51 protein-coding genes, 1 tRNA gene and 3 pseudogenes (2 of these 55 cut by a window edge) are annotated in these 56,817 nt (G+C 73.9%); 20 read left to right on the top strand and 35 right to left on the bottom strand.

Translation table 11 applies throughout. The features are described from left to right. From AFB00_RS35045 to AFB00_RS21830, 3 genes and pseudogenes are all read right to left on the bottom strand, one after another. Positions 1–319, bottom strand: a pseudogene (locus tag AFB00_RS35045) (MFS transporter); its annotated part reaches 623 nt to the left of the window's first position; the annotation flags it as partial. Between the two features lie 415 nt (positions 320–734). After that, the gene (locus AFB00_RS21835) at positions 735–1,661 is read right to left on the bottom strand and encodes a LysR family transcriptional regulator (protein ID WP_068798741.1); all 927 of its coding nucleotides are present in this window, start codon (positions 1,659–1,661) and stop codon (positions 735–737) included. A gap of 62 nt (positions 1,662–1,723) precedes the next feature. Next, entirely contained in the window at positions 1,724–3,997 is a 2,274-nt protein-coding gene (locus AFB00_RS21830; RefSeq protein ID WP_068798740.1) for a S9 family peptidase, read from the bottom strand. 217 nt (positions 3,998–4,214) lie between these two features. Here AFB00_RS21830 and AFB00_RS21825 point away from each other — a divergent pair, with 217 nt between their 5' ends. Then, the gene (locus AFB00_RS21825; protein ID WP_068798739.1) at positions 4,215–4,967 is read left to right on the top strand and encodes a MerR family transcriptional regulator; all 753 of its coding nucleotides are present in this window, start codon (positions 4,215–4,217) and stop codon (positions 4,965–4,967) included. A 13-nt stretch (positions 4,968–4,980) separates the two neighbouring features. On the opposite strand, the gene AFB00_RS21820 is transcribed toward AFB00_RS21825, so the two are convergent. Beyond that, positions 4,981–6,468 carry a glycosyltransferase family 39 protein gene (locus tag AFB00_RS21820; RefSeq protein ID WP_068798738.1) on the bottom strand — a complete coding sequence of 496 codons (1,488 nt, stop codon included), beginning with the start codon at positions 6,466–6,468 and terminating at the stop codon, positions 4,981–4,983. A gap of 253 nt (positions 6,469–6,721) precedes the next feature. Here AFB00_RS21820 and AFB00_RS21815 point away from each other — a divergent pair, with 253 nt between their 5' ends. Next, a complete protein-coding gene (locus tag AFB00_RS21815) occupies positions 6,722–7,966 on the top strand; it encodes a cytochrome P450 family protein (RefSeq protein WP_231974017.1) in 1,245 nt (414 codons plus the stop codon). Positions 7,967–8,007: 41 nt separating this feature from the next. Next, entirely contained in the window at positions 8,008–8,463 is a 456-nt protein-coding gene (locus AFB00_RS21810; RefSeq protein WP_083275734.1) for an SRPBCC family protein, read from the top strand. Between the two features lie 85 nt (positions 8,464–8,548). Here AFB00_RS21810 and AFB00_RS21805 read toward each other — a convergent pair whose 3' ends face one another. The 8 genes from AFB00_RS21805 to AFB00_RS33505 form a co-directional block, all read right to left on the bottom strand. Continuing rightward, a complete protein-coding gene (locus AFB00_RS21805; RefSeq protein WP_156819675.1) occupies positions 8,549–10,426 on the bottom strand; it encodes a VWA domain-containing protein in 1,878 nt (625 codons plus the stop codon). Positions 10,427–10,505: 79 nt separating this feature from the next. Next, a complete protein-coding gene (locus tag AFB00_RS21800) occupies positions 10,506–11,711 on the bottom strand; it encodes a macrolide family glycosyltransferase (RefSeq protein WP_068798737.1) in 1,206 nt (401 codons plus the stop codon). A gap of 66 nt (positions 11,712–11,777) precedes the next feature. Further along, complete coding sequence (locus tag AFB00_RS21795; protein ID WP_068800545.1) at positions 11,778–12,686, bottom strand: isocyanide synthase family protein; 909 nt, start codon at positions 12,684–12,686, stop codon at positions 11,778–11,780. Continuing rightward, positions 12,683–13,945, bottom strand: coding sequence for a cytochrome P450 family protein (locus AFB00_RS21790; RefSeq protein WP_068798736.1), 1,263 nt, complete (start codon positions 13,943–13,945; stop codon positions 12,683–12,685). The genes AFB00_RS21795 and AFB00_RS21790 overlap by 4 nt, the downstream gene beginning before the upstream one ends. A gap of 11 nt (positions 13,946–13,956) precedes the next feature. Continuing rightward, positions 13,957–15,798: an asparagine synthase (glutamine-hydrolyzing) gene (asnB, locus tag AFB00_RS21785; RefSeq protein WP_068798735.1), complete on the bottom strand. Its 1,842-nt coding sequence runs from the start codon at positions 15,796–15,798 to the stop codon at positions 13,957–13,959. Then, complete coding sequence (locus AFB00_RS21780) at positions 15,798–17,165, bottom strand: MFS transporter (RefSeq protein WP_068798734.1); 1,368 nt, start codon at positions 17,163–17,165, stop codon at positions 15,798–15,800. The genes asnB and AFB00_RS21780 overlap by 1 nt, the downstream gene beginning before the upstream one ends. A 577-nt stretch (positions 17,166–17,742) precedes the next feature. Next, positions 17,743–19,257, bottom strand: a complete 1,515-nt coding sequence (locus AFB00_RS21775) for an FAD-dependent monooxygenase (protein ID WP_068798733.1) — start codon at positions 19,255–19,257, stop codon at positions 17,743–17,745. Continuing rightward, a complete protein-coding gene (locus AFB00_RS33505) occupies positions 19,254–19,403 on the bottom strand; it encodes a hypothetical protein (RefSeq protein WP_156819674.1) in 150 nt (49 codons plus the stop codon). The genes AFB00_RS21775 and AFB00_RS33505 overlap by 4 nt, the downstream gene beginning before the upstream one ends. Positions 19,404–19,671: 268 nt before the next feature. Here AFB00_RS33505 and AFB00_RS21770 point away from each other — a divergent pair, with 268 nt between their 5' ends. Further along, positions 19,672–20,583: a Vgb family protein gene (locus AFB00_RS21770; RefSeq protein ID WP_068798732.1), complete on the top strand. Its 912-nt coding sequence runs from the start codon at positions 19,672–19,674 to the stop codon at positions 20,581–20,583. A gap of 22 nt (positions 20,584–20,605) precedes the next feature. On the opposite strand, the pseudogene AFB00_RS21765 reads toward AFB00_RS21770, so the two are convergent. Continuing rightward, a pseudogene (locus AFB00_RS21765) lies at positions 20,606–21,678 on the bottom strand (aldo/keto reductase). Between the two features lie 116 nt (positions 21,679–21,794). Here AFB00_RS21765 and AFB00_RS21760 point away from each other — a divergent pair. After that, complete coding sequence (locus tag AFB00_RS21760) at positions 21,795–22,625, top strand: helix-turn-helix domain-containing protein (RefSeq protein ID WP_068798731.1); 831 nt, start codon at positions 21,795–21,797, stop codon at positions 22,623–22,625. A 29-nt stretch (positions 22,626–22,654) separates the two neighbouring features. On the opposite strand, the gene AFB00_RS21755 is transcribed toward AFB00_RS21760, so the two are convergent. The 3 genes from AFB00_RS21755 to pdhA are packed head-to-tail and all read right to left on the bottom strand — an operon-like array spanning position 22,655 to position 26,123. Further along, positions 22,655–24,046 (bottom strand): dihydrolipoamide acetyltransferase family protein, encoded by a 1,392-nt coding sequence (locus AFB00_RS21755; RefSeq protein ID WP_068798730.1) that lies wholly within the window; start codon positions 24,044–24,046, stop codon positions 22,655–22,657. Continuing rightward, a complete protein-coding gene (locus AFB00_RS21750) occupies positions 24,043–25,047 on the bottom strand; it encodes an alpha-ketoacid dehydrogenase subunit beta (RefSeq protein WP_068798729.1) in 1,005 nt (334 codons plus the stop codon). The genes AFB00_RS21755 and AFB00_RS21750 overlap by 4 nt, the downstream gene beginning before the upstream one ends. Further along, a complete protein-coding gene (gene pdhA, locus AFB00_RS21745; RefSeq protein ID WP_068800544.1) occupies positions 25,044–26,123 on the bottom strand; it encodes a pyruvate dehydrogenase (acetyl-transferring) E1 component subunit alpha in 1,080 nt (359 codons plus the stop codon). The genes AFB00_RS21750 and pdhA overlap by 4 nt, the downstream gene beginning before the upstream one ends. Positions 26,124–26,281: 158 nt before the next feature. On the opposite strand from pdhA, the gene AFB00_RS21740 reads away from it, so the two are divergent. Then, a complete protein-coding gene (locus AFB00_RS21740; protein WP_068798728.1) occupies positions 26,282–26,755 on the top strand; it encodes an Lrp/AsnC family transcriptional regulator in 474 nt (157 codons plus the stop codon). A 29-nt stretch (positions 26,756–26,784) separates the two neighbouring features. Here AFB00_RS21740 and AFB00_RS21735 read toward each other — a convergent pair whose 3' ends face one another. Continuing rightward, complete coding sequence (locus AFB00_RS21735) at positions 26,785–27,174, bottom strand: VOC family protein (RefSeq protein ID WP_068798727.1); 390 nt, start codon at positions 27,172–27,174, stop codon at positions 26,785–26,787. Between the two features lie 178 nt (positions 27,175–27,352). On the opposite strand from AFB00_RS21735, the gene AFB00_RS21730 reads away from it, so the two are divergent. The 4 genes from AFB00_RS21730 to AFB00_RS35525 all read left to right on the top strand — a co-directional run bounded on the left by AFB00_RS21730 (position 27,353) and on the right by AFB00_RS35525 (position 31,063). Beyond that, positions 27,353–30,019, top strand: coding sequence for a DEAD/DEAH box helicase family protein (locus AFB00_RS21730; protein ID WP_231974016.1), 2,667 nt, complete (start codon positions 27,353–27,355; stop codon positions 30,017–30,019). Next, the gene (locus AFB00_RS34210; RefSeq protein WP_197519618.1) at positions 29,998–30,450 is read left to right on the top strand and encodes an IS5 family transposase; all 453 of its coding nucleotides are present in this window, start codon (positions 29,998–30,000) and stop codon (positions 30,448–30,450) included. The genes AFB00_RS21730 and AFB00_RS34210 overlap by 22 nt, the downstream gene beginning before the upstream one ends. After that, a complete protein-coding gene (locus AFB00_RS34205; protein WP_231974472.1) occupies positions 30,374–30,790 on the top strand; it encodes a transposase in 417 nt (138 codons plus the stop codon). The genes AFB00_RS34210 and AFB00_RS34205 overlap by 77 nt, the downstream gene beginning before the upstream one ends. A gap of 150 nt (positions 30,791–30,940) precedes the next feature. Next, positions 30,941–31,063: a hypothetical protein gene (locus AFB00_RS35525; protein WP_257785240.1), complete on the top strand. Its 123-nt coding sequence runs from the start codon at positions 30,941–30,943 to the stop codon at positions 31,061–31,063. A gap of 82 nt (positions 31,064–31,145) precedes the next feature. Here AFB00_RS35525 and AFB00_RS21715 read toward each other — a convergent pair whose 3' ends face one another. From AFB00_RS21715 to AFB00_RS21695, 5 genes are all read right to left on the bottom strand, one after another. Continuing rightward, positions 31,146–31,658, bottom strand: a complete 513-nt coding sequence (locus tag AFB00_RS21715) for a DUF1772 domain-containing protein (protein ID WP_068798725.1) — start codon at positions 31,656–31,658, stop codon at positions 31,146–31,148. 72 nt (positions 31,659–31,730) lie between these two features. Next, positions 31,731–32,291: a dihydrofolate reductase family protein gene (locus AFB00_RS21710; protein WP_068798724.1), complete on the bottom strand. Its 561-nt coding sequence runs from the start codon at positions 32,289–32,291 to the stop codon at positions 31,731–31,733. A 133-nt stretch (positions 32,292–32,424) separates the two neighbouring features. Further along, positions 32,425–33,282: an NmrA family NAD(P)-binding protein gene (locus AFB00_RS21705; RefSeq protein ID WP_068798723.1), complete on the bottom strand. Its 858-nt coding sequence runs from the start codon at positions 33,280–33,282 to the stop codon at positions 32,425–32,427. A gap of 58 nt (positions 33,283–33,340) precedes the next feature. Next, entirely contained in the window at positions 33,341–34,282 is a 942-nt protein-coding gene (locus tag AFB00_RS21700) for a CPBP family intramembrane glutamic endopeptidase (RefSeq protein ID WP_068798722.1), read from the bottom strand. Positions 34,283–34,325: 43 nt separating this feature from the next. Then, positions 34,326–35,072 (bottom strand): DUF1345 domain-containing protein, encoded by a 747-nt coding sequence (locus AFB00_RS21695; protein ID WP_197519617.1) that lies wholly within the window; start codon positions 35,070–35,072, stop codon positions 34,326–34,328. Positions 35,073–35,353: 281 nt separating this feature from the next. Between AFB00_RS21695 and AFB00_RS21690 the strand changes: the two genes are divergently transcribed. Then, positions 35,354–35,956 (top strand): TetR/AcrR family transcriptional regulator, encoded by a 603-nt coding sequence (locus AFB00_RS21690; RefSeq protein WP_068798720.1) that lies wholly within the window; start codon positions 35,354–35,356, stop codon positions 35,954–35,956. A 253-nt stretch (positions 35,957–36,209) separates the two neighbouring features. On the opposite strand, the pseudogene AFB00_RS32230 reads toward AFB00_RS21690, so the two are convergent. From AFB00_RS32230 to AFB00_RS21665, 4 genes and pseudogenes are all read right to left on the bottom strand, one after another. Further along, a pseudogene (locus tag AFB00_RS32230) lies at positions 36,210–37,107 on the bottom strand (IS5 family transposase). A gap of 62 nt (positions 37,108–37,169) precedes the next feature. Further along, positions 37,170–37,241 (bottom strand) — tRNA-Val (locus tag AFB00_RS21675). A gap of 37 nt (positions 37,242–37,278) precedes the next feature. After that, entirely contained in the window at positions 37,279–37,734 is a 456-nt protein-coding gene (locus AFB00_RS21670) for a peroxiredoxin (RefSeq protein WP_231974015.1), read from the bottom strand. Between the two features lie 5 nt (positions 37,735–37,739). Further along, positions 37,740–38,171 carry a DUF3052 domain-containing protein gene (locus AFB00_RS21665; protein ID WP_068798718.1) on the bottom strand — a complete coding sequence of 144 codons (432 nt, stop codon included), beginning with the start codon at positions 38,169–38,171 and terminating at the stop codon, positions 37,740–37,742. 422 nt (positions 38,172–38,593) lie between these two features. On the opposite strand from AFB00_RS21665, the gene aceE reads away from it, so the two are divergent. Together aceE and AFB00_RS21655 are read left to right on the top strand one after the other, a co-directional pair. Further along, complete coding sequence (aceE, locus tag AFB00_RS21660; protein WP_068798717.1) at positions 38,594–41,383, top strand: pyruvate dehydrogenase (acetyl-transferring), homodimeric type; 2,790 nt, start codon at positions 38,594–38,596, stop codon at positions 41,381–41,383. Between the two features lie 257 nt (positions 41,384–41,640). Beyond that, complete coding sequence (locus tag AFB00_RS21655; RefSeq protein WP_068798716.1) at positions 41,641–41,844, top strand: cold-shock protein; 204 nt, start codon at positions 41,641–41,643, stop codon at positions 41,842–41,844. Between the two features lie 107 nt (positions 41,845–41,951). On the opposite strand, the gene AFB00_RS21650 is transcribed toward AFB00_RS21655, so the two are convergent. Next, on the bottom strand, positions 41,952–42,710 hold the full coding sequence (locus AFB00_RS21650) for a pirin family protein (protein WP_068798715.1): 759 nt from the start codon (positions 42,708–42,710) through the stop codon (positions 41,952–41,954). Positions 42,711–42,719: 9 nt separating this feature from the next. Here AFB00_RS21650 and AFB00_RS21645 point away from each other — a divergent pair, with 9 nt between their 5' ends. The 5 genes from AFB00_RS21645 to AFB00_RS21625 all read left to right on the top strand — a co-directional run bounded on the left by AFB00_RS21645 (position 42,720) and on the right by AFB00_RS21625 (position 47,631). Beyond that, a complete protein-coding gene (locus AFB00_RS21645) occupies positions 42,720–43,946 on the top strand; it encodes a PucR family transcriptional regulator (RefSeq protein WP_068798714.1) in 1,227 nt (408 codons plus the stop codon). Positions 43,947–44,153: 207 nt separating this feature from the next. Continuing rightward, positions 44,154–45,032 carry an ACP S-malonyltransferase gene (locus tag AFB00_RS21640; protein WP_442965877.1) on the top strand — a complete coding sequence of 293 codons (879 nt, stop codon included), beginning with the start codon at positions 44,154–44,156 and terminating at the stop codon, positions 45,030–45,032. Positions 45,033–45,037: 5 nt separating this feature from the next. Further along, on the top strand, positions 45,038–46,018 hold the full coding sequence (locus AFB00_RS21635) for a beta-ketoacyl-ACP synthase III (protein ID WP_068800543.1): 981 nt from the start codon (positions 45,038–45,040) through the stop codon (positions 46,016–46,018). Between the two features lie 49 nt (positions 46,019–46,067). After that, positions 46,068–46,310, top strand: coding sequence for an acyl carrier protein (locus AFB00_RS21630; protein ID WP_068798712.1), 243 nt, complete (start codon positions 46,068–46,070; stop codon positions 46,308–46,310). Between the two features lie 73 nt (positions 46,311–46,383). Further along, positions 46,384–47,631, top strand: a complete 1,248-nt coding sequence (locus AFB00_RS21625) for a beta-ketoacyl-[acyl-carrier-protein] synthase family protein (protein ID WP_068798711.1) — start codon at positions 46,384–46,386, stop codon at positions 47,629–47,631. A gap of 51 nt (positions 47,632–47,682) precedes the next feature. Here the strand turns inward: AFB00_RS21625 and AFB00_RS21620 are convergent, their stop codons facing one another. The 3 genes from AFB00_RS21620 to AFB00_RS21610 all read right to left on the bottom strand — a co-directional run bounded on the left by AFB00_RS21620 (position 47,683) and on the right by AFB00_RS21610 (position 50,067). Then, a complete protein-coding gene (locus AFB00_RS21620; protein WP_156819672.1) occupies positions 47,683–48,228 on the bottom strand; it encodes a hypothetical protein in 546 nt (181 codons plus the stop codon). A gap of 46 nt (positions 48,229–48,274) precedes the next feature. Next, positions 48,275–48,766, bottom strand: coding sequence for a DUF3145 domain-containing protein (locus AFB00_RS21615; protein ID WP_068798709.1), 492 nt, complete (start codon positions 48,764–48,766; stop codon positions 48,275–48,277). A gap of 230 nt (positions 48,767–48,996) precedes the next feature. Then, complete coding sequence (locus tag AFB00_RS21610) at positions 48,997–50,067, bottom strand: MBL fold metallo-hydrolase (protein ID WP_068798708.1); 1,071 nt, start codon at positions 50,065–50,067, stop codon at positions 48,997–48,999. A 248-nt stretch (positions 50,068–50,315) separates the two neighbouring features. On the opposite strand from AFB00_RS21610, the gene AFB00_RS21605 reads away from it, so the two are divergent. Together AFB00_RS21605 and AFB00_RS21600 are read left to right on the top strand one after the other, a co-directional pair. Further along, a complete protein-coding gene (locus AFB00_RS21605) occupies positions 50,316–50,528 on the top strand; it encodes a helix-turn-helix domain-containing protein (protein ID WP_068800542.1) in 213 nt (70 codons plus the stop codon). Positions 50,529–50,536: 8 nt separating this feature from the next. After that, complete coding sequence (locus tag AFB00_RS21600) at positions 50,537–51,292, top strand: methyltransferase domain-containing protein (RefSeq protein WP_068798707.1); 756 nt, start codon at positions 50,537–50,539, stop codon at positions 51,290–51,292. A 10-nt stretch (positions 51,293–51,302) separates the two neighbouring features. Here AFB00_RS21600 and AFB00_RS21595 read toward each other — a convergent pair whose 3' ends face one another. The 5 genes from AFB00_RS21595 to AFB00_RS21575 form a co-directional block, all read right to left on the bottom strand. Then, positions 51,303–52,016: a GntR family transcriptional regulator gene (locus AFB00_RS21595; protein WP_068800541.1), complete on the bottom strand. Its 714-nt coding sequence runs from the start codon at positions 52,014–52,016 to the stop codon at positions 51,303–51,305. 160 nt (positions 52,017–52,176) lie between these two features. Continuing rightward, complete coding sequence (locus AFB00_RS21590; protein ID WP_068798706.1) at positions 52,177–53,652, bottom strand: xylulokinase; 1,476 nt, start codon at positions 53,650–53,652, stop codon at positions 52,177–52,179. Continuing rightward, positions 53,652–54,851 (bottom strand): CaiB/BaiF CoA transferase family protein, encoded by a 1,200-nt coding sequence (locus tag AFB00_RS21585; protein ID WP_068798705.1) that lies wholly within the window; start codon positions 54,849–54,851, stop codon positions 53,652–53,654. The genes AFB00_RS21590 and AFB00_RS21585 overlap by 1 nt, the downstream gene beginning before the upstream one ends. Positions 54,852–54,970: 119 nt before the next feature. Then, a complete protein-coding gene (locus AFB00_RS21580; protein ID WP_068798704.1) occupies positions 54,971–56,665 on the bottom strand; it encodes a thiamine pyrophosphate-binding protein in 1,695 nt (564 codons plus the stop codon). Positions 56,666–56,736: 71 nt separating this feature from the next. Further along, positions 56,737–56,817 carry the final stretch of an MFS transporter gene (locus tag AFB00_RS21575; protein WP_068798703.1) on the bottom strand. The gene runs 1,317 nt beyond the window's last position, so 81 of the gene's 1,398 nt are visible here — the last part of the coding sequence; its start codon lies off the right edge, out of view — the gene reads right to left on this strand; it ends in the stop codon at positions 56,737–56,739.

The raw sequence follows: 56,817 nt of genomic DNA, 5'->3' as shown, positions 1-56,817 counted from the left end.
GCCGCCGGGTCCGCCGGGACGAGGCCGCCGCCAGCACCGCCATCCCGGCGCCGGTGGCGGCACCGAGCGCGATCCCCTGCAGCACCCGCCCGGCGACCAGCCAGCCCACGTGGTCGCCCACCGCGAAGCAGAGCGATCCGAGCACGCCCGCGACCAGTCCGCCCCGGACGAGCCGGACCCGGCCGACCCGGTCACCCAGCGGGCCGAGGACCAGCAACGCCGGCACGCTCGCCAGCGAGTACACGGCGTACACCGCGGTCAGGGTGAGATCGTCGAACCCGAGCCGCGCCTGGTAACCGGGATAGAGCGGGCCGGCCATGTTCGCGCCGAACGCGAGCAGGGCCAGCGCAGCACCGACGGCGCCGGGGCGGTCTGCCGGAGCCGGAGCGGGACGGCCGGATCGAGCGGTGCGCACGACGGGTGCGAGGCGGACGGGAAGCACGCGACCACGGTGACCGCCCGGACCAGTGCAGTACATCGCAGAGTCGTTCACAGGACCGTGCAGTCGTGTTGCACGGTCGTCTGCTCGGACCGTCGTCGCAGGTCGTGCCGTCGAGCGTCGTGCGGGAGACGACAGCGCCCCGGACCGTGCCGTGACCGACCACACGACGCCCCCGCGACCGAGGAGGATCGCACGTCCGCCCCGCCGCGATTCGCTCACCGGGTCAGCGACTCCGCGGGGGACGGGCACTCGTGCGCGGCCGGCACGGCCGCCGCCGGGCCCGCCGCGTCCCTCATCCGCCGGCGAGGCGGTCGGCGAGCGCGGCGCACTCGTCGTGCACGGCGGTCAGGCCGGCGGCGACGGCGGGATGGTCCCGGGAGCCCGCACGGACCGCCGCGATCACCCGCCGGACCGGGACCGGTGGCACCCCGATCGGGATCCGCCGGGTGTCGTGCCGGGACGGGACGTCGGCCAGCCGCGGGACCAGCGCGACCCCGAACCCGTGCGCGACCAGGGCGGCTCCGGTGTCCCACTCGTCGGCGTGGTGGGCGATGTCCGGGGCGAAACCGGCGCCGGCGCAGGCCAGGGTGACCAGCTGGTGGTAGGCCCGGCCGGGGTTGCTGCACACCCAGCGGTCGGCGGCCAGGTCGTGCAGGGCGACCCCGGTCCGGCCGACCAGCGGGTGGTCGGGGCCGACGAGCACGTCGAGCGGCTCGTCGTAGAGGTCGATCTGGTGGAACGCCGGGTCGGTCACCGGCGGGATGCTCGGCGTCGCGACGACCACGGCGATGTCCGCCTCGTCCGCGGCGAGCAGGTCGAACGCACGGGCCGGCTCGATCTCGCGGAGCCCGGGACGCAGCGCGGGGTGCTCGCGCCGGAGCCGGGCGAACGCCTGCGGCAGCACGGCCGCCGCGGCGGTGGAGAACCCGCAGAACCGCAGCGGCCCGGCGACCGCTCCCCCGCGGTGCGCGGCGAGATCGGCCCGGGCCCGTTCCCACTGCGCGGTCAGCGTCTCGCCGTGCACGAGCAGGGTGCGGGCGGCCGCGGTGAGCCGGACCCCGCGGCCCTCCGCCTCCAGCAGCGGGACCCCGACCTCACGGGCGAGGGTCCGCATCTGGTGCGACACCGCCGAGGGGGTCAACCGGCACGCCTGCGCCGCCGCGGTCACCGTGCCGTGCCGGTCGATCGCCGCGAGGACCGCGAGCCGACGGTCGATCATGGATGTGACCGTACGCGGGCCGGGGCCGATACGCCGCACCTCCGGAGCCGGAGCCGGAGCGGCTACGCGCCGCCGGTGTCGAGCGGGAGCGGCGCGAGCCGGTACCGGGGCGGCTCGGTGCCGTGCAGGTGCCGCACCAGGTAGTCCCAGGTCCGGCGCAGGACGTAGTGCATCCGGCCGATCATCGCGTGCTCGGCGCCCGGCACGATGAGCATGTCGACGTCCTTGTCGGCGGAGACCAGCGCGTCGACCAGGCGCATCGTCTGCGACGGGAGGACGTTGTCGTCGAGCTCACCGTGGATCAGCAGGAGCTTGCCCTGCAGGTTCTCCGCGAGGGCCGGGTTGGACAGCGCCGTCCTGGCCTCGTCGTCCATCTCGCCGTGGTACCACTCGGCCCACATCGGCACGTAGACGCCCATGTCGTGGTTCCCGGCCGTGGCCACCCCGACCGAGTAGAACTCCGGGTGCGCGAGCAGCGCCCGTGCGGTGGCGAACCCCCCGCCGGAGTGCCCGGTGATCCCGACCCGCGCGGTGTCCAGCCACGGGTGCCGGTGCCCGAGCTCGCGGATCGCCGCGATGTGGTCGACGAGCGATCCGGCGTCCCCGAGGGCCCCGTAGGAGTGGTCGTGGAAGGCCTTGCTGCGCCCGGCCGTCCCCCGGCCGTCCACCGCGACGACGGCGAACCCGAGCGCGGCCAGCGCCTCCGGTTCCCCGTGGTGCGGCACGTCGAACGAGGCGCCCGCCCGGTGCACCTGCGGCCCCGGGTAGATGTGGTCGATCACCGGGTAGCTGCGCGACGGGTCGACGTCGTGCGGCCGCCACAGCAGGCCGTACACCGGGGTCCGTCCGTCGGCCGCCAGCGCCGTGAACCGCTCCGGCGGGGTCCAGCCGAGTGCCGTCAGGCCGTCGGTGCCGGGCGACTCCAGCTCGACCAGTACCTGGCCGTCGCCACCCAGGACCGCCGACCGCGGCGGGGTGCTCGGCGACGACGCCCGGTCCACGAGGTAGCCGCCCTGCGGCGGGCTGACGGCGTCGTGGTCGAGTTCGTCGTCGGTGATCCGGGTGAAACCGGTGCCGTCGAGTCCGACCCGGCAGATCTGCCGGACGTAGGGATCGTCCTCGACCAGCCCGGAGGCGAGGAACCACACCTGGCGACGCTCCTCGTCGACCCAGAGCAGGCTGCGCACCGGCCACCGGCCGCGGGTCAGCTGGGTGACCTCCTCGCCGTCGGCGGAGTACAGGTACAGGTGCCCCCAGCCGTCGCGCTGGGACCACCAGAGGATCTCCCCGCTGTCCAGCACCCGGGTCATCGTCGGGTCCCCGAGCTGGGCCCCCGGATCGACGCGGGTGCTCCCGGTCTCGCTGATCAGGGTCGTCGTCTCCCCGGTGGACGGGTCCATCCGGCGCAGCTCCAGCGTGCGGGCGTCGCGGGACTGCTGCAGGTAGTGGATCGTCTCCCCCTTCTCCCCCGACCACCAGCGGTAGGTCATCGCACCCGGGTGCAGGACGACGTACGGCTCGCCCTGCTGGCGCACGATCCCGCCGGGACCGGCATCGGCCCCGGTCACCTGCAGGACGTTCCAGGACATCGTCGCCTGGGCCTCGTCACCGGGCATGGGGTAGCGCGAGCGGTGCTCGACCGGCCGTCCGCCGTCGGCGGGCGCGGACTCGACCAGCACCTGCTCGGGCAGGTCACGCTGGTCGAGCCGGTGCACGAGCAGGCGGGTGGAGTCGGGCGACCACTCGACGATCAGGTGCTGCGGCAGCCCGAGGTTGCGCATCAGGACGCGGTTGCCGAGCGCCTCGGTCAGGGTCCCGTAGTCGACGTGCGGCTCGGCGTCGTCGGTGAGGGCGAACTCCTGCCCGCCGTCGCGGGAGCGGACGTGGATGTCGCCGTCCCGGCCGAAGGCGACCCACTGCCCGTCCGGCGAGACGCTCTCGCCGGGCGCGACCCGGTCGTCGTCGACACGGGTGCAGGTGCCGCTGCGGTCGGACCACTCCCAGCGCTGGTCGAGGGCGGTGAACCGGATCGCGTCGGTCTCGCCGTCGGCCCCGGACGGCTCGAGGTCCAGGGCCGTGAGCTTCAGGTCGGTGCCCTCGACGGCGGTGCCGGACTCCCGGCTCAGCGCGGCGGCGAGCCGGTCGTGGTCGAACGCGTCGTGCCGGGTCCCCGCGGCCGGATCGACGACGACGTAGCGGGCCCCGGACCGGTACCGGAACCGGGCGCCGTCGGACAGCCACGCGGGAGCGACCACGCCTCCGGGGATCCGCCGGGCCCGGTACGGCGCGAGCATCTGCTCCGCGCGGGCGTAGTCGGCATCGGTCAGCTGGGTCATGCGACGCTCCTCCTGGCTGTGGTGGCGGGTGCTGCGCGACGGGCCCGACGGGGGGCTCCGCGCTGTCGTCACCGACGAGACACTCGGCCGTCGCGGCACACTCAAGCGCCGCCCGGAGTGTCCCGGCTCACACGTTTACCCGGCGGGGGGACGCGGCTTGACGTGGCCGTTACGGCAGGGTGTCGACTGACGGGCACCACGAGGAGAGGGGACGGCCGTGGCCTGGAGCACCCGGGAGATCGCCGAGCTCGCCGGCACGAGCCTGCGCGCGGTACGGCACTACCACGAGGTGGGGCTGCTCGAGGAGCCGGAACGGCGGGCCAACGGGTACAAGCAGTACGGGGTGTCCCACCTGGTCCGCCTGCTGCGCATCAAGCGCCTCACCGACCTGGGCTTCTCGCTGTCGCAGATCGAGGACATGGGCGAGGAGGACCACCATCCCGAGGAGGCGCTGCGCACCCTCGACGCCGAGCTCGCCGCCACCATCGAACGCCTGCAGCGGGCCCGGGTGGAGCTGGCCCTGATCCTGCGCCAGTCGGCCCCGACCGATCTGCCACCCGAGTTCGGCGGTGTGCTGGAGCAGCAGCCGATGTCCGAGGCGGACCGGTCGCTGATGGTCGTCATGACCCGGGTGCTCGGGCCGAATAGCCTCGACACGTTCTCGCAGATGCTGGAGGACCTGCCCAGCGACCCGACCAACCAGGAGCTGGACCGGCTCCCGGCCGACGCCGACGAGGCGACCCGCCAGGATCTCGTCGACCGGATGATCCCGTACGTGCGCGATCTCTACGTCGCGCACCCGGAACTCCTGCAGCCCCCGACGGACGCGCCGAAGGGGCAGAAGTTCGCCGCCTCGACGGTGGTCAAGGCGATGCGCGACCTCTACAACGACGCGCAGCTCGACGTCATCGTCCGGACCCAGACCCTCCTCGCCGCCGAGCGGGCCGAGGCGGAGGAGTCCGCGGACTGACCGGGCCCGGCGCTCAGTTCCCCGGCGCCACGTGCAGGTCGCGCAGTGCGGCCCGGATCTCGGCCCACGGCGCCCGTCGCCCGTCCAGCTCCCAGATCGTCACCGACTCCGGCACCAGCCCGCCGTAGGTGCCCATCGGGGTCGCCGCTGCGGCCGTGGCCACCGGACGGACGCCGGTGAACCACGGGCGCCACGGGTCCGGATCCCCCACGAGCAGCATCCGGTCCTGGTGCTCGGGAGGCGCCGGGAACCAGCCGTAGGCCCGGTTGGCACTCGTGGCCGGCGGCAGGCCGCGCTCCGGCGGGGCGGCGTCGAGGTAGGTCGCGTAGACGTACGGGGTCGCGCCGAGCGCGGTGCGGTCCCGTTGCCCGGCCGGGATCGCCTGCCAGGCCCCGGCCGTGGCGCTCACCAGCGGCTCGGCGAAGCGCGGCGAGGCGAGCAGCACCGAGGAGGCCAGCCCGCCGACGGCCAGCACCGTCCCGGCGGCGACGAGCGGCCAGGCCGTCCGCACCCGCCGTCCGTCCTCCCGGCGGTGCTGCAGCGCGACGACGCCCAGCGCCACCAGCACCGGGTACATCGGCAGCATGTAGTAGTGCCGCCCGGAGCTGACCGCGACGGCCGCGAACAGCAGCACGAACGCCACCCCGACGACGCGGTACGGGTGCAGCCGCGGGTCGCGCACCAGCCCGGCGAGCCCGCAGACGGCCAGGCCGAGCGCCATCGGACCGACCACGGCCAACCCGTGCAGCACGACGAGGACCGGGCCGCCGTAGATCGCCGCGTTCTCGTCGGCGACGGCACCGGCCATCGCGAGCTGCGGCCAGCCGTTGGCCATCTGCCAGGCCAGGGCCGGGCTCGCCACCAGCAGCGCGAGCACGGCGCCCAGCCACAGCGCCGGCCGGCGCAGCAGCTCGCGCGGACCGGTCACGGCGAGCGCGACGAGCAGGACGATGCCCAGCGCACCGATCTGGAACCGGGTCTGCGCGGTCACCCCCGCGACGAGACCGAGGACGACGAGCAACCGGTCGTCGCGGATCCGGACCCAGCGCAGCAGCAGCCAGAACAGCACCGACCACAGCGCGGGTTCCAGCGTGTACGGCGTCAGCCAGTGCCCGAACTGGGCGGCGGCGATCCCGGTGCCCTGGGCGAGCGCGCCGAGCGTCTGGGCCCGCCGGTCACCGCCGAGCTCGCGGGCCATGAGCGCGGTGAGCAGTACCGCCGCGACGGTGGCGACGACGGCCGGCACGGCGAGCACCACCTGCGATCCCGGGGCGACGGCGTCGGCCAGCCGAGCGAGCAACGGGGTGAGCGGTGGCTGGTCGACCGCACCCGTGTCGAGGTGGTGGCGGCCGATCGCGAGCATGAGGTCCTCGTCGAACCAGCGGCGGGGCACCGCGGCCAGCCCGAGGTGCACCACGCCGACGACACCCGCGACGACCCACACCGGCCGTCCCGCGAACCGCGGGAGAGCCGTCGGGTGTCCGGCACTCGGATCCGGCACGGTCGTTCGTCTCCTCCGCGGTGGCCGGTGCCCGCCCCGGGACGGCGGGCGGACGTCGATCAGCCTGCCGCACACCGGACGCCGGGCTGCGGCGGGCCCGGCCGCCGGGCCCGTGTTCCCGGTCACCCGGGTGGACGACACGCGCGATCCACATCCGCGCACGCCTTGACCATGCCGCGACGGCACGGTGTCGGCTGGAGCCATCCCGCGGGGCGGCCGCCCCGGCCCCGGCGACCGACCGAGGAGACGACGCGTGGACACCACCACCGGCCCGACCAGTACCGACGACACCCCGGCACCGCCCGACGGCGGGGCCGGCTGCCCGATGACCGCGTTCGGCCGGCTCCGGGAGCAGGGCCCGGTGGCGGACGGGCCCGGCTTCACCAGCCAGGGCTCGCGCATCGTCACCCGCTACGAGGACGCCCGCGACATGCTCACCGACCCGCGGTTCCGCTCCGACGCGAGTGCCGTCGACGGTGCGGAGAACGGGCTCGGGGGCATCCTCGAGACGATGGGTGTGCCCGAGGACCTGAGCTTCCTCAGCGGCAGCCTGGCGAGCCGCGACGGCGCCGACCACGCCCGGCTGCGCAAGCTCGTCTCCCGCACGTTCACCGTGCGGCGGGTGAACGCGCTCCGCCCGCGGGTCGCGCAGATCACCGGACAACTGCTCGACGACATCGCCCTGGCGGGTGCGGACGGGAAGCCGGTCGACCTCATCCCGACCCTCGCCTACCCGGTGCCGATCACGGTGATCTGCGAGCTGGTCGGCGTCCCCGAGCAGGACCGGGGACTGTGGCGGGAGTTCGCCGGCCTGTTCACCGCGCCCGATCCGCAGCGCATGCCGGAGCTGAGCCGCGCGATCGTCGCCCAGATCCGGGCGCTGATCGCCGCCCGGCGGGCCGAACCCGCCGACGACCTGGTCACCGGCCTGGTCGAGGTGCACGACGAGGACGGCGACCGGCTCACCGAGACCGAGATGATCACCATGCTGTTCGATCTCGTCACGGCGGGCTTCGAGACCACCGCGCACCTCATCCCCAAGTCGGCCCAGGCCCTGCTGAGCCGCCCCGACCAGCTCGCGGCCCTGCGCGCGGAACCCGATCTGTGGCCGCGGGCGGTGCACGAGCTGGTGCGGACCTGCGGCCCCATCCCGGTCAGCCTGCCGCGCTACGCCGCCGAGGACGTCGAGGTCGACGGGGTGCGGATCCCCGCGGGGTCGACCGTGCTGGCCGGGCTGACCTCGGGGAACTTCGACCCGCGGGTCCGGGAGCACCCCGAGGAGCTGGACGTGCGCCGCGAGACCGGCCGCGGCGAGGGGCACATCGGCTTCGGCCACGGTGCGCACTACTGCCTCGGGGCGGCACTCGCCCGGCAGGAGACCGAGGTGACGCTGCGGGCGTTGTTCGACCGGTTCCCGCAGCTGCGGCTCGCCGAGGACGACGGCCCGAGCCGGCTGGGCTTCGAACGGCTGCCCGAGCTGCGAGTACTGGTGTCCTGACGACCCTGGACGCCCCGCGTACCATGCGGTACACCTAGGTCGTGTACCGCGCGGTACAGGACGGGGGTGCGGCGATGCGGGTGGTCGCCGAACGTGAGGTGGCCGCGGACCCCGCTCGGCTCTGGGAGGTGCTCGCCGATCCGGCCGGCTGGCCACGCTGGACCCGCTCGATCCGCGAGATCCGGGTGCTCGACGGAGACCTGTCCGCCGGGAGCCGGGGCCGGATCGTGCAGCCCCGGCTCCCGCCCATGGTCTGGACCGTCACCGAGTTCGTGCCGGGGCGGGAGCTGACCTGGATCGCGGCCTCGGCCGGGGTCCGGACGACCGGTACCCACTCCGTCCGTCCCGGGCCGGTCGGCTCCCGGCTGCGCCTCGGACTGGCACAGGACGGCGCGCTGGCGCCGCTCGTGGCCGCCCTGCTCGGCGGCCGCACCCGCCGCTACGTCGAGTGGGAGGCCGACGGCCTGCGCCGGGCCGCCGAGAGCCCTGCCCGCTGATCCCGCACCTCCGGGCCCGGGACCTGTTCACCGACGCAACGGGCACGCCGATGCCCTGCGTCGTCGTGGGACCGGCCCGCTCCGCTCAGCCCCGCCGGCGGCGCCGCAGCAGGACGAGGAGGACACCGGCGACCAGGACCACCGCGGCCCCGGCGAGCAGCGCCGGGACCAGCAGGGACGGGCCCGCGGCCGCCGGATCCGCGGACGCGACCGGAGCGGCCGGATCCGCCGGAGCGGCCGGGTCGAACGGGGACGCCGTCGCGGGTCCCGCGTAGACCGGCCCCGGCTCGGCGAGGCCGCCGACGGTGAGGTCCAGCCGGATCGGCACCGGACCGGCGGTCGGGCTGTCCTCGTCGTGCGTCGGGGACACCGCGACGCCGATGTAGTACCACCCCGGAACGCCCTGCGTCCGTACCGCGGCGTCGCCGGCGTCCCGGTTCAGGTAGCGGACCGGCGCGGTGGCGATCGCCGGTGCCGAGCCCGGCAGCGTCTGCGGCTCGCCGTTGTAGGATGTGAAGTCCTGCTCGATCTCCTCGCGGCCGGGACCGTAGAGCACGGTGCGGGCCACCGACAGGTCCGCCAGCCCCCGCCCGGGAGCCTCGCCGAGCTGCACCCGGTAGGCCAGCGCCCGGCCCCAGTCGAGCCGGACCCGGTAGAAGACGAACTCCCCGCGCTGCACGACGTCGGTGTAACCGCCCGAGCCGTCCAGCGGTGCCGCGGTCGCGAACGACGCCCCCGCCACCACCGGGACGGGTGCCCCGGCCGGATCGGCAGGGCCGGCCGCGGGCAGCACCTCCGGCGGCCCCGGGTCGCTCACCCCCGGCTCGACACCGATCGACAGCTCCACCGGCAACCGCGCCGGGACCCCGGCCGACACCCCGTCCCACTGCAGCGCGAACGTGTAGCGCCCCGCACCGGTGCAGCCGCCGTCGCCGGTCTCCGCCGCGCCGGTCCAGGTCGTGGCCACCGTCAGCGGGACCCCGTCGCTGGAACGGTTCTGCTGCTCGGTCTCGAACCCGTGGCAGTCCTCCCCCGCGCGCCCGTGGGTACGCAGGGTCAGGCTGTTGAAGTCGTCGAGGACGTTCACACCCGGGACGCGCGGATAGGCGACCGTCGCGCTCAGGTAGACGGTGGCACCGGCCGGCACGTCCACTCCGTAGTGCCGGGTCTCGGACTGCCCGATCGTGTCCAGGTACTGCCCCGGACCGGCGACCGGGGCCCCGGCGACGTCCGGCGCACCGGCGATCGCGGTCCCGGTCGCGGAGTAGGTGCGCAGCGCGGTCGCGGTGATCCGGGGCAGCACCCGGTTCAGGGCCGCCCCGTCGAGCGCCTCGGTGTAGGTGCCGCCGGTGACCTGGGCGATGCAGCTCAGCTGCGCCCGCGCCGGGTCCTCGACACCGAACCCGACGGCGTGCACGACGAGATCGACCCCGTCCGCGGCCAGCTCCCGGGCGATCTCGCACGGCTCGGGCGGGGCGCAGGTGTCCTCGCCGTCGGAGACCAGCACCACCGGCCGCGGGCCGTCGCCCGGCAGCTGCTCGGCCGCCACCTGCAACGACCGGCCGATCGGGGTGTAGCCGCTCGGCACGAGCGCGTCGACCGCGCCGGTCAGGCCCGCCCGGTCCAGTGCCGTCGGCCCCCGCACGACCGACACGTCCTGGCAGCCCCGCTCGCGCTCGGCCGGGGAGTTGCCGGTGCCGGTGCCGTAGACGGCCAGCCCGACCGGGGCACCGTCCGGCGTGGCGTCCACCAGCGCGTGCACCGCGCGCTGCGCCGCGGCGATCCGGGTGCCACCGGACGGGTCCGGCCCGGTCATCGAGCCCGAGCCGTCCAGCACCACCATCGTCGGCGCGAACCCCGCCGGCGGGGCCGACGGCTGCGCAGCGGCGAGCGGGGCGCTCACCGCGATCCCGAGCGCCGCGGCCAGGCCGACGACCAGCACCCGGAACAAACCACGGGCCACGCCGCCCGATCCTGCAGACACCACGTTCCGCCTCCACCCCACCCACCGGACACGCCACCCACGGCTCGCCGACAGCAGATCACACGCCCGGGTGACGCTCGTCGATCGCGCCCGGGGACCCGGCCCCGGCCAGGAGATCCTCGACGGCGTCGGCCCCCGCCCGGGCGCCGCCCGCCCCCCCCCGGGCCCGCTCACCCAGGTCGTCGAGCCGCCGGCGGATCCCCGCGTCGGTGGCGACGGTCTCGACCGTCCGGCGCAGTTCGGCCGCACTCGTCGTCACCGGGTCGATCCTGCGGCCCAGCCCGAGTTCGACGACGCGGTCGGCGTTGACCGCCTGTTCCGGCATCTGCGGCACGGTGACCATCGGGACACCGTGGTGGACCGCCTCCATCGTCGACCCCATCCCGGAGTGGGTGACGAAGGCCGACGCGCGGGCGAGCACGTCGAGCTGCGGGAACCACGGACGGACCTGGAACTCGTCGGGCAGCGGACCGAGGGCCGCGGGATCGAGGCCCCCGATCGTCATGGCCACCTGCCAGCCGGATCCGGCGAACGCCTCGACGCAACGCCGGTAGAAGCCGGGGTGGTCGGTGAAAATCGAGCCGAGCGAGACGTAGAGCAGCGGCCGGTCCGGATCCGACGGAGCCCAGGCCGGACCCGCACGACGGCCGAGCACGGGACCGAGGAACCGGAAGCGGGGGTCGAAGGTGTCCCCGGCGGGCTGGAACCCGCGCGGTACGAACACCAGGTTCAGGTCCTCGATCGCGTCGAACGTGGCGTCGACGTCGAGCTCGGAGTCGTGCCGGGCCGCGAACGCCGCCACCTCGGCGGCGAACGCCGCCATCGCGGCGGTCCCCTCGACACCAGCGCGCAGTGCACGGTCGACCCCGGTGTAGACGTCGTTCTCCGCGAGGTTGGGGACCGTGCGGACCGCGGGGATCCCGTGCCGCCGCGCGATGAGCCGAGCCGGCCAGTTCGTCGCGTCGTAGACGACCACGTCCGGGCGGTGTGCCCGGCAGTGCCGGTCGAGGACCGGGTAGGTCGCGGCCAGCCCGGCGAAGAAGTGCCGGAACCACCGCACCAGCACGTCCGGCCCCACCTCGGCCGGCGGGACGAACGGCGCCAGTGCCGGCAGCCCGACCCGGGCCGCACCGGCGGCCTCGACGGCGTCGGCGAACTCGGGACCGGTGGCATAACCGATCCGGTGCCCGCGCGCGGCCAGCTCCGACACCAGCGGCAGGGTCGGGGTGACGTGACCGTGCCCGGCCAGTGCGACGAACAGCATGCGCGACACGAGCGCCGACCGTACGGAGGGGCGCCCACCTGCACGAACCCGTTTCCGCCCGGCCGCTCACAGCCGCACGTGGTCGGGACGGTCGCCCCGCAGGACCAGTCTCCCCACCTCCCGGACGGCGTCCGCGCGGTCGAGCGACCACCGGCCGTCGCGGTCGCGCACGGCGCAGGAGTGCCACGGTGTCGTCCAGCTGTCCTCGGTCCGGACCAGGCGGATGCCGAGCTTCGGCGAGCCCGCCGGGTGCGGGTGGATGGACAGCCGGACCGCGTCGGGGAACCGGTCGGCCACCAGCGCGCTCCAGCCGTTGCTGCGCGCGAGCACCCGGTAGGCCCGCTCCCGGCTCCGGCGTTGCCGGGCGGCCCGGCTGCCGCCCTGGCCCGCGGCGTCCTCGACGAGGAAGCGCACGATGCCCAGGTAGAGCGCCCGCTCCGCAGGGTCGGCCCGGCACCGCTCCCGCACCCCGTCCACCGACGGTGCCCACCGGCCGTCGAGCAGTGCCCGGCGGGCCACGTGATCGTGGTCCGGGTAGGCGTGGGAGAGATCGAAGAAGTCGAACCCCGGCAGCCCCTCGGCCGCGACGAGGGTGCGCAGCGCGGCCCCGTAGTCGTCGACGTGGGTGTCCGGGACGCCGATGAGATCGGCGAAGACGTGACCGTCGGAGCAGATCAGCACCCGGGCACCGGGCTCGTACCGGCCGGCGATCTCGGCCCGGACCCGGTCGAGGTGGTGCAGCGACAGGCGCTCACCGGCGTCCGGCAGCCGGCCGATCACCTTAGCCGGATTGGGCGATTTGCAGGGGAACGCGGGCAGTACCAGCCGGATCGGCCGGCCGGCCGCGACGGCGGCGCCGATCTGGGCGCGCTGGGCGTCGAACGCCCCGGGGCCGGGCGCGTCCTCGCCGCGCGGCGCCCTGCGGTGCCGGAGCAGCACCCGCAGGACGTCCTCGACGACCGGGCCGGCGTTCACCGGGCCGTCCCGCCGGATCCGGCCGGGCGGCGGCGGGGCGCCGAGACCGGCAGCGCGCGGACACCGCGGCCGAGCACGGATCCGATCCACTCCAGCTCCTCCAGGGACACGGCCGGGCGCATCCCGGGCAGCCGGGCGAGCAGGGTCCCGAGCGCCACCTGCAGCTGCACCCGGGCCAGCGCGGCCCCGGGGCAGAAGTGGATGCCGTGCCCGAACGCCAGGTGCGGGTTGGGACTGCGGTCGAGCACCAGGTCGTCGGCCCGGTCGAAGCGGCGCGGGTCCCGGTTCGCCGCGCACAACGAGACGATCACCGAGTCCCCGGCGGGCACCGGACGGCCGTGCAGGTCGTCCGGTTCGGCCAGGAACCGCCAGGTCGTGAGCTCGAAAGCGCTGTCGTAGCGCAGCAGCTCCTCGACCGCACGAGGCAGCAGCGCGGGATCCGCGGCGAGCCGGTCGAGGTCCGCCGGGCGCCGCAGCAGTGCGACGAGCGCCGTCGTGAGCTGGTTCGTGACCGGTTCCTGCCCGGCGACGAGCAGCTGGAACACCATCGAGCCGAGCTGCTCGGCGGTGACGGCGCCGTCGTCGTGCGCGGCGACCAGGCTGGTGAGCAGGCCGTCACCGGGCAGTCCGCGCACTCCGGCCACGACCTCGGCGATGTAGGTCTGCAGCCCGTGCAGCAGGCCCTCGTAGTACGCGCGGCGCGGGTCGGCCGGCCCGACCGGTGCGACGACGCCGCCCCACTCCGGGCGGAACCCGGCGGCGAGCCCGTCGGGCAGGCCGATCGCCGGCGCGAGCGCCCGGAACGGCAGGTGGGCGGCGAACCCGGCGACGAGGTCGACCGGGCCGTCGACCGGCAGCCGGTCGACCAGGTCGTCGGCGACGCGCTGGATCCGGGGGCGCGCCGCCTCGGCCGCGCGCGGGGTGAAGGCGTCGGTCACCAGCCGGCGCAGCACGGTGTGTGCCGGCGGGTCCTGGTGCAGCAGGTGCACCTGCAGCAGTGAGTGCTGCGGCTCGGGCATGATCGACGCCCTGGCCCGCCAGCCGTCGTTGCCGAGGCGGTGGTCCTTGCCGAGGCGGCGGTCGTTCAGGGTGGCGTGCGCGGCGTCGTAGCCGGTCACCAGCCAGGCGTCCACCCCGCTGGGGAACGTGACCCGGTGGATCGGGCAGCGGTCGCGCAGCTCGGTGTAGAGCGGGTAGGGATCGCGCTTGTGGTCCGGGCCGGCCAGCGGGACCGGTTCGGCCGGGTGAGGGGTCGGCACGTCGTCCTCCTTCAGATCGTCAGCTCGGGGCGGGCGTGCTCCAGCCACAGCGCGAGATCGACGACGCGTTCCAGCCGCAGCCGGGTGCCCCAGTCGAGGGCGGCGGCGGGGCCGTCGAGCAGCGGGTCGATCCGGGCACGGTCGACGACGTCGGTGACACCGTCCACGTCCAGGCAGGTGCGGGCCAGTTCCTGCAGGCCCGCGGTGTAACCGGGATCGTGCGTCGCCGGGTAGTGGTTCTTCGCCCGCCACAGGACCGGCTCGGGCAGGTGCTTCGCACCCGTCCCGCGCAGCAGGGACTTCTCCCGCCCGTCGCGGGTCTGCAGCTCCCAGGGCAGCGAGAACGCGTACTCGACGAGCCGGTGGTCGCAGTAGGGGACGCGGACCTCCAGCCCGTGCGCCATGGACAGCCGGTCCTTGCGGTGCAGCAGCTGACGCAGCCACCGGGTCAGCGACAGGTGCTGCAGCTCCCGGGACCGGTGCTGCTCGGCGGTCTCGCCGGGGTGGTGCGGCACGGCGGCGAGCGCGTCGGAGTAGGTGTCGGCCCGGTACTCGGCGAGCCGCATCGACGCCGCGAGATCGGGATGCAGCGGGACGGCCGCGTCGTCACCGGTGACGAGCAGCCACGGGAAGGTCGCGGCGGCGCGGGGACGGGCGCCGTGGAACCAGGGATAGCCGCCGAAGACCTCGTCGGCCGCCTCCCCGGACAGCGCGACGGTGGAGTGCTCGCGGATCCGGCCGAACAGCAGGTACAGCGAGGTGTCCATGTCCCCCACCCCGATCGGCGAGTCCCGGGCGGCGACGACGGCGCGCCGGTGCCCGACGTCGAGCAGCGCCGCCGGGTCCAGCACGGTGACCGAGTGGTCGGTGCCGATGTGTGCCCCGGCCTCGGCCGCGTAGGGGGTGTCGTGCCCGGTGCGCAGCACGTCACCGACGAACTCCCTCGCCTGGTCCGCGTAGTCGACCGCGTAGGACCGCAGGACCGCGCCCGCGCCGCGGCGGTCCCGCAGCTCGGCGGCCGCGAACGCGGTCACCACCGAGGAGTCGAGACCGCCGGAGAGCAGGCTGCAGATCTCGACGTCGGCCTCCAGCCGGGACCGGGCCGCCCGCTCGACCAGCTCGGCGACCCGCTCACCCGTCGTGTTCGGGTCGTCGGTGTGCTCGTGCAGCTCCAGCTGCCAGTACCGCCCGGCGGTGACGCCGTCGGCGTCGGCGACGACCCAGCCGCCGGGTGCGACCTCGTGGATGCCGGAGTAGACCCCCGGCCAGGTCGAGAACAGCAGCGAGTAGCCCTCGCGCAGGCTCTCGACGTCGACGGCCGGGGCGAGGTCCGGGTGGGCGAACAGCGCCTTCGGCTCGGAACCGAACGCGATCCCGCCGGACGGGGTCGCCGCCCAGTACAGCGGCTTGACGCCGAGCCGGTCGCGGGCCAGCACCAGCCGCTCGGTCGTCTGGTCCCACACGGCGAGCGCGAACATCCCCTCCAGCCGGTCCAGCGCGGCGATCCCCCACTCCCGGAACGCCGCCAGCACGACCTCGGTGTCGCTGCGGGTGGCGAAGTGGTGGCCCCGCGACCGCAGCGTCGCGCGCAGGTCGTGGTGGTTGTAGACCTCCCCGGAGTAGCTCAGGACGGTCCGGGAGCCCGCACTGCCCGACAGCATCGGCTGGACGCCGCCGTCGAGGTCGATGACCGCCAGCCGCCGGTGTCCCAGCGCGGCCCGCTCGCACACCCACGTGCCGCACGCGTCCGGCCCGCGCGGGGCGAGGGTCGCCGTCATGTCCTCGGTGATCGCGCGCAGTCGCGCGGGGCCTCCGACCGGCCGTGGTTCGGCCAGTCCGGCGATGCCGCACATCAGTTCTCCTCGGTGGTCGGGCGGGTGGGGCGGATCAGCAGGAGTGCGCCGATCGCCGCGGCGACGGCGGCGAGGACCAGCGCGGGCCGGGCGTGCAGGAGCGCACCGTCGTCGCTCCAGGCGAGCGCGGCGGCGGCCGGGCCGATCGCGAAGCCCAGCGCGCGGGCGCACTGCACACCGGCCCCCGCCGTGGCGGTCCGGTCGCGGCCGGCCCCGGCGAGGACCATGAGCTGGGTGGGGCCGCCGTAGAGCCCGGTGCCGAGACCGGCGACGGCGAGCCGCCACGCGACGTCGGCCGGTTCCCAGGACCCGAGGGCCGGGAGCGTCGCCAGCAGTCCGAACCCGGCGGCGGCCAGCGCCGCTCCGGCGACGGCCACCGGCCGCGGCCCGAGCCGGTCCGCGAGCCGCCCGGCCACCGGGCCGGCGACGGCCATCAGCAGCGGGAACGCGAGCAGCGTCAGGCCGGTCACCGCAGGGCCGGTCCCGCAGTGCTGCAGGCCGACCGCGACCAGGTAGCTCGCCGCGGCGAAGGCCACGGCCAGCAGTCCGACCGCGGTGGCGGGTGCGACACCGCGGCCGGCCCACAGCACCGCCGCGACGGTCCGGGCCCCCGGCCGCCACGCCCACGCACCGAGCGCCGCCCCGGACAGGACGAGCAGCACGGCCACCGGAAGGGCTCCCCGGCCGGCGGCGCCGGTGGTGACCGCGCCGACGAGCCCGAGGCCCACGACCAGCAGGCCGGCGTCGACGACTCCGGGCCGGTCCGGGCGGGCGATCCGCCCGCCCGCGATCCGTGACCGGCCGACCAGCAGCATCGCCACCACGACGAGGACCACCGCCGGGACGAACACGACCCGCCATCCGGCCGTCTCGACGAGCGGTCCGCCGAGGGCGGGGCCCAGCACACCGCCGACGGGCCCGGCGGTCGCCGGTACCGCCATCGCCCGACCCCGCCGCTGGGGGCCCACGGCGGCGACGGCCAGCACCGGCATCAGCACCATCAGCACCGCCGCACCGGCCCCCTGGACGAACCGCAGGGCCACCAGCACCGGCAGCGTCGGAGCGAGGACCGCCGCGGCGTTCGCGAGCCCGAACACGGTGAGCGCCACCAGCGTGACCGGCCGTACGGCGCCGCGGTCCGTCCATCGCCCGGCGGGCAACAGCAGCGCCACGGCGGGGACGGCGTAGGCCAGCACCACCCACTGCGCCGACGACGGCCCGGCGGCGAACCCGTCGCCGATCGCGGGCAACGCCACGTTCACGACGTTCATGTCGAACATCGCGACGAACGCCAGCAGCCCGGCGACCGCCACCGCGGCCCGGTCGTCGTGCGTCGTCCCGGGGGGTGCCCCGGTTCTCTCGCTCATGTGCCTTCCCTCGGACGGAGAACGCTTCGGGTGGTCAGTCGCGGGCACCGTCGACCGGGTTCCCGGACGCGGGCGGTGGGGCACCGACATGGCTCACACCGGTATCTCGCGGGCGCCGGGAACCGCAGCGGCGTTCCGGACGACGGCCGGGCTCCGGCCCACGCCGTAGCGGCACGATCACGGACCCGCCGATTCATTCCGCCGGCCGGCGATCACGCTCGTCGACGGGAAGCCGGCTTTCCTTTCGGAAAATACACGGGAGTACTGATCACGAATATGGTTGGTGATCACTATCCGGAAGCGCGGCGCCGGATCACGACACCACTCCTCCCGCGCCCGCCGACCCTGTGCGGTGCACCGATTCCGGAGCATAGGGGTTTGCGCCAGCTGATCGCCAGTGTCGTTCCGGCGCGGCACCCGCGCGGATCGGAGGCACACCCGCCACCGTCCGGCACCCTTTCGGTGACTACCAGCGGAACGACACGTACGGGAATGCTGTCGATCATTCCGATTCGAGCGACGAATTCACCGGAATGCCACGCCGGAACGCCCGGGGCCGGGACGATCCGGTCAGCCGCTACCCGATCCCGGCCGCGGACAGCACGCGGTCCAGACCGGCGACGCCGGTACCGCGCCACAGCAGGTGCCCGTCCGGCCGGACCAGCAACGCGTCCCGGCCGGTGCCGTACGGATCGGACGCGGGGACCACGACCCCCGGGAGCCGGTCCTGCAGAACACGCAGTGCCCGGTCGGGGACCGCACCCAGGAGCACCCAGCGCGGCCCCAGCAGCGCGGTGAGCGTGGTGCGGGCACCGTCACCCGTCACGACGGCCCGGTCGGGGACCCGGTCCCCCGGCCGGGGTGCCCGGCCCCGTCCGCCGAGCGGTCCGCGACGGTAGGTGAGGTCCAGCTGCGACGCCGTGCGGGTCGCCCGGCGCTGCACGCCCGGCCGGTCGAGGATCGGGATCAGCACGTGATCGCGCACGAACCGGGCCGCCCGGCCCGGCGCCACCAGGGCGCGGGTGTTCGCCGTGGTCCGCCGCAGCACCGCCGCCGCGACCGGCCGTCGCTCGGCCCCGTAGGTGTCCAGCAGCGACTCCGCGGCCCCGCCCCCGACGACCAGTGCCAGCTTCCACGCCAGGTTCTCCGCGTCCCCGATCCCGGTGTTCATGCCCTGGCCGCCGAACGGGGAGTGGACGTGCGCGGCGTCCCCGGCCAGCAGCACCCGCCCGGACCGGTAGCGATCGGCGAGCCGGCGCTGGATGCGGAACACCGAGGTCCAGACCGCGTCGTGGATCCGCGCACCCGCCAGCCCCGCCCTGGTCCCCAAGAGCCCGGCGAAGGCGGCGACGACGTCGTCGGCGGACAGGTGCCGGCCGTCGTCGGGCACGTCGGCCATCAGCCGCCACAGGTTCCCGGTGCCGCGACCCGCCGGCCCGACCGTCGGCTCGGCCATCGGGATGCCCATGAGAATGCCGTCGCGGTGGTACCACCCCACCCCGCCCGCGCGGTCGACGAGCCCGTCGACGTGCACGTCGGCCAGCAGGAACCGCTCGACCACGGGGACCCCGGGGAACCCGATACCGGCCAGCTCCCGCACCCGGCTGCGTGCCCCGTCGCAGCCGACGAGCCAGGCCGCCGCCAGCTCGGTGCCGTCGCCGGTCCCCACGGCCACCCCACCGGGCCGCCGGGCCAGCGCGGCGACCTCGCTCCCCCACTCGACGGCGACGCCGAGGGCGGCCAGCCGGTCGCGCAGCCCCCGTTCCACGACGGCCTGGGAGACGTAGAGCGCCTGCACCGACTCCCGCTCGTCGGGCACGAAGGCCATCGTCGCGAGGTGCTCGCCACGCACGTACATCCGCAGTCCGGCCGGCGCGACGGCCTGCTCCCGCACACCGCCCAGCGCTCCGAGCCGGTCGAGCACCTCCGCTCCGCGGGCGTGCAGGATGTTCGCCCGGGAGGTGACCGCGGGCCCCTCGGCGCGGTCGAGCACCCGGACCCGCACCCCCGCCGCGGTCAGCGCGCAGGCCAGTGCCAGACCCGTCGGCCCGGCGCCGGCGACCAGCACCTCCGGGTCGTCCGCCGCGCTCACGCCGTACCCCCGAACGCGACGACGAGCACGCCGACCAGGAGCACCGCCGCGAGCGCCACCACCGGCCACGCGGGGGCAGGCGGCGCCGCCGGCGTCAGCTCGGGCGGCCCGGTGCGCGGTGGAGCGGACAGGACGACGTCGGTCATCGGGATACTCCGGCCATGCGGGACGAACGGGACAGACGTTATTGATACACAAAATGCATAGTTACATCCAGTGCACTCACGATGATCCACCCCGGTGCGCGTACCACACGGTACAGACCGATCCGCGTGGCGTCGGGTCCGGTCGACGCCGGCCGGCGCGACCCGGGATCCGGCCGCACGCCGGCCGGAAGCCGGTTGCCGGTCGTCAGCTGCACCGGACATCCTGGGTCCCGCCACGACCGGACGACGCGTCCCACGGGAGCACCTCATGACCGGCGACATCCCGCAGCCCCGGCCCGGGATCGGGACCCACCCGGTGACCGGCGCCCCCTACGCGGTCACCACCGGGCCGGACGGCGCCCTCTGGTTCACCCTCGTCGGCAGCGGCCGGATCGGCCGCCTCCGGCCCGGCGACCCGCCGCGCTACCACCGGCTCGATCCGGACTGCGGGCCGACGATCATCACCCCGGGCCCGGACGGCGCGCTGTGGTTCACCGAGTACCGCGCGCACCGGATCGGCCGCATCGACACCGCCGGCACGGTGACGGAGTTCGCGCCACCCACCCCGGACAGCGGCCCGTTCGGGATCGCCGCCGGTCCCGACGGGGCGCTGTGGTTCACCGGGACCGCCACCGACCGCATCGGCCGGATCACGACCGACGGCCGGATCACCGAGTTCCCGCTCCCCCGGTCCGGGGCGTTCCCGTCCACGATCACCGCGGGCCCCGACGGGGCCCTGTGGTTCACGATGAACCAGGCCGACGCGATCGGGCGGATCACGACCGCCGGCGCGGTGACCGTCCACCCGCTCGGCGTCGCGACCGGCCCGGTCGGCATCACCTCGGGGCCCGGCGACGCGCTGTGGTTCGTGGCGATCGGTTCCGGCCATCTCGGCCGGATCGGCACCGACGGCGTCGTGACCGAGTTCCCCGTCCCGGACGGCGCCGAGCGCCCGCACGCCGTCACCACGGGCCCGGACGGCTCGCTGTGGTTCACCGGATGGGCCGGGAACAGCGTCGTGTCCCGCAGCCCGACGGGGGTGTTCGAGGTGCACGACCTCTCCGGTTCCGGCACCGAGCCGCACGGGATCACCGTGGGCCCGGACGGGGCGGTCTGGACGGCGCTGGAGAGCGGCGCGCTGGTCCGCATCGACCCGGCGCGGGCGGGGGACCCGGGCTGATCACCGGCCACGACCCGACCGGTCAGCCGGCCCCGCCCCGGCGGCCCTCGATCGTGCTGCCGCCCGCGGTCTGCGCGCGGATGAAGTCGCTCGCGAGCAGGTCGTGCGGGTAGCCGAGTTCGATGGCGCCGGCCGTATCGAGGCGGGCCGTCTGCCCGGCGGACAGCTCGACGTCCAGCGCTCCGAGGTTCCCGGCCAGCTGCTCGGGCGTCCGGGCACCGACGACCGGCGCCGTCACCCCGGCCGGCCCAGCACCCAGGCCAGCGCGGTCTGCGCGGGCGTGTGCCCCACCTCGGCGGCGACCTCGGCCACGACGTCGGCGACGCCCAGGGTGCGTTCGGTGACCATGCCCAGGCCCGCGTTGAAGCTCCGCCGGTTGCTGCCCGGCTCGGCGCCGTCCCCGGCCAGGTCGGCACGGCCGTACTTGCCCGAGAGCACCCCGCCGCCCAGCGGCGAGAACGGGGTCACCCCCAGTCCGGTCTCCCGGGCCATCGGGATCAGGTCACGCTCGGCGTCGCGCCGGATCAGGCTGTACTCGATCTGCAGCGCGACCAGCGGGGACCAGCCGCGCAGGTCGGCGATCGCCTGCATGCGCGAGACCTCCCACGCCGGCACGTTGGACATGCCGAGGTAGCGGACCTTGCCCTGGCGGACCAGGTCGTCCAGGCCGCGCAGGATCTCCTCGACGGGCGTCGTGAAGTCCCAGACGTGCAGGTGGAGCAGGTCGACGTAGTCGGTCCCCAGCCGGCGCAGGCTGGACTCGACCGACGCGACGAGGCTCTTGCGGTGCGGGCCGCCGGAGTTCGGGTCGCCGGGCGTGCGCTGCGTCGTGTACTTCGTCGACAGGACCAGCCGCTCGCGGCGGCCGCGGGTGAACTCACCGAGCAGGCGCTCGGAGCTGCCGTCGGTGTAGGTGGGCGCGGTGTCGACGAGGTTGCCGCCGCGGTCGACGTAGGTGTCGAACAGCCGGCGTGCCTCGTCCCGGCCGGCGCCCCAGCCCCACTCCGTCCCGAAGGTCGCCGTGCCCAGTGCCAGCGGGGAGACCCGCAGGCCGGAACGGCCGAGCAGCCGGTAGGTGTCGAGGGTGAGTGGCATCGGGTCCTCCCGGGTTCGTGATCGTTGCGGTGACCACGGTGCGAGCCACGGGGCGCGGGGGTAAGGGAAGGCCGTTCCTGGGAACAGCGGTCCCAGGCTCCGCCGTTGGACCGGTCGTGACCGACCCCACCGTGGACGCGACGCGGGAACTGGCCGCGTTCCTGAGGCGACGACGCGCGGAGCTGGACCCGCAGGACCTGGGTCTGCCGCTGCGCCGGCGGGCCCGCCGGACGCCGGGCCTGCGCCGGGAGGAGGTCGCGGAGCTGGCCGGGGTCAGCACCGACTACGTCGTTCGCCTGGAGCAGGCCAGGGGCCTGCAGCCGTCGGCGGACGTGGTGGAGGCGCTGGCCCGGGCGCTGCGGCTCACGCCGGGCGAGCGCAGCTACCTGTTCGGCCTGGCCCGGCAGCGTCCGCGCGCCGTGGACAAGCCGGCCACCGCGGCCGCACCGGCCCTCGCACAGCTCGTCGACGACCTGTCACCGCGGCCGGTCATGCTGCTCAACCACCGGTTCGACGTCCTGGCCTGGACCGCTGCCATGGCCGCGCTGATGGTGGACTTCGGCACGCTGCCGCCGGAGCAGCGCAACGCCGTCCGGCTGTGCCTGCTGCACCCCGGCGTCCGGGCGACCCACGCCGACCGCGAGCGGGTCGTGCGGGACGGGATCGCGCACCTGCGCGCCGCGTGGGCCGCGCACCCGGACGACCCCCGGCTGGGCGAGCTGATCGCCGAGTGCCGGGCCGCCGATCCCGACGTCGAGCGGTGGTGGTCAGCCCAGGACGTCGACCTCGGCGGGCGCGGGCGGAAGGTGCTGCGGCACCCGGAGCTCGGCGAGATCACGACGGACTTCGAGGTGCTCCGGCCGCTCGCCGACACCGACCAGGTGCTGGTGGTGCACCGGGGCGCCGACGACGCGAGCCGGGCGGCCCTGGACCGGCTGGCCGCCTGACCGCTACCGGCCGCCGCGCGCCCACCGGATCACAGGTCGGCCATCGCCGACGTCGGTGACTCGACGCAGTCCGCGACAAACCGCAGGAACCCGCCCGCGGTGCCGCCGTCGCACACCCGGTGGTCGAACACCAGCGACAGCTGGACGATGTGCCGGGCGACGATCTCGCCGTCGACGACCCACGGCCGCGGCAGGATCCGGCCCATGCCGAGGATCGCGACCTCGGGATGGTTGATGATCGCCGCGCTGCCGTCGACCCCGAGCACGCCGTAGTTGTTCAGCGTGAACGAGCCCGAGCCGAGTTCCGCGGCGGTGGCCGTGCCGGCGCGGGCGGCGAGGGTGAGACGGCGGATCTCGGCGTCGAGACCGCGCATGCCGAGCCGGTGCGCACCGGCGACGGCCGGGACGACGAGCCCGCGCTCGGTCTGCGCGGCGATGCCGAGGTTCACGCCGTCGAGGTGCAGGATCTCGCCGCGCCCGGTGTCCACCCGGGCGTTGAGTTCGGGGAACCGGGCGAGACCGGCGACGACGAACCGGGCGACGACGGCGAGGATCCCCGGCCGGTCCGGCAGCGTGTCGCGCAGCGCGAGCAGGGCCGTGGCGTCGACGTCGACCCAGGTGGTGGCCTCGGGGATCTCGGTGCGGCTGCGGCCGAGGGTCTCCGCGACCGCCCGGCGCAGGCCGGTGATCGGCACCCGGGTGCGGATCGGCAGACCGGTGCGCCGGTCACCGGCGGTGGCCTCCGAGGCAGCGGCGCTCTCTCCGGCCGCGGCCTTCCCGGCGGCGACCGTCCCGACGGTGGCCGCCCCGGTGGTGGCGGCTGCGATGGCCGCCTGGACGTCGGCTCGGGTGACCAGCCCGTCCGGCCCCGTCCCGGCCAGTTCCTCGACGGCGATCCCGCTGTCGCGGGCGAGCCGGCGCACGACCGGTGAGGCGACGGCGGGCCGGTCCCCGGACCGGGACGCCACGACCGACGCCGGCACCGGCGGCATCTCCGGGGCGGACTCCGGGGCCGCTGTCGTCGCGGGCGTTGCTGCGGTCACGGGGGCCGCTGTGGTCGCGGAGGCCGCGGCCCGTGCCGCGGTGCGGCGGCGCCGCGACGGCGGGGCCTCGGACGTCCCGTAACCGATCAGGACGTTGCCCGACCCCGCCCGCTCCTCCTCGACGTAGCTCCCGGCCGCCCCGGAGGACACCGTGATCAGCGGTGCCCCGACGGCGAGGGTCGCCCCCTCCGCCCCGTGCAGCTCGGTGATCACCCCGCCGAACGGCGAGGGCACCTCGACCGTCGCCTTCGCCGTCTCGACCTCGGCGACGGGCGCGTCGACCGCCACCGCGTCGCCGACCGCGACCAGCCAGCGGACCAGCTCCGCCTCGGTGAGCCCCTCCCCCAGGTCGGGGAGGGTGAAGACCTGACCGCTCATGCCGCGTGCTCCCACTGCAGGTCGTCGACGGCGTCGAGGATGCGGTCGACGCCGGGGAGGTAGTGCCGTTCGAGCTTCGGGGCCGGGTAGGGAACGTCGAACCCGGTCACCCGGCGCACCGGCGCCTCCAGGTGGTGGAAGCAGCGCTCCCCGACCCGGGCGGCGATCTCCGAGGCGACCGACGCGAACCCGGGTGCCTCGGCGATCACCACCGCCCGGCCGGTGCGTCGCACCTCGGCACAGACCGTCTCGTCGTCGAACGGCACGATCGACCGCAGGTCCACCACGCCGAGGTCGCGCCCCTCGGTGGCGGCCTGCTCGGTGGCGGCCTGCTCGGCGGCGGCCAGCGCCACCGGCACCGACGGGCCGTACGCGACGAGCGTCGCGTCCCGCCCGGCCCGGCGCACCATCGCGCGCCCGATCGGCGGCACGGGCGCGGCGAGGTCGATCTCCTCCTTCGCGAAGTAGTGCTTCTTCGGTTCCAGGAACACCACCGGGTCGGGACTCTCAATCGCGGCGCGCAGCAGGCCGTAGGCGTCGGCGTTCGTGGCCGGGGTGAGCACGGTCAGTCCCGGCGTGTGCGCGTAGTAGGCCTCCGAGGAGTCGCAGTGGTGCTCCACCCCGCCGATCCCGCCCGCGTACGGGATCCGGATGACCATCGGCAGCCGCACCCGGCCTCGGGTCCGGTTCGCCAGCTTCGCGACGTGGCTGGTGATCTGCTCGAACGCCGGGTAGGCGAACGCGTCGAACTGCATCTCGACGACCGGGCGCATCCCGTTCATCGCCATGCCCACCGCCATGCCGACGATGCCGGACTCGGCGAGCGGGGTGTCGAAGCAGCGGCTCTCGCCGAAGTCCCGGTGCAACCCGTCGGTCACCCGGAAGACGCCGCCGAGCTGCGCGACGTCCTCGCCGAACACCACCACGGACCCGTCGGCGGTCATCGCGTCGCGCAACGCGGTGGTGATCGCCTGCGCCATCGTCGTCTTCTGCGTGCTCATCGGGTCTCCTCCGCCGCGAGCTCGGCCCGCAGGACCGCGCGCTGCTCGGTCAGCTGGCGGGTCGGGGTCGCGTAGACGTGCGCGAACAGCTCCTCCGGGTCGACCGGCGTCTCGGCGCCCAGGCCCGCCCGGACGGCGGAGGCCATGGCCTCGGCCTCCGCGGCGATCGCGTCCTCGGTGCCGGCGTCCAGCACGCCCGCACCGGTCAGGTAGGTCCGGACCCGGATCAGCGGGTCGCGGGCGGCCCAGGTCCCGACCTCGTCGTCGGTGCGGTAGCGGGTCGCGTCGTCGGCGTTGGTGTGCGACTCGATGCGATAGGTGTCCGCCTCGACCAGGGTCGGCCCGTCCCCCGCGCGGGCCCGGGCGACGGCCGCACCGAGCACCTCGGACAGCGCGAGGAGATCGTTGCCGTCCACCCGGAACCCGGGCATGCCGTAGCCGACCGCCTTGGCCGCCAGCGACGGCGCGACCGACTGGCGGGCCAGCGGCACCGAGATCGCGTACTTGTTGTTCTGCACGAAGAACACGACCGGGCTGGCGAACACCGCGGCGAAGTTGCACGCCTCGTGGAAGTCGCCCTCGCTCGTCGCGCCGTCCCCGCACAGGGCCATGACCACGGTGTCCTCACCGCGCAGCCGCGCGGCGTGCCCGACGCCGACGGCGTGCAGCAGCTGGGTCGCCAGCGGTGTGGCCTGCGGTGCCACCCGGTGCGCGGTCGGGTCGTAGCCGCAGTGCCAGTCCCCGCGCAGCATGGTGAGCACCTCGACCGGGTCCACCCCGCGGGCGGCGATCGCGGCGGTGTCGCGGTAGGTCGGGAACAGCCAGTCCCCGTCGGCGAGCACCGACGCGCACGCGACCTGGCACGCCTCCTGCCCCCGCGAGGACGGGTAGACCGCCAACCGGCCCTGCCGTACCAGCGCGCCGGCCTGCTCGTTCAGCCGGCGGGCCGACACCAGCCGCCGGTACCCCGCGAGCAGGACGTCCGGATCGGGCGGGACGGCGGCCGGCGTCAGGCGTCCGGACTCGTCCAGCGACCGGGCGACGGTGATCGCCGGTGCGAGCTCGTCGGCACCCATCTGCACCTCCATCGGCGAGAGTCGGTGCCTCGATCCTGCCGACCCGAACGGTCATTCGGCTATGATCACGCGACACTTCGAGACGTTCGGCGCGCATCGTCCGATCCGGCGAACACCATGGCCCGTACGAGCGCGATCCGCCCCGAGGAGCGAGACGAATGGGCACGACGCCACTGGACGCCGTCGACCGGCGGATCGTCGCCGAGCTGGAGGCCGACGCCCGGCTGTCCGGCCGCGCGCTCGCCGAGCGGGTGCAGATCTCGCGGGCCAACGCCTACGCCCGCCTCGAACGGCTCGTGACCGACGGCGTCATCACCGGGTTCCACGCCCGCGTCGACCCGGTCCGGGCCGGCCTGCTGACCTCGGCCTACGTCACGATGACGGTGCGGCAGAACAGCTGGCGGGACCTGCAGGACCGGCTGCGGGCCATCCCGGAGGTGCGGCACATGGCCCTGCTGGGCGGGGAGTTCGACGTGATGCTGCTGGTGCGGGCCACCGACAACGACGCGCTGCGGCGGGTCGTGCTGGAGCGGTTGCAGGCGATCCCGGGGGTGCTCGCGACGCGGACGTTCCTGATCTTCGAGGACGTGGACAACGTGCCGCGGCGCGATCCGGACGCCCCGTCGTCATGACGCCATGCCGTGCGTGGTGGGTGGCCCCGTCAGCCCTCGCCGCGCTCCGCGGCACCACGCAGGATGCAGAACTCGTTCCCCTCGGGGTCGGCGAGCACGACCCAGCCACTCCCGTCGTCCCGCCGCCGGTCGGCGACGACGCTCGCCCCGATGCCCAGCAGCCGGGCCAGCTCGTCGTCGCGGGTTCCCTCGGCCGGCACCAGGTCGAGATGCAGACGGTTCTTCACCTGTTTGGCATCGGGGACCGTGATGAACAGCAGCCTGGTCCGGCCGTCCGGGGAGCAGATCAGGCACTCCTCGTCGCCGGGGAGGTTCGGGTCGTCGGGGTTCTCGGCGAAACCGAGCACCGTGCTCCAGAAGACGGACTGGGCACGAGCGTCGAGCGAGTCGATGCTCGTGTGCGAGATCAGCGCGGTCATTCGCGGATGGTGCCACCGGTGCCGAGGCGATTCGGCGGATCGACTGTGGGAGCGCCGCTCAGCTGGGAGAGTCTCGACAACGAGTAACAGTCCACTCACGGGGCTGTCCAGCGGCGGACCGCTCTCAGCATCGTGCACGATCGCCACCATCACTGCGACGACGACGGACGGGACGAGCGTGACCGAACCGCTGCACGCTGGTGCACACGAGAGCCTGCGCACCACGGCTCTGGACGCCGCACTCGACGCCGCTGAGACTGGCCTCATCCCTCGGTGGGCTCCGCTCGGGGCAGCCGAGCAGCCACACGTACTGGCCCGTCACGTCGCCTCCGTTGTCGAACGTGCGCTCGCCGACCGCGCCCCTGAGCAGCGCCTCGCTCTCGTGAATCGCCTGGTTGAGGAGGCGGAGCGAGCCCCAGCGGACACCGTCCACCAGCAGCTCGAACAGTTGATCGCACTGACCAGATCGGTCGCCGTCGGGAACTGGGAAGTCCGTGCCCCGATCACACCGTTGTCCGAGGCTGCACTGTTCACCAACGCCGCCGGCGAGCCGAAGCTGCACACCGCGCTCCAGTCCGAGCTGGCGAGCGTCGACCGGGTGGATCTGCTGTGTGCGTTCATCCGCTGGCCGGGAATCCGGCTCTTGGAGCGCGAGCTCGATCTGCTGCATGAGCGCGGGGTCCCGTTCCGGGTCATCACCACGACATACATGGGTGCGACCGAGCAACGTGCCGTCGATCAACTGGTGCGCCGGCACGGCGCCGAAATCAAGATCAGCTACGCGAGCGCCACGACGCGGCTGCACGCCAAAGCCTGGCTGTTCCGGCGCGACTCCGGCTTCACCACCGCCTTCGTGGGCAGCTCTAACCTGTCGCGCTCAGCGCTGGTCGACGGACTCGAGTGGAACGTACGGCTGTCGTCCGTTGCTACCCCTGACCTGATCCGTAAGTTCACCTCAACGTTCGACAGCTACTGGGCAGCCGCGGACTTCGTGTCCTACGACCCAGAGGTCCCTGCCGACTCCGCGCGGCTCGCTGACGCGCTGGGCCGCGACCGCGACGACAGCACCCCACTCACCGGCCTGGAGGTACGGCCCTACCCGCATCAGGAGCAGATTCTCGAAGCGCTCGCGGCCGAGCGAGCTGTGCACGGTCGACACCGCAACCTCGTCGTCGCCGCCACCGGGACCGGTAAGACCGTCGTCGCTGCCTTGGACTACCGGCGCCTGCGGGAACAGCACCCCCGGCTGCTGTTCGTCGCGCACCGCACCGAGATCTTGGAACAGTCCCGGCGCACCTACCGCGCCGTGCTCGCTGAGGGTGCGTTCGGCGAAGCGTTCGTCGGCGGGGCGCGCCCGCAGCGTTGGAACCACGTGTTCGCTAGCGTGCAGTCGCTCTCTGCCTACGGGGTGCACAATATTCCGCCGGATCGTTTCGACGTCGTCGTCATCGACGAGTTCCACCACGCGCAGGCTCGCACGTACCGCACGCTACTCGATCATCTTCGTCCCGCCGAACTGCTCGGCCTGACGGCGACCCCAGAGCGCTCCGACGGCGTGGACGTCCGAGACCAGTTTTTCGACGGTCGCTGCGCCGCTGAGCTCCGGTTGTGGGATGCCCTATCGGCCGACCTACTGGTCCCGTTCCACTATTTCGGGATCGCCGACGACGTCGACCTCCGCGGCGTCGAGTGGACACGCGGCAGTTACGACTCCACCAGCCTCGACACGCTCTACACCGGTAACGACGCCCGCGCCGCCAAGATCATCCGTGAGGCCAAGGCCAAGATCGCGGACGTCACGGCAATGCGCGCACTCGGGTTCTGCGTAACGGTCGCTCACGCCACCTACATGGCCCGCGTGTTCACAGCAGCCGGAATCCCCAGTGAAGCGGTTACCGGGCAGACGGCACAGGAGGATCGGGACAGCGCCCTGCGCCGGCTACGGGATCGGGAGTTGAACTGCCTGTTCTCCGTCGACGTGTTCAATGAGGGGCTGGACGTTCCCGCCGTGGATACGGTACTGCTGCTGCGCCCGACCCAAAGCGCCACCGTCTTCCTTCAGCAGCTTGGCCGGGGCCTACGTCGGGCCCCGGGCAAGGCGGTACTGACCGTGCTTGACTTCATCGGTCAGCACCGTCGCGAGTTCCGTATCGACCTGCGTTATCGGGCACTGACGGGAAGCAGCCGGACCGGGGTGGTGCGCGACGTCGAGGAGGGGTTCCCCTTCCTGCCCTCCGGTTCGGCAATGGTGCTGGACGCGGTGGCCCAGAAAGTTGTGCTCGACAATGTGCGGAGTCGGGTCCGGCTCTCCCGTCAGGCGCTCGTTGCCGATGTCCGATCCCATCGTGAGGGCACGCTAGCTCGCTACCTGCGTGAGTCCGGTGGGGAGCTATCCGACGTCTACCGAGGTAAGGGTTCGTGGACAGCACTGCGTCGCGACGCAGGCTTTCCGGTTCCGGATCCCGGCCCGGACGAGACAGCGCTACTGCGACGGCTCGCGACGCTGACCCACGTTGACGACCCGGAGCGGGCCGAGCTTTACACCCGGGTCGCCGATCCCGCCGGACCCGCCTACGCCGAGTTGAGCGACAACGAACAGCGGCTGGCCAGGATGTTGTTCTTCCAGCTCTGGCCCAACCGCAACGGATTCGACGACTACCAAGCCGGCCTCCATCATCTGCGACGGCACCCGGCGGTGTGTGCGGAGATCGGCGAACTCGTCGCCTACACCTTGGATCAGGTCCGCCACCTGCCGCAGCCGCTGAGTCCGGACCTAGGGCGTGTCTCCCAGATAGGCGGAGCGGGGTGCGCGATGCTTGATCGGTGCCGCGTACCGCTGTCCTGACTGATGTCCAGTGGGCCCGTCTGGCGCCGCTGTTGCCCTCCTCCGAGGGTCGTCGCGGGCGCCCGTTCCGCGATGACCGCCGGGTGATCGAGGGGATCATCTACCGGTATCGGTGCGGGCTTCCCTGGCGCGACGTCCCAGCCGAGTTCGGGCCGTGGCAGACGTTGTGGAAGCGGCACCGCCGCTACAGCGGCGACGGCACCTGGGACCACATCCTGGCTGCTCTTCTGATCGAGGCCGACGCCGCCGAGGTGCTCGGGTGGGCGGTCAGCGTGGACTCCACGATCATCCGTGCCCACCAGCACGCCGCGACCCTCAAGCGCGACACAGGGGGCCGGATCGAACTACACGAATCTGCTCGCCGAACCAGCAGATCACGCGCTGGGACGGTCCCGCGGAGGGCTGTCGACGAAGATCCACCAGCTCGTTGACGGGCACGGCCGCCCGCTGGTGGTCCTCCTCGGCCCCGGCCAGGGCGGCGACTCGCCAATGTTTCCGCACCTGATGGCGCGCCTGAGCATCGCCCGACCGGGCCCGGGACGACCCCGGACCCGGCCCGAACGCGTGCGCGCGGACAAGGCCTACTCCTCACGCGCGATCCGCCGGCACCTGCGCGAGCGCCGGATCATCGCTGTCATTCCGGAGCCCTCTGACCAGCAGGGACACCGCAAACGACGGGGCTCACGCGGCGGCCGACCGCCCGCATTCGATCCGGTCGACTACCGAAACCGCAACGTCGTCGAGCGCGGGTTCTGCCACGTCAAGCAGTGAGCCTTTTTCAACCTGACCAGCGAGCTTCTGCGTCAGGAGATCGCGAAGGTTGCAGCGCAACTGCTCTGACCACAGCTGCACAGGTCACCGGCTCGCCAGCTCGGCGTCTGCACCCACACAACCAGGCCCCTGAGCTGCCGGAACGGCAGGTTGAAAAAGGCTCAGTGGCGCGGGCTGGCCACCCGTTACGACAAGCTCGCCCTGACCTTCCGCGGCGGCGCCGTCCTGAAGGCAATCGTCACCTGGCTCCGCGCATTGGGAGACACACCCTAGATCGGGCCATGCCGGGCGAGACGTTCCGAGCGGCGAGCGTCGTGGACGCGTAGTCGATCGTCGCCACCCGCCGGACGCGCTCCTACCGCGCGTGGACAGGTCGGTACGACGTGCTGGCGAGGCAGGCCAGCGCCAGGCCGCACAGCACCGTCCGCACGATGTTGAACGTCCGCCACGGCTGCTCCACCGTGGCACGGACAGCCGCGGGATCGGCGCCCGGCCCGGCCGCGACCGCGTCGAGCACCGCCTGGTTGAGGGGCATGTGCACGACTCCGGTGACGACCAGCGCGGCCAGGTACAGCACCAGCGCCACGACGATCAGCCGTCGTGCACGACCGCGGTGGGTCGCCGCGGCCACCGCGGTGAGGACCAGCGCGGCGACGACCACGCCGTAGAACGCGGCGTTCTCGATGGCGCGGATGCACTCCGCCAGCACCGCGAGGAACACCCCGTCGTCGAGGTTCGCCAGCCCCGGCATGACGGACACGTCCCACGCGAAGAACAAGCCGGCCATCAGCCCGACGGCGACCGTGGCGGCACGGAGCGGGAGCACGGCCGGCGCCGTCGGCCGCAGCGGCTCCGAGGTGGTGGTCATGCCCTCATCAGAGCGCACCGCTCTCGCACGTCACCAGCATCGGGCGTCTGCACTCGATGTGCGACCGTCCGGTCATCCGCGGACCACGTCGTAGGTCGCCTGGACCACACCGCTGTCGAACCGCCGCTCGCGCCGCAGTGTCAGGTTCCGGCGCACGCCCGCCGGCAGCACCGGGAGACCACCGCCCAGCAGCACCGGGCACCACAACAGTTCCACCACGTCCACGAGATCCAGCCGCAGCGCTTCGGCGGCCAGCGTCGCTCCCCCGACGGTGAGATCCCCGCGGCTCGCCGCCCTGCTCGCGTTCACCTGCTCCGCGGTGAGCCGCCGTTCCACCCGGGTGCGGCGCGTCTGCACCTGCGTCAGCCTCGAGGAGAAGACGATCTTGTCCGCCGCCCGCCACGTCGCGGCGAACGCTGCCGCCCCGGGGGACTGCCCGGCGATCGCCGGGTCGGTCTCCCAGACCGCCATGGTCTCGTACGTCCGGCGCCCGTAGAGGTACGTGCCGACCCCCGCCAGGCTCTGGGTCACGGCCGACATGACGTCCTCGGCGTAGGGCACCGACCATTCGTGGTCACCGTCGCCGAGGAACCCGTCCAGCGATGCGGGTGTCAGGTAGATCAGCTGTCCCATGTCCGGTCCTCACCCCGTGATAGCGGCCCGTGCGGAGATCGGTCTCCCGCACGGTGGACCGGCCGCAGCGGCGATCCTCATCGGAATGGACCGGCGGACACCGCAGCCGACACCGCGGACGGGCCGGGGGCGGTCAGCCGCCGAAGGCCCGGCGGTGGTGACGGGCGAACGCGGCGAGGTCCAGGGCCGGCCGGCCGAGGATCTCGGGAACAGCGGGGTCCACCGCTGCCGCCTCGCCGCGGCGGTAGTGGGCGTAGTCCTCGAGCAGTCCGTCGATCTGCCACGCCGGCAGGACGCCGTCCAGGACCGCGGCGAACCGGGCCTCGGACAGGTCGCGGAACTCGACGGGGGTGCCCGTGGCCGCGGCGATGGCCCGGGCCGCCTGGGTGTGGGTGACCGCGGCGGGTCCGGTGAGCGTGTGGACGGCGCCGGCGTGACCGTCGTCGAGCAGCACGGTCGCGGCGACCGCTGCGATGTCGCGGGTGTCGACCATGCTGATGCGGGCGTCTCCGATGGGGGCGCCGAGCGTGCCGTGCTCCCGGATCGCGGGCGCGATGGCCAGCAGCCCCTGCAGGAACAGGTTGGGGCGGAGCACGACGACCTCGAGCGGGAGGGTGCCGAGGTGTCGTTCGACCCGGGCGTGCCAGCGGAGGAAGCGCACCGGCGAGTCCTCGTCGGCGGCGAGCTGGGAGAGCAGCACCACGCGACGCACGGCGGCGGCCGCGGCCAGGTCGGCGGCCCGTATCTGCTGCTCGGCGGCGTGCTGCGAGGACGGGGTGTTGAGGAACAGCGCGTCGACGCCGTCGAGTGCCGCACGGAGGCTCCCGGTGTCGTCGAGGTCGGCGACGGCGACCTCGGCCCGGGCGTCGACGACACCGGGGGCGGGCGTCCTGCGGGTCATGGCCCGGACCGTGGTTCCTCGCTCGGCGAGCATCGGAACCAGTGCCGAACCGATCTGTCCGGTCGCTGTCGTCACCAGCACGGTGGTCATCGACGTCTCCTCCGACGTGTCTCGTCGTGCATGCGGGAGCGGTGTTCCGGCGGTCGCGTCACTGCGCCGACGTGTCGGCGGACCGTGCCGGCGTGCGGTCCCGCTTGAGGAACCGCAGCACGATCACCAGGAACAGCGCCGCGATGATCACCGACGAGAGTGCGCTCAGGACCGGGTCGAACCGGGCGATCGTGAACAGTGCGGGCGTGCTGACCACGGTTCCCGCCGTGCCGAGGAGCAGGAAGCCCGCGGTGTTGTTGGCGAAGTGCGCGCCGATGGCGAGCTCGGTGGTGCCGTCGATCAGGGAGACGACGACCCAGATCAGCCCGGTGCCGAGGAAGTAGCCGGTGAACACCGTCAGCCAGCCGCCCGAGCCGGCTTCCGGGTTCCCCAGATGGACCGACGTGAAGGCCACCGCGGAGACCAGCGCGAGGAACACCCGGTTCCCCCACACCCGGCTCGCGGCCTGCACGACGTAACCCCGGAAGAACAGTTTCTCGGTGGTGGTCTGGATCGCGGTCAGGACGAGGGCGAGCGGCGCGAACAGCGCGAGTGCCGCCAGGTCGTCACCGACGGAGAACGAGCCGGGAGCCAGCGCGAACTGACCGGCGGCGACCAGGCACCACAGCGCGAGCCAGATCGCGAAACCCTGGCCGACGCGACGCCATTCGATCCTCGCCCGGCCCGTGACCAGCGTCCGGAGGGGACGGCGGTGGACCCGGGTGACGGCCAGGACGATGCCGGCGAGGAAGAACGGGAAGCCCGCCATGGTGACCACGAAGCCGGCAACCGGGCCGAGCGCGGAGATGTCGAACCCACCGGTGAACGCGTAGGTGAGCGCCAGGCTGGCCGCGGTCCCGACGACGAAGTACAGGACGAGGACGACCACGAGCCCCAGCAGGTAGCGCCACCACCGGTGCTCACCGCGCCCGGCCTGGTCGACGTAGCTCGTCCCGGTCGTACCGGCCGGGGCATCGTCGGTCGTGTTCGGCATCTTCATCGCGGATCTCCTGGATGGCTGGGTGTTCTGCAGTGGAGGGCCGTCAGGTGGTGACGGTGACGAGCAGCGAGACGAGTAGTGCGATGAGGACGGTGTTGTAGACGAAGGCGACGACCGCGTGGCCGGTGACGGTGCGGCGCATGGCACGGCTGGTCGCGACCACGTCGGCGCCGTTGTAGGCGGTACCGACCTGGATCGCGAGATAGAGGTAGTCGGCCAGTCGCGGCGGGCCGTCGTCGTCGACGCCGTGGAACGCCAGTCCGCCGCGCTGGGTGTTCTCCCGGGCGTAGTGCACCGTGTAGACGACGAGGATCAGCAGCCACGACGACGCCACGACCAGGACCGCGAGCACGATGACGAGCGGGTCCCCGCGCAGCTGCGGCACGATCGAGGCGGCGGCCACCGCCCCGATCGCTGCGGCGCAGAAGGACACGGCCCCGTAGGGACCACCGCTGCCGGCGAGCCACTCGGTGCGCCGCCGACGCCGGCGCCCCTGCCGGTCCTCGGTCAGCCACCCCACCAGCTGGTATCCGTCCGCGCGGTGCAGGACGGCCCAGGTGAGGGCGGCGTAGAACAGCGAGTAGACGCTCCAGGCGCCGAAGTAGAGCGAGACGATGAACCGCAGCGACCCGACGCTGCCCGGTTCCACCGCCGCGACGACGGCCCCGTAGGCCGCTGCCAGCACCACGGTGACCACGGTCGCGACGACGTAGCGGGCGGTGTCGGAGATCAGCCGCGGGGGACGTGTGCCCGCTCCGTCCTCCGCCGAGCGGGCGACGGCACGTTCCATGATCGGAACCGTGTCCCGCCCGGCGGACTCCGAGGGTGCCGCGGGCATCAGACGGTGCCTCCATCCGGCGTGGCGGCGCCACCTCCGCCGGCGGACGGGCCGGGCGGAGCGGGTGACGAGACCAGAGTTCGACAGCGTGCGTGAACGGACACGACGGCAACTTCCTCATCGTCGAGAGCCCGGAGACCGTCTCCACGATCCAGGCATGGCAGACCACTACTTCAGCAATTAGAGCACTACCTCAGTAGTCAGAGTCAAGCTCTAGATTCTAGGATGCCGGTATGTCCGCGACCGAAGACCGCCGCCGACGCCGGGCCGAGCGCACCCGCCGTGAGATCGTCGAGGCCGGTGCCGTGCTGTTCGAGCGCCACGGGCTCATGCGGACGACGGTCGAGCAGATCGCCGAGCACGCCGATGTCTCACCGGCCACCGTGTACTCCGTCGCTGGGGGCAAGGCGGGCGTGTTCAGCACGCTGGTCGAGGAGTGGCACGTCGGCGCGGAGACGGTCGACGTCGACGGGCTCCTGGCCCGGTGCACGGACCCCGCCGAGGTCGTCGCCGGACTCGGGGCCGCCTGCGTCTCGGTGCCCGCCTACCACCGGACGTCGCACATCATCTTCAGCGCCGCCCCGCACGACGAGCTCGCAGACTCCGCACTCGACGGGGCGACCGGCTGGTTCCGGCCGGTCGTGCGCCGTTTCGCCGACCGCGTCGTCGAGCTGTCCACCGGCTCTGCCGGCGATCCGGCCGCCGTCGCCGACGTCCTGTGGTTCTTCTTCGGTTACGGCGCGTGGGAGAATCTGCGCCGCGACCACGGCGACTGGACGCTCGAGCAGCGCCGGGACTGGCTGGTGTCGCACGCGATGGCCGCGCTGCGTCTGTGATCGGGCTGCGTCTATGACCGGGCGCCGACCCTCTCGTTCGTCCCGGCATCCGGCGCCGCGAGGCCCGGGCGAAGACCGGAGCAGCCGCCGGGCTCGGGCCCGGTCACCCTCGGCGGACGCGGCCGTTGAACCCGGTCGCTCGCGGACGTTGCTCGGAGACGGACGGAGCCGCCGGGAGCAACGGGATCGACCGGACGATGGTGACGCAGCCGTGCCCGAGGCACGGCGATGACGTCTGCCCGCCCGATCGGGACTAGGGCGTGTCTCCCAATGCGCGGAGCCAGGTGACGATTGCCTTCAGGACGGCGCCGCCGCGGAAGGTCAGGGCGAGCTTGTCGTAACGGGTGGCCAGCCCGCGCCACTGCTTGACGTGGCAGAACCCGCGCTCGACGACGTTGCGGTTTCGGTAGTCGACCGGATCGAATGCGGGCGGTCGGCCACCGCGTGAGCCCCGTCGTTTGCGGTGTCCCTGCTGGTCAGAGGGCTCCGGAATGACAGCGATGATCCGGCGCTCGCGCAGGTGCCGGCGGATCGCGCGTGAGGAGTAGGCCTTGTCCGCGCGCACGCGTTCAGGCCGGGTCCGGGGTCGTCCCGGGCCCGGTCGGGCGATGCTCAGGCGCGCCATCAGGTGCGGAAACATTGGCGAGTCGCCGCCCTGGCCGGGGCCGAGGAGGACCACCAGCGGGCGGCCGTGCCCGTCAACGAGCTGGTGGATCTTCGTCGACAGCCCTCCGCGGGACCGTCCCAGCGCGTGATCTGCTGGTTCGGCGAGCAGATTCGTGTAGTTCGATCCGGCCCCCTGTGTCGCGCTTGAGGGTCGCGGCGTGCTGGTGGGCACGGATGATCGTGGAGTCCACGCTGACCGCCCACCCGAGCACCTCGGCGGCGTCGGCCTCGACCAGAAGAGCAGCCAGGATGTGGTCCCAGGTGCCGTCGCCGCTGTAGCGGCGGTGCCGCTTCCACAACGTCTGCCACGGCCCGAACTCGGCTGGGACGTCGCGCCAGGGAAGCCCGCACCGATACCGGTAGATGATCCCCTCGATCACCCGGCGGTCATCGCGGAACGGGCGCCCGCGACGACCCTCGGAGGAGGGCAACAGCGGCGCCAGACGGGCCCACTGGACATCAGTCAGGACAGCGGTACGCGGCACCGATCAAGCATCGCGCACCCCGCTCCGCCTATCTGGGAGACACGCCCTAGGCGACGTCAGGGTGGGCGCGGCAGGGTTCGAACCTGCGACCGCTCGGGTGTAAACCGAGTGCTCTCCCGCTGAGCTACGCGCCCGAGAACCCGGGCCGGAGCCCGGGCCCGTCGAAAGGTGTCACAGAGCGTCGATCGCCCGGCGCCATCCGTCCTGGTCCCGCGGCTCCCCGGGGCTGTTCACCTCGGCGAACGACACGATCCCGTCCGGCCGGACCAGGAACGTGCCGCGCACGGCCATCCCCTTCGCCGGCTCGAGGACCCCGTACGCCGACGCCACCTCACCGTGCGGCCAGAAGTCCGACAGCAACGGGAACGTGTACCCCGAGGCCTCGGCCCAGGCACCCAACGAGTACGTCGGATCGCACGAGATCGCCAGGACCTGGGTCGAGGAGTTCTGGAACCCGTCGATCGACTCCTGGACCGCGGTGAGCTCGCCACCGCAGAGCCCGGAGAACGCGAACGGGTAGAACACGAGCAGGGCGCTGCGCCCCGACCCGAGTACGGACTCCAGGGTGACCTCGGACCGGTTCTGGTCGGGCAGGGCGAAGGTCGGGGCCGTGGCACCGACGGTCACGGCGTTCAGCGCTTGCCCTTTCCCTGCTTCGGCGGGACGAGCTTCGACCCGACCCAGTCGTCACCGATCGTCGCGTTCGACGTCTGTGACAGGCCGGCGGTCGGTGCCGCCTCCGCGATCTCGGACGGCTGGAGGTGCCCGTCCCTGCCGGTCTTCGGGGTCAGTACCCAGACCACGCCGTCGTCGGCGAGTGGGGTACGGGCGTCGACCAGGGTGTCGACCAGGTCTCCGTCGCCATCGCGGAACCACAGGAGGACGACGTCGATGACCTCCTGGGCGTCCTCGTCCAGCAGTTCCTCACCGATCGTGTCCTCGACGGCCTGTCTGACCTGGTCGTCGACGTCGGTGTCGTATCCCAGCTCCTGGACGATCATGCCCGACTCGACGCCGAGCTTCCCCGCGATGTCGGACGCACCGGCATCAGCCGCGGTCACCACTCGTTCCCCTTTCACGCTGCTCACGCAGTCCATCGTCTTCGGTTCCGCGGGCAGGCGCCACCCCTCACGCGAAATCGGATGCGGCATCCGAACACGCGGGCGTCACCGTGCGCAAGCGCCCGCACCCGTCGGCGCCACCACCGGGCGGGAGAACCAGGTCACCCCACCGTCCGTTCACTTACGTCCGAGTAGTACCTATCCTCGCCGGAACGCCCCGTTACCGATCGTCCCTCGTCGACGCGAGTTTCGGGCCCACGCCGGAACGGGCACCATGGACGCCAGGGTCCGCCACGTCCGCTCGATCCGGCTGGCAGCACCGCGTCCTGCGCCCCGCCGATCCGGGGGCTCCGGCCGCACACCAGAACGTGAGGACGACAGGGCCGGGTACTCCGGCCACCGACTTGACCAGGCAGGGAGAACCCTTGACCGCGCAGAGCAGCAGGGCCGGTAGCGACAGCGGGGAGCCGCGTCGTGTCAACGTCATCCGGGGCGGGCTGGCCTCCCACCTGCCGGACATCGACCCGGAGGAGACCGCCGAGTGGCTGGAGTCCTTCGACGCGGTCCTCGACAACGCCGGCCAGCAGCGCGCCCGCTACCTGATGCTGACGATGCTGCAGCGCGCCCGTGAGAAGCACGTCGGTGTGCCGTCGCTCACCACCACCGACTACGTCAACACGATCCCGACCGACCAGGAGCCCTGGTTCCCGGGTGACGAGGACGTCGAGCGGACCTACCGGCGCTGGCTGCGCTGGAACGCGGCGATGACCGTGCACCGCGCGCAGCGGCCGGGCATCGGTGTCGGCGGGCACATCTCGTCCTACGCCTCGTCGGCGACGCTCTACGAGGTCGGGTTCAACCACTTCTTCCGTGGCAAGGACCACCCGGGTGGTGGTGACCAGATCTACATCCAGGGGCACGCCTCCCCCGGCATCTACGCCCGCGCGTTCCTCGAGGGCCGGCTGTCGGAGGACCGTCTCGACGGCTTCCGCCAGGAACTGAGCCACGCCGGTCCGGGCGGCGGGCTGCCGTCCTACCCGCACCCGCGCCTCATGCCGGACTTCTGGGAGTTCCCCACGGTCTCGATGGGCATCGGCCCGATGAACGCGATCATGCAGGCCCGGTTCAACCGGTACCTGGGCGACCGCGGCTTCTCCGACACCCGTGACCAGCACGTCTGGGCGTTCCTCGGCGACGGCGAGATGGACGAGCCGGAGTCCCGCGGCATGATCCACGTCGCGGCGAACGAGGGCCTCGACAACCTCACGTTCGTCGTGAACTGCAACCTGCAGCGGCTCGACGGGCCGGTCCGCGGCAACGGCAAGATCATCCAGGAGCTGGAGGCGTTCTTCCGGGGCGCCGGCTGGAACGTGATCAAGGTCGTGTGGGGCCGCGAGTGGGACTCGCTGCTGCACGGCGACCGCGACGGCGCCCTGATCAACCTGATGAACAGCACGCCGGACGGCGACTACCAGACCTACAAGGCCAACGACGGCGCGTACGTCCGCGACCACTTCTTCGGCCGCGACCCGCGGACCAAGTCCCTCGTCGAGCCGATGAGCGACGCCGAGATCTGGAACCTCAAGCGCGGCGGCCACGACTACCGCAAGGTGCACGCCGCCTACGCCGCGGCGACCGCGCACCACGGCCAGCCGACCGTCATCCTGGCCAAGACCATCAAGGGCTACGGCCTGGGCACGCACTTCGCGGGCCGCAACGCCACCCACCAGATGAAGAAGCTGACGCTCGACGACCTCAAGCAGTTCCGCGACGAGCAGCGCATCCCGATCAGCGACAAGCAGCTCGAGGCCGACCCGTACCTGCCGCCGTACTACCACCCCGGCGAGAACGACGAGGCGATCCGCTACCTGCGGGACCGCCGCCGTCAGCTCGGCGGGGCGCTGCCGTCGCGCCGGACCACGAGCAAGGCGCTGGTGCTGCCCGGCGACAAGGTCTACGACGTCGCCAAGAAGGGCTCGGGCAAGCAGGAGGTCGCCACGACGATGGCGTTCGTCCGGCTGCTCCGCGAGCTGATCAAGGACAAGGAGATCGGCGGCCGGTTCGTGCCGATCATCCCGGACGAGGCCCGGACCTTCGGCATGGACTCGATGTTCCCGAGCCAGAAGATCTACAACCCGAACGGGCAGAACTACACCTCGGTCGACGCCGACCTGATGCTCGCCTACAAGGAGTCCGAGCAGGGCCAGATCCTGCACGAGGGCATCAACGAGGCCGGGTCGGTCGGGTCGTTCACCGCGGCGGGCACGTCGTACGCCACGCACGACGAGCCGATGATCCCGGTCTACGTCTTCTACTCGATGTTCGGCTTCCAGCGGACCGGCGACTCGATCTGGGCCGCCTCGGACCAGATGGCCCGCGGCTTCCTGGTCGGCGCCACCGCCGGGCGCACCACGCTGACCGGCGAGGGGCTGCAGCACAACGACGGCCACTCGCTGCTGCTGGCCGCGACCAACCCGGCGATCGTCGCCTACGACCCGGCGTTCTCCTACGAGATCGCGCACATCATGCAGGACGGCCTGCGCCGGATGGTCGGTGAGGACGCCGAGAACGTCATCTACTACCTGACCGTCTACAACGAGCCCTACGTCCACCCGAAGGAGCCCGAGGGCGTCGACACCGACGGCATCCTGCGCGGCCTGCACCGCATCGAGCAGGCTCCGGAGGGCAACGGTCCGGTCGTGCGGCTGCTGTCGTCGGGTGTCTCGGTGCCGTGGGCGCTGCAGGCCCGGCAGATGCTGGCCGACGAGTGGGACGTCCGGGCCGAGGTCTGGTCGGTCACCTCGTGGGGCGAGCTGCGCCGCGACGGCGTCGACGCCGAGCACACGAACCTGCTCAAGCCGGGTGAGACTCCGGTCGTCCCGTACGTGACGACGAAGCTGGGCGAGGGCGAGCACGCCGACGCGCCGGTCGTCGCCGTCTCGGACTGGATGCGGGCCGTGCCGGACCAGATCCGCCAGTGGTCCCCGGCGCCGTTCCTGTCGCTGGGCACCGACGGGTTCGGGCTGTCCGACACCCGCCCGGCGGTGCGGCGGCACTTCGCCGTCGACGCCGAGTCCATCGTGGTCGGCGCGCTGACCGCGCTGGCCGGGCAGGGCCAGGTCAAGAGCGAGACCGCGGCCGAGGCCGCGGCCGGCTACAAGATCGACGACCCGCGGGCCGCAGGTCCGCAGATCGGCGACGGCGGAGCCGCCTGAGCCACCCCGTACGTGCCACGGCCCGCCGTCCCGCCCGGGGCGGCGGGCCGTGGCACGTCCCGGCATGTCTCGGTATGTCTCGCCTCGGTTTCGACCCTCCCCGAGCGGCGCAGATCACGATACGCTCCGGTCGACGGCGGCCGTGGCGATCACTCGTCGGTGCGACTCGCCGTCGCGACCAGCGCGTGGACCGTGTGCGCGGCTGGCCGGCGGTCCCGCCGACGAGGTGTCGCGGGCCGATGAGCGAGGGAGCAGGTATGGCAGAGGGCACCGTCAAGTGGTTCAACGGCGAGAAGGGCTACGGCTTCCTCGCTCCCGACGGTGGTGGTGCGGACGTGTTCGTGCACTACTCGGCGATCCAGACGAGCGGCTACAAGTCGCTCGACGAGGGCCAGCGCGTGGCGTTCGACATCGAGCAGGGTCAGAAGGGCCCGCAGGCCAGCGGCGTCACCCCGCTGTAGGCGCTGCACTCCGGTCCTCTTCGTTGCACTCATGGAGCTTCAGCCTCGCCATACGAGGCTGAAGCTCCATGAGTGCGAAGAGGCGAGGGCGAGGGGCCGAGGAGCGGTCAGGTGCGGCCGAGGGCGGTGTGCATCTCCCACAGGAGGATCTCCGCACCCTGCGGGCCTGCGGTGCAGCGGCGGCCGCCGTCGCCGACCACGCGCAGGGCGTCGCCGGTGTCCAGGCCGGGGGCCGCCTCGACATCGAGCGTGCCGCGGGCGGCGAAGGCGTGCACGTACGGGGCCGCGGGCAGATCGATCGTGTCCCCCGGTGCCAGTCGCGCGATCGTCAGCGCCGCGTCGGACTGCCGCAGCGGCAGTAGCCGCTCGTCCCGGTGCCGGGCCAGCCCGGACGCCAGGACGACCGCGCCGGGTCCGGCCGGCGCGTCCCGCAGCTCGTACTCGGGAGCTCCGCCCGGGGCGTCGGGCACCACCCACATCTGCACGAACCGCACCCCGGCGGCCGCGGTGGCGTGCTCGGAGTGCCGCACGCCCGACCCGGCACCGAGGCGCTGCACCGTGCCCGGCCCGACCCGCTCGACCCGGCCGCTGCCGGAGTCGCGGTGCTCCAGCTCCCCCTCCAGCACCCAGGTGAGGATCTCGGTGTCGCGGTGCGGGTGCTCGTCGTAGCCGAGCCCGGCCGACACCCGGTCCTCGTTGTGCAGCAGGAGCAGCCCGAAATGGGTGTTGGCGGGGTCGTAGTGCGCGCCCGCGGAGAAGCTGTGCCGGGAGTCGAGCCACCCGGTCGCGGTGCGGAACCGGTCCTGCGCCCGCTGCACCGTGACCCGGGAGCCGGGACGGGAGTGGCTGTCGGAGTCGTCGGACATCGTCGTGCCATGCTGCCCCATGTGCACCGGCACCCGGTAGCGGACTCGACGCTGCGCCGCCTCGAACTCGCCTCCGCACCGCTGGCCGGTGCGTGCCTGGCGGAGATGGAGCGGCGCCGTCCGTGGTTCGCCCGGTTGCCCGCCGACCAGCGCTCCGGGGTCGCCCTGGTCACCCAGACCGGGGTGGCGAACTTCGTGTCCTGGCTGCGCGAGCCGGAACGCACCACCCCGCTCACCGCGGAGGCGTTCCGGATCGCTCCCCGGGACCTGGCCCGCCGGATCAGCCTGCGCCAGACCGTCGAGCTGGTGCGGATCGCCGCCGACGTCTTCGAGGAGCACCTGCCCCCGCTCGCCGTGGACGCCACCGAACGGCACGAGCTGACCGAGGCCGTGCTGCGGTTCGGCCGGGAGATCGCGTTCGCCGCCGCGACCGTCTACGCCGGGGCCGCCGAGTCCCGCGGGGCCTGGGACGCCCGGCTGGAGTCCCTCGTCGTCGACGCCGTGCTGCGCGGCGACGACGACGGCGCGCTCGACTCCCGGGCCGCGGCGCTCGGCTGGGACCCGGCGGCACCGGTCCCGTGCCTGGTCGGCAGCGCGCCCGGGTCCGGCTCGGAGTCCCCGCAGCTGGTCCTGGAGCTGCGCCGGTCGGCCGCCCGGCTCGGCCAGGAGGTCCTGGTCGGCGTCCAGGGACGACGGCTGGTCGTCCTGCTGCACCCGTCCGGCCGGTCCGCCCGGGAACCGGTGGACGCGCTCGCCGAGGTCGCCGAGCACTTCGGGCCGGGCCCGGTGGTCGCGGGCCCGCCGAGCGCCGACCTCGCCGGGACGGGTGCCGCGGTCGCCGAGGCGCTCGCCGGGCTGGCCGCCGCACCGGGGCACCCCGACCCGCCGCGCCCGGTCGACGCCGCGGACCTGCTGCCCGAGCGCGCGCTGTGCGGGGACGCCGCCGCGCGCCGCCGGCTCGCCGAGGACGTCCTCGCCCCGCTGCACGGCGCGGGCGGCGAGCTGCTGGGGACCCTCGCCGCCTACCTGGAGGGCGGGGCCAGCCTGGAGGGCTGCGCCCGCGCGTTGTTCGTGCACCCCAACACCGTCCGGTACCGGCTGCGCCGGGTCGCCGAGCTGTGCGGGCTGTCCCCGACCGATCCGCGGCACGCGTTCGTCCTGCGCGCCGCCCTCGTCACCGACCGGATCGACCGGGCCGACGCCGGACCCGCCGTCGTCCCGGCGACGCAGCGGTGATCAGATGCCCGTTGTCGTGAACCCTACAAACGCCGTCCCGTACGGACCGGTAACGAGGGCTCGGTCACACCGCACGGTTGGAGGATTCCTCCAAGGTGCGTGGGTCGAAGTTCGTCGTAACCGCTATCCCGTCGCCGACCCCGTGAGGTGTGTGATGTCCCGGTGATCGCCCTGCTCGCTCCTGGCCAGGGGGCCCAGACCCCCGGCATGCTCGCGCCGTGGCTGACCGGCCCCGCCGCGGAGAAGACCGTCGCCGGCTGGTCGGACGCCGTCGGGCTCGACCTGGTCCGCCTCGGCACCACCGCCGGGGCCGAGGAGATCACCGACACCGCGGTGACCCAGCCGCTGATCGTCGCGCTCGGCCTGCTCGCCGCCCGCCGGCTCACCGAGGCCGCCCCGCTGACCGAGGGCACGGTCGTCGCCGGGCACTCGATCGGCGAGCTCACCGCCGCCGCCGTCGCCGGGGTCCTGAGCGACGACGACGCCGTCGCTCTCGCCGGGGTGCGCGGCCGGGAGATGGCGGCCGCCTGCGCCGTCACCCCGACCTCGATGGCCGCCGTGCTCGGCGGCGACGAGCAGACCGTGCTGGACCGGCTCGCCGAGCTGGGGCTCGACCCGGCCAACCGCAACGGTGCCGGTCAGATCGTCGCGGCCGGGTCGACCGACGCGATCGCCGAGCTGGTCGCCGGGCCGCCGCAGGGCGCGCGGGTCCGGGAGATCCCGGTCGCGGGCGCCTTCCACACCGCGCACATGGAGCCGGCCCGGGCCGCGCTGGCCGAGCACGCGTCCTCGCTCCGGGTCGCCGATCCGGTGCTGCCGCTGCTGTCCAACGCCGACGGCACCGTCGTCACCTCCGGCACCGAGGTCCTGTCCCGGCTGGTCGCGCAGGTCACCCGCCCGGTGCGCTGGGACCTGTGCCTGCAGGACCTCGCCGGGCGCGGGGTGGGCGCGGCCCTGGAGCTGCCGCCCGGCGCCACGCTGACCGGCCTGGTGAAGCGGGCCATCAAGGGCACGCCCACCCGCGCCGTCAAGACCCCCGAACAGCTCGACGCGGCGGCCGAGCTCGTCGCCGGACACGGGAAGTGACCCGCATGCGACTGGCCGACCCCGTCCTCGGTGCCCGGATCCTGGGGCTCGGCAGCTCCCAGCCCGAGCACGTCGTCACCAACGCCGACCTGGAGAAGCGGGTCGAGACCGACGACGCGTGGATCCGGTCCCGGGTCGGCATCGCCGAGCGCCGGGTCGCCGACGCGCAGACCTCGCTGCCGGACATGGCGGTGGCGGCCGGGCGCGCGGCGCTCACCGACGCCGGGTTCGACCCGGCCGGTCTCGACGCCGTCATCGTCGCGACCTGCACCATGCCGAACCCGATCCCGAACGCCGCCGCCCAGGTCGCCACCGAGCTCGGCGCGAACGGGGTCGCCGCGTTCGACGTCAACGCCGCCTGTGCCGGGTTCTCCTACGGCCTCGGCGTCGCCGCGGACATGGTCCGGGCCGGCAGCGCGGCGCACGTGCTGGTGATCGGCGCCGAGAAGCTGTCCGACTGGGTCGACTGGGACGACCGCTCGACCTGCATCATCTTCGCCGACGGCGCGGGAGCCGCCCTGATCGGACCGGCGACGACCGACGACGCCGTCGGCATCGGGCCGGTCAGCTGGGGCAGCGCGGGCGACCACGCCGACACCATCCGCATCCTCGGTGAGAGCACCAACAAGCTGCACCAGGAGGGCCAGGCGGTCTTCCGGTGGGCCACCACCGCGATCGCCCCGGTCGCCCTCGACGCGATCGCCCGGGCCGGGCTGGCCCCGGCCGACATCGACGCCCTCATCCCGCACCAGGCGAACCTGCGGATCATCGAGGCGATCGCGAAGAAGCTGCGCGCCAAGGGCGCGCGGGAGGACATGGTCGTCGCCGACGACATCGTGCACTCCGGCAACACCTCGTCCGCGTCGATCCCGCTGGCGCTGGACCACATGCGCACGGCCGGCCGGGTACGGTCCGGCGACGTGCTGCTACTCGTAGGCTTCGGCGCAGGACTGTCCTACGCCGGACAGGTCGTGGTCTGTCCCTGACACACCGACCTGGCACCTGACACCAATCCACCGCGCAAGGAGAACCATCGTGGCTGACAACGCCGAGATCCTGTCCGGCCTGGCCGAGATCGTCGAGGAGGTCGCCGGCATCGACACCGCCGAGGTGACCCCGGAGAAGTCGTTCGTGGACGACCTGGACATCGACTCGCTGTCGATGGTGGAGATCGCCGTGCAGGCCGAGGACAAGTTCGGCGCGAAGATCCCGGACGACCAGCTGGCCGAGCTGAAGACCGTCGGCGACGCCGTCGACTTCATCTCCAAGCACCAGTGATCGACACCGGCCGCAGCGCGGTGCCGGGGGCCCCGGCCGCCGTCACCGCCTGCGCCGGGGAAGGGGACACACCATGACCGACGGAGTGGTCGTCACCGGTTACGGGGCCACCACCCCGCTCGGCGGGGACGCAGCCTCGACCTGGGACGCCCTGCTCGCCGGCAAGTCCGGCGTCCGGGCCACGCAGGCCGAGTGGACCGAGCGGTTCGACCTGCCGGTGCAGATCTCCGCCCAGCTGGCGGTCGAGCCGTCCGAGGTGCTGCCCCGCGTGCAGGCCCGCCGGATGGACCGGTGCGAGCAGGTCGCCGTCATCGCGGCCCGGGAGGCGTGGGCGCACGCCGGGCTCGGCGCCCTCCCGGACGAGGACGGCGCCGTCGTCGAGGGCGACCGGCTCGGGGTCGTCGTGGGGGCCGGGATCGGCGGTGCGCCGACCCTGCTCGCCCAGGACGACCTGCTGGAGGAGCACGGCCTGCGCAAGGTCTCCCCGCTCACCGTGCCGATGCTCATGCCGAACGGGCCGGCCGCGATGATCAGCCTGGAGTACCGGGCCAGGGGCGGGGTGCACTCCCCCGCGTCGGCCTGTGCCACCGGGGCCGAGGCGATCGCCTGGGCCTGCCGGCTGCTCGCGGCCGGTGAGGTCGACGTGGTGCTGGCCGGTGGGGCCGAGTCGTGCATCGTGCCGATCACCGTGGCCGGGTTCGTGCAGGCCAGGACGCTGTCCACCCGCAACGACGATCCGGCGGCCGCGTCCCGGCCGTTCGACGCCGGCCGGGACGGGTTCGTCCTCGGCGAGGGCGCCGGCGTGCTGGTGCTCGAGCGCGAGGAGTTCGCGAGGGCCCGCGGCGCGACGGTGCACGGCCGGGTGGCCGGCTACGGCATGACCTCCGACGCCCACCACATCACCGGGCCGGACCCGGAGGGCACCGGGCAGGTCCGGGCGATGCGCAAGGCCATCGAGGGCGCGGGCCTGCAGCCGACCGACGTCGGCCACGTCAACTGCCACGCCACCTCCACGGTGGTCGGTGACGTCGGCGAGACGGTCGCCGTGCGCAAGGCGCTCGGGGACCACCCGGTGCTGACCGCCCCGAAGTCGGCACTGGGGCATCTCGTCGGCGGTGCCGGCGCGGTCGAGGGCATCATCACGCTGCTCTCGGTGCGCGACGACATCATCCCGGCGACCCGCAACCTCGTCGACAAGGACCCGAAGGTCGAGCTCGACGTCGTCGCGGGCGAGCCGCGGAAGACCACGGTCGACGCGGCGCTGAACAACTCGTTCGGCTTCGGCGGGCACAACGTCTCGCTGCTGTTCAGCAAGGCGTGAGCGCGTCCTCCGGCGGCGGCCACCCGGTGCGGTGGCCGCCGCCGGAGCCGTTCAGCAGGGCGCGCCGAGCACCCCGCCCGGGTCCCCGACCATGATCCGCGGCGGCGACCCGGCCATCGGGTAGGTCGCCTGCCAGCAGATCCGCCCGACCTGCAGGCCGGGCGGGCCGTCCTCCGGGCTCTGCACGCTCACGAACCGCACCAGCGCGACGACGCCGCCGCCCGGGGCCGGGTCGATCCGGTCCACCCGGATGGTGCCGTCGGTCGTCGTGCCGACGCCGTCCAGCCACACCTCGCGGGGCTGCTGCTCTGCCCGTTCCGGGCTGACCACCCGGGCCCAGGTCTCGTGGTCGCGGCCGTTGACCGCGTTGAAGTAGCGCTGGACCTGTTCGAGGACCAGCTGCGCCGCCGGATGGCTCGCGGCCCCGTCGCTGATCGTCACGATCCCGCTGCCCGCACCCTCGTCCGGTACCGACGGCGGTGCCGCCGACGGCGGTATCCCGCCCGGCGCGGCCCCGCTCGCGGTCCACGCGGTCCCCCCGACCGCGACCAGCGCGACGACCAGACCCGCGGCGACCGCGGCCGTCCGCATGCTCATCGTTCCCCCCTGCACACGTCGTCCAGTGTGCCGGGCGGGACCGGGGTCAGCCGACCCGGTGGGTCAGCAACGTGATGGCGGCACCGTCGCCGGCGAACCGGAAGGACTCCAGCTCGTCGTCCCACGCGGTGCCGAGCAGCTCGCCGAGCCGCCGGGACAGCCCGGTGCCGCCGGTCTCCGCCATCACCGTGCGGAGCTGGTCCTCCGGGATCACGACGTCGCCGTTGGCGCTGGTCCGCCCGAACCACATGCCCAGGCCCGGCACGTGCATGAACCGCTCGCCGTCCATGCCGGGGCTCGGCTCCTCGGTCACCTCGAAGCGCAACATGGACCACGCCCGCAGGGCACCGGCGATCGCGCCGCCGCTGCCCGCGGGCCCGCTCCACGAGCACTCGGCCCGCATCTGCCCGGACGCCACCGGCTGCGCGGACCACTCCAGGGAGACCCGCGCCCCGAGGACGCCCGAGATCGCCCACTCGACGTGCGGACAGACCGCAGTCGGCGACGAGTGGACGAACACCACTCCGCGTGTGCTCACTGCCAACCTCCGCTGTCGTCGATGAGGATCGTCTTCCCCTACGTCCTCGGTGACGACTGCGAGTGCCTGCGTGGCGACGCGCGGTACGTATGTGCTGCGTGTGGTGCCGGTGAACCTCCGGTACGGACGGGGAGCGGGTGCTGCCACTCTGCCGCATTCCTGCGCGACCGGCCACCCCGACACGTCGACCGGGTGAACCGCCGGCGGCGTGTCGCGGCCCGGCGCGCGGGTCAGGCGGTGTAGGTGGCGAGGGTCGCACCGGTGGCCGGGTCGACGGCCTCGGACCGGACCAGGTCACCCCGGTCGGCGAGGACGTCCAGATGCGCCCCGGTCTCCAGCACGGCCAGCACCCGGTTGAACAGCGTCATCTCCCCGAGCCGGTACTCGCGCCGGGTCCAGCGCAGCTCCCGGGCCACCGCGTCCGCGGTGGGGGCGCCCGCCACGACGGCGTCGCGGCACTGGGCCAGCCGGACGTCGTGGTGGGTGACGAGCTCGGCGGCGCGGGCGTGCACCCGGCCCCCGACCGGCCCGTGCGCGGGCAGCAGATCGGCGTCCGGCCGGGACAGGACCAGGCGCAGCGAGTCGAGGAACTGACCCAGCGGGCTCGCGACGACCGTCGGCTGCAGCCCGATCGACGGCGTGATCCGGGGCAGCACGTGGTCCCCAGCGAAGAGCAGCCCGGCGGCCTCGTCGGCGAACACGAGGTGCCCGCGGGTGTGCCCCGGCGTCTCGACGGCGGTGAGCGTGCGGGTCCCGTCCTGGTCGCCCACCGCGATCGCGGCGCGGTCGGCGATCCACTCGTCGGGCGCCTCCCACTCCTGCGGCGACGGCGGCGTCCACGGTCCCCGGCGCCCGAGCTCGTCGACGAGCCCGGCGGCGCCGCAGCGCAGCAGGCGGGTGCGATCCGGCTCCCCGGCCGGCCGGTCCGGGGAGACCACCATGTCGATGTTGGGCTTCTCCCCGGCCCCGAGCAGGATCCGGGAGCCGTACTCCCGGCGCAGCACCGACGCGAGCGTGTAGTGGTCGCGGTGGGCGTGGGTGACGAGGAACCGGCGGACGTCGCCGAACCCGGAGCCGAGCGCGGCCAGCGCCTTCCCCAGCAGGTCCCGCGCCTCGTCGATGGCCCAGCCGGAGTCCACCAGGGTCCAGCCGCCGGCGTCGGCGATCGCGTAGACGTTCACCGCGCGCAGGCCGTCCTGCGGCAGCGGCAGCGGGATCCGGTAGACGCCGGGGGCGCTGCGGAACACCCCCGGTTCCGTCCAGTCGCCGTCCGGGTCGTCGTCGGTCACCGTCACGCTCATCCCTCCGACCCTAGGTCGTTGCGGTTGCTAGCGGTGCACCGGAGGGGTCCCGACGCGTGATCCGCGGCACGGACATTTCTCACCATCCGTGCGCGCTCAGCTACGGAGAGCCGAACTCACCCGCCGTGATCCACCCGGGGGTGGGACAACATCGCACCGGGAGTGTGGCGGTTTCCGCGCTACGGTCGCCGCATCCGCTGATCACGACGGTCGGCCTCGGGGCGGGCCGGCAGGAGGAGAGCGCACGCATGGGGGCTGGGATCCCGGAGCAACGATCCGGGCAGAACGCGCCGTTCCTCACCGTCGCGGAGGTGGCCGACACGATGCGGGTGTCGAGGATGACGGTCTACCGGCTGGTCCACTCCGGTGAGCTGCCCGCGGTGCGGTTCGGCCGGTCGTTCCGGGTGCCGCCGGAGGCCGTCGAGACGTTGATCGAGTCCGCGCGCTACACGGGAGGCTGAGCAGCTCGATGCTGCCCACGGATGCGCGCAGCGCGCGCCGGGTCGCGGATACCTACGACACCGCGGAGGCCGCCGCCGAGCGCGACCGGACCCGCGGGCTGCTGTCGGTGGCCCCCGGCGAACGGGTGCTGCTCGTCGGCACCGGCCCCGGGCACCTGCTCGCCGAGCTGGCGGGGGCCGCCGGGCCCGGCGCGGTGCACGGGGTGGACGCCGACCCGGTCATGGTCACGCTCGCCCGGCGCCGGTGCGGTACCCGGGCGATCGTCGAGCAGCGGACGCTGGGGGCCAGGGGATCGCTGCCCGACGGCCCGTTCGACGTCGTCGCCTGCCTGCAGGTGCTGGAGTTCCTGGGCGACACCCGGGCCGCCGTCACCGAGCTGCACCGGGTGCTGCGTCCGGGCGGGCGGCTGCTGGTGCTCGACACCGACTGGACCTCGCTGCACTGGCCGGGACCCGGTCAGGACCGGCACCGCCGGATCCGGGACGCCTGGTGCACGACCGTCCCGCGCCCCCGGCTGCCGCACGAGCTGGGCCCGCTGCTGCGGGCGGCCGGCTTCGCCGGGGAGTGGGCCGAGCGGGCCACCCTGCGCGGACCGGCCGCGACCGGCTACGGGGCAGAGCTGCGGGAGATGGTCGCCGACGCCGCACCCGGCCGGTGCGGGCTGAGCCCGGCCGAGGTGGACGCCTGGGCGTCCGGCGTCGCCGCCTGCGGGGACGAGCCGTTCTCCGTCGACCGCTGGTTCCTCGGCGCGCACCGGCCCTGAGCGGGCCCGGTCAGCCCTCCAGGCGGATGGAGAGCGGGAACTCCGGCCGGGTCCAGCTGCGGGCGAACTCCACCGGCGTCGACCCCTGGTCGTGGGTGATCCGCACCGACGCGATCAGCGGGGCGCCCCGGCGGACCTCCAGCGCCCTGGCCTGCTCGGCGCTCGCGGCGCTCGCCGTGACCTCCTGGTCGGCCCAGGTCAGGCGCAGGCCGTACTGCTCGCGGATGGTGCGGTACAGCGAACCGGAACTCAGGTCGGCCCGGGCCAGCAACGGGACCTGGGCGTAGGGCAGCCAGCTGACCTGCAACGCGGCCGGGCGGTCGTCGACCAGGCGCAGCCGCTCGATCCGGATGACCTCCTGTCCGGCGCCGAGGCCGAGCCGGTCCCGGACCTCCTCCGGCGCGGCGACGGTCTCGTGGCCGCGCAGCCGGGTCCGGACCCTGGTCTCGTCGGTCCCCATCTCCTGGGCGAAGGAGCCCAGCCGGTTCAGCCGCCTGCGCTGGGCGCTCGGCCGGGTCACGAACGTCCCCGCGCCCCGGCGGCGGACGAGCAGCTGCTCGTCCTGCAGCTGGCGCACGGCCTGGCGCACGGTCATCCGGCTGACGCCGTACCGCTCGGCGAGATCGGCCTCGCTGGGCAGCTGGACGTCGGGCGCCAGCGACCCGGACGCGATCTGCGCCGACAGGTCCTGGTAGATGACCTGGTAGCGCGGTATGCGGCTCACGGCCCGGTCGACCTCCACCCTCGTCGGCGACGCCCGGTGCGGGCGTGGCGGGCGTGCGTCGACGCGCCGCGATGATCACGTCCGGGCCGAGCGTAGCGGTTCGCCGCCCCGGACGGGCCCGGCACGGCCGCGACCCGCCACGGACCGGGGTGCCCGGCCCTCACCCGCCCGTCCCGGGCACGAGCCGTTCGCGGGCGTCGAGCCACTCGACGTAGAGCTCGTCGTAGCGGGCGGCGCGGGCCGGGTCGGGCTCGACGACGCGCAACCGGGGCCGCAGCCGCCCGGCGGCCTCGTCGAGGTCGCACCCGGCGCCGGCCATGGCCAGCGCCGCCGCCCCGAGCAGCGTCACGTCCGGGTCGGCGCAGGCGAGCACCCGGCGCCCGAACACGTCGGCACGCAGCCGGGCGGCCGCCTCCGACCGGGCCGCGCCGCCGGCGAGCACGACCGGCCGCGGACCGGCGGCCCGCCCGTCGTCGAGCAGCTCCACGCCCTCGCGCACGGTGAACGCCGCCCCCTCCTGGGCCGCGCGCACGAGGTGCGCGGGGCCGTGCCCCGGTGTCTGGCCGAGCACGGCGCCGCGGGTCCCGGGCCGCCAGCCGGGGAACCGGTCGCCGGACATCGTCGGCACGACCAGCAGGCCGTCCGCGCCCGGCGCGAGCGCCTCGACCGCGGCCTCGTCGGCCGCGCGGCCGGTGGTGTGGCCGGTCCCGCCGGTGAGCTCGCGCCAGCGCAGCACCGCTCCCCCGGTCAGGCCGGTCGGCCCGCCGGACACCCAGCGCCCCGCCCGCAGCCCGGGGTTGAGCAGCGCACCCGGCCCGGCGGCGGCCGGGGAGTCGTGCACCCGGCCGAGGACGTCGGTGGTGCCGGCGACGTCCGCGACCAGGTCGGTCCGGTCCCCGAGGAGCAGGCCGACGCCGACCGAACCGTCCGGCCCGCCGCCGACCACCGGCAGGCCGGCCGGGAGCCCGGTCACCGCGGCGACCCCGGGGAGCAGGCCGGCCACCGGCGCCCCCGGCGCCACGACCCGCGGCCACCAGCCCGGACCGACGCCCAGCTCGGCGAGCAGCGCGTGGTCCCACCGGCCGCGCCGGACGTCGAAGACCAGCGAGTAGGCGGCGTCGACGGTGTCGGTGACCGGTTCACCGACGCAGCGGGCGAGCAGGAAGTCCTTCGGCGACACCAGCGCGCGCACCCGTGCCGCCCGGTCCGGGTAGCGGACCTGCAGGTGCAGGGCGTGCGCGAGCCATCCGGCGCCGGGCACCGGGCGGCCGCTGGTCTCCCGGACCCGGTCGAGCAGCGGTCCGGGGAGACCCGCGACGAGATCCGTGCCACGGGTGTCGGCCCAGCCGCCCGCCGGGCCGACGGGGCGCAGGTCGGCGTCCAGGGCGACCGAGCCGATGTGCCCGGCGATCCCCAGCGCGACCGGCACCACGGGGCCGGCGGTGGCGACGGCCCGGCCGAGCGCCTCGCACACGTCCGCCCACAGCTGCTCGGCGTCGAAGTGCTCGCCGCCGACCCCGCCCGCCCGCGACACCCGGGCGGCACCGGTGACGGTGCCGTCCGCGGCGACGACGGCGGCCCGCACCGCCGAGGTGCCCACGTCGACCGCGACGACCGGGCCGGCCGGGCGGCCCATCAGACGGCCCCGGCGGAGCGCAGGCGCTCCAGCTCCGCCCCGTCCAGGCCGAGGATCTCCCGGTAGACGTGCTCGTTGTCCTCGCCGACCGTCGGCGGCGCCTTGCGCACCGTTGGCGGGGACCGGTCCATCTTGATCGGGTTGCCGGGCATCCGGACGGTGCCCAGCGTCGGGTGCTCGGACTCCACGACCATCCCGCGGGCGGCGATCTGCTCGGACCCGGCGACCTCGGGCACCGTCGCGACCCTCGCGAACGGGATCCCGGCCTCCTCCAGCACCTCCCCGATCTCGTCCGCGGCGCGGTCCCGGGCCCACCCGGCGACGACCGCCTCCAGCTCCGGGACGTGCGCCATCCGGTCCGGGACGGTGCGGTAGCGGTCGTCGGCGAGCAGGTCCTCGCGCCCGATCGCCCGGCACAGCTTCGGGAACAGCGAGTTCGTGCCGGCCTGGATGTAGACCTGGGCGTCCCGGCAGGCGTAGACGTTCACCGGCGCGGTCAGCAGGTCCCGCGACCCGTTGCGCGGCATCTCCGCACCCAGCATCAGCCAGCTGATCAGCCGGGTGCCCAGGGTCGCGAACATCGAGTCGAGGCTGGCCACGTCCACCCGCTGGCCCTCGCCGGTCCGCTCCCGGTGCAGGATCGCGGCGAACGTCCCGAGCGCGGCCTGGTAGCCGGTCACGTAGTCGGCGATGTAGGTGCCGGTGAGCGTCGGCGGGCCGTCGGCCTCGCCGGTGGTGTCCATCAGCCCGGACGACGCCTGGGCGATCGCGTCGAACAGCGCGCGGCGCGACAGCGGACCGGTCTGGCCGAAGCCGGAGATCGAGGTGAGGATGACGTCCGGGTTGAGCTCGGTCATCCGCTCGTAACCGATGCCCATCTTCTCGATGGTGCCCGGCCGGTAGTTCTCGACGACGACGTCGGCCCAGACGACGAGCTTCTCCAGGATCGCGAGCGCGTCGGGGTGACGGGTGTCGAGCGTGGCGCCGTACTTGTTGCGGTTGTAGAGCATCGTGTAGACGCTCTCGCCCTCGTAGTAGGGCTCGTGGTGACGCGCGTCCTCGCCGTCCGGGCGTTCGAGCTTCACGACCTCGGCCCCGAAGTCGGCGAGCACCTGCGCGCAGCTCGGCCCGGCGATGAACCGGGACAGGTCGAGGACCCGGATCCCGTCGAGCGGGCCGGGGGTGGGGGCGGACTCCATCGTCAGGTTCCCTTTCCGCGGTGGCCGCCGCCCTGGTGCGGCGGCGGCCACCGGTCGTGATCGCCGTTCTCGGCCCGGCCGGCCGGGGCTCAGCGTCCCCGGGCCCGGCGGGCCAGGGCTCAGCCTGCCTGATGCGGCCGGAACGCCTCGTAGGTCCACGCGTTCGCCTCGCGGTCGAGCACCACGTCGACCAGCGCCGGCCGGCCGGACGCGAACGCCGCCCGGACCGCGTCCACCAGGTCCCCGACCGCCGTCACCCGGCGGGCGGAGACGCCCATCCCCTGCGCGACCGCGGCGAAGTCGACCTCGGCGAAGTCGACGCCGATGGTGCGGCCGTCGAAGTGCAGCTCCTGCTCCTGGCGGATGTTGCCGTAGCTGGAGTCGTTGAGCACCACCACGCACACCGGGCCGCCGACCCGGGCCAGGGTCTCCAGCTCACCGAGGCTCATGCCCAGCGACCCGTCGCCGATCAGGGCGAGCACCGGGCGCTGCGGGTCGTCGGCCACCGAGGCGATCGCCGCGGGCAGCGCGAAGCCCATGTTCCCGAAGCCGACCGGCTTGATGTAGCGGTAGGGCTCCGGCATCTCCCACAGGAACGACCACACGCCCGGGTTGCCGGCGTCCGGGATGAGCACCGCGCCGGACGGCGTGACCTCGCGCAACGCCCGCACGACGACGGCCGGCGAGACGGTGCCGGGGGTCTGCGGCTCCCGGGAGTCCGACAGCGCCCACCAGTCCCGCTCGGCGTCGCGCAGTCCGGCCGTCCAGCCGGCCCGCGACGCCCGGGCCCCGGCCGCGCCGTCGGCGGTGGCCGCGACCAGTGCGGTGCAGAAGGCGCCGAGGTCACCGACGACACCGGTGGTCGTCTCGGCGTAGTAGCGCCCGATCATCATCGGATCCACGTCGACCTGGACGACCGGCGGCAGCGGGGTCTTCCAGCGCCGGGTGGAGACGGCGTTCAGGCTGTTGCCCAGCGCCAGCACCAGGTCGGACTCGGCGAGCACCCGCGAGGTCAGCGAGGTGCCCATCCTCGACAGTGCGCCGAACACCAGCGGATGGTCGGTCGGGACCGCACCCATGCCGTTGAACGTGGTGATCACCGGGATCTCCAGCGCCTCGGCCAGCGCCAGCACCTCGTCGGAGGCCCGGGCCCGGTTGCCGCCGTTGCCGATCCAGATCACCGGCCGGTCCGCCGCGAGCACCCGCTCGGCGACCGCGGTGACGGCGGCGGGAGCGGGCACCGGGCGGGTCCCGACCCAGTCCCGCGACGGGTGCGCCGCGGGCACCTCGGGCGGGGCGCCGACGACGTTCTCGATGGTGTCGCGGGCGAAGTCGAGGTGCACCGGGCCGGGGTTGCCGGTCATCGCCGCGACGTAGGCCTCCTCCATCGCCTGCTTGATCGACGAGGCGTGCGCGACCAGCCTGCTGTACTTGGTGAACGGCGCGAAGATCGCGACGTGGTCGGCGTTCTGCGCGTCGTCCTTGTGGATGTTCTCGCCGTTGTTGTTGCAGGTGATGATGATCGCCGGGCTGGAGTCGCGGAACGCGCCGCCGACACCGGTGAGCAGGTTCGTCGCGCCCGGCCCGGTGGTGGCGATCGCGACCGCCGGGGTTCCGGTGAGCCGCCCGTAGGCGTCGGCCATCACCGCGGCGGCGTTCTCGTGCCGGGTGTGGACCATCTCGATGCCGGGGGTGTCGATGATCGCGTCGGTGATGGCCAGGGTCTGGCCGCCGACGACGCCGAAGACGTGGCGCACCCCCAGCGACTCGAGCATCCTCACGACCAGCTGGCCGCCGGTCATCTCGTCCGACATTCGATGTCCTTCCGTTGCGGTCGTGCGGTCCGGCGCGGTGGTGGCCGGGGTGTGCGGGGACGCGGTCGTGCTCACGCCCGGTCGGTGGGGGTGGCTGCGGCGCCGGCGCCGCCGGGGTGGCCGCCGGTGAGGTCGGAGCGGTGGGTCTCGCG

Source organism: Pseudonocardia sp. HH130630-07 (genome assembly GCF_001698125.1).
In the GTDB taxonomy this organism is placed as follows: Bacteria; Actinomycetota; Actinomycetes; order Mycobacteriales; family Pseudonocardiaceae; genus Pseudonocardia.
The sequence above is the reverse complement of the archived record's forward strand: the minus strand, read 5'-3'. Positions and strand labels throughout refer to the sequence as shown.

What these genes read in the sequence shown, in the direction of transcription:
- AFB00_RS21835 (WP_068798741.1), bottom strand. Translation starts at nt 1,661, where the DNA reads ATGATCGACCGTCGGCTCGCGGTCCTCGCGGCGATCGACCGGCACGGC.
- AFB00_RS21830 (WP_068798740.1), bottom strand. Translation starts at nt 3,997, where the DNA reads ATGACCCAGCTGACCGATGCCGACTACGCCCGCGCGGAGCAGATGCTC.
- AFB00_RS21800 (WP_068798737.1), bottom strand. Translation starts at nt 11,711, where the DNA reads ATGCTGTTCGTCGCACTGGCCGGGCACGGTCACGTCACCCCGACCCTG.
- asnB (WP_068798735.1), bottom strand. Translation starts at nt 15,798, where the DNA reads ATGTGCGGCATCGCCGGACTGGCCGAACCACGGCCGGTCGGAGGCCCC.
- AFB00_RS21780 (WP_068798734.1), bottom strand. Translation starts at nt 17,165, where the DNA reads ATGAGCGAGAGAACCGGGGCACCCCCCGGGACGACGCACGACGACCGG.
- AFB00_RS33505 (WP_156819674.1), bottom strand. Translation starts at nt 19,403, where the DNA reads ATGACCGACGTCGTCCTGTCCGCTCCACCGCGCACCGGGCCGCCCGAG.
- AFB00_RS21770 (WP_068798732.1), top strand. Translation starts at nt 19,672, where the DNA reads ATGACCGGCGACATCCCGCAGCCCCGGCCCGGGATCGGGACCCACCCG.
- AFB00_RS21755 (WP_068798730.1), bottom strand. Translation starts at nt 24,046, where the DNA reads ATGAGCGGTCAGGTCTTCACCCTCCCCGACCTGGGGGAGGGGCTCACC.
- AFB00_RS21750 (WP_068798729.1), bottom strand. Translation starts at nt 25,047, where the DNA reads ATGAGCACGCAGAAGACGACGATGGCGCAGGCGATCACCACCGCGTTG.
- pdhA (WP_068800544.1), bottom strand. Translation starts at nt 26,123, where the DNA reads ATGGGTGCCGACGAGCTCGCACCGGCGATCACCGTCGCCCGGTCGCTG.
- AFB00_RS21740 (WP_068798728.1), top strand. Translation starts at nt 26,282, where the DNA reads ATGGGCACGACGCCACTGGACGCCGTCGACCGGCGGATCGTCGCCGAG.
- AFB00_RS21735 (WP_068798727.1), bottom strand. Translation starts at nt 27,174, where the DNA reads ATGACCGCGCTGATCTCGCACACGAGCATCGACTCGCTCGACGCTCGT.
- AFB00_RS21715 (WP_068798725.1), bottom strand. Translation starts at nt 31,658, where the DNA reads ATGACCACCACCTCGGAGCCGCTGCGGCCGACGGCGCCGGCCGTGCTC.
- AFB00_RS21710 (WP_068798724.1), bottom strand. Translation starts at nt 32,291, where the DNA reads ATGGGACAGCTGATCTACCTGACACCCGCATCGCTGGACGGGTTCCTC.
- AFB00_RS21705 (WP_068798723.1), bottom strand. Translation starts at nt 33,282, where the DNA reads ATGACCACCGTGCTGGTGACGACAGCGACCGGACAGATCGGTTCGGCA.
- AFB00_RS21700 (WP_068798722.1), bottom strand. Translation starts at nt 34,282, where the DNA reads ATGAAGATGCCGAACACGACCGACGATGCCCCGGCCGGTACGACCGGG.
- AFB00_RS21695 (WP_197519617.1), bottom strand. Translation starts at nt 35,072, where the DNA reads ATGGAACGTGCCGTCGCCCGCTCGGCGGAGGACGGAGCGGGCACACGT.
- AFB00_RS21690 (WP_068798720.1), top strand. Translation starts at nt 35,354, where the DNA reads ATGTCCGCGACCGAAGACCGCCGCCGACGCCGGGCCGAGCGCACCCGC.
- AFB00_RS21655 (WP_068798716.1), top strand. Translation starts at nt 41,641, where the DNA reads ATGGCAGAGGGCACCGTCAAGTGGTTCAACGGCGAGAAGGGCTACGGC.
- AFB00_RS21650 (WP_068798715.1), bottom strand. Translation starts at nt 42,710, where the DNA reads ATGTCCGACGACTCCGACAGCCACTCCCGTCCCGGCTCCCGGGTCACG.
- AFB00_RS21645 (WP_068798714.1), top strand. Translation starts at nt 42,720, where the DNA reads ATGCTGCCCCATGTGCACCGGCACCCGGTAGCGGACTCGACGCTGCGC.
- AFB00_RS21640 (WP_442965877.1), top strand. Translation starts at nt 44,154, where the DNA reads ATGCTCGCGCCGTGGCTGACCGGCCCCGCCGCGGAGAAGACCGTCGCC.
- AFB00_RS21635 (WP_068800543.1), top strand. Translation starts at nt 45,038, where the DNA reads ATGCGACTGGCCGACCCCGTCCTCGGTGCCCGGATCCTGGGGCTCGGC.
- AFB00_RS21625 (WP_068798711.1), top strand. Translation starts at nt 46,384, where the DNA reads ATGACCGACGGAGTGGTCGTCACCGGTTACGGGGCCACCACCCCGCTC.
- AFB00_RS21620 (WP_156819672.1), bottom strand. Translation starts at nt 48,228, where the DNA reads ATGAGCATGCGGACGGCCGCGGTCGCCGCGGGTCTGGTCGTCGCGCTG.
- AFB00_RS21610 (WP_068798708.1), bottom strand. Translation starts at nt 50,067, where the DNA reads ATGAGCGTGACGGTGACCGACGACGACCCGGACGGCGACTGGACGGAA.
- AFB00_RS21605 (WP_068800542.1), top strand. Translation starts at nt 50,316, where the DNA reads ATGGGGGCTGGGATCCCGGAGCAACGATCCGGGCAGAACGCGCCGTTC.
- AFB00_RS21600 (WP_068798707.1), top strand. Translation starts at nt 50,537, where the DNA reads ATGCTGCCCACGGATGCGCGCAGCGCGCGCCGGGTCGCGGATACCTAC.
- AFB00_RS21590 (WP_068798706.1), bottom strand. Translation starts at nt 53,652, where the DNA reads ATGGGCCGCCCGGCCGGCCCGGTCGTCGCGGTCGACGTGGGCACCTCG.
- AFB00_RS21585 (WP_068798705.1), bottom strand. Translation starts at nt 54,851, where the DNA reads ATGGAGTCCGCCCCCACCCCCGGCCCGCTCGACGGGATCCGGGTCCTC.
- AFB00_RS21580 (WP_068798704.1), bottom strand. Translation starts at nt 56,665, where the DNA reads ATGTCGGACGAGATGACCGGCGGCCAGCTGGTCGTGAGGATGCTCGAG.